The following is a 57,671-nucleotide window of genomic DNA, read 5'->3' on the forward strand; positions in this document are numbered from 1 at the left end:
TCACCGTGGCAATCTTTACACTCTAATCCACCAACGTTTGTATGTTGTGCGTGGTTAAAGTAAGCCAGGTCAGGTAAGTTGTGTACACGTACCCACTCAATTGGCTTGTTGGTTTCAATTGCTGTATAAATCTTCTGGATTTCAGGCGACTCACGTTTGATAGTATTGTGGCAGTTCATACAGATATTAGCAGAAGGAATACCTGATTGTTTTCCTTTGTAAACACCTGTGTGACAATATGCACAGTTGATTTTCATTTCGCCTGCATGCAATTTATGCGAGAAAGAGATAGGTTGTTTTGGAGCATATCCCTGATGAACGCCTATACCATACAAACCATCGAAAGTAGCTTTAGTTGCTAAAAGGATAAATACCCAGGTAATAGCTATGCGAACAGTTCTGTTGGCAAATACATCTTTCAATCCAGTCTGGAATTTCTCACCAAATGAAGTACTTGGTGCAGCTCCGCCTGTTTTACCTGATAGCTTGTTTAATAATTGCAGGATTCCGAGTAAGGCTATTAAAACCAGACCCATAATTACTAATAGCGCAATTAAGATAACATTGACAAACTTTCCGCTTCCGGTATCACTAGCTGCAGTAGTAGTGACAGGGCCTTTATTTGGATCGGTTGCAGGAGCTGCATTCACCTGATTCACATAAGCCACAATTGATTTCACATCATCATCTGTGAAATTCGGGAAAGCGGTCATCTGGGTTTTATTGAATCTGTTGAAGAGGTCAACGGCATATTTGTCTCCACTTGCAACAACACCCATTGGATTGTTGATCCATTTTTTAAGCCAGGCCAAATCTCTGCGAGATTCGATGCCTGCTAAACCAGGTCCTACTATTTGTTCGCTGTTAGCAGCATGACATTGAGCACAGTTTCCTTTAAATAATTGTTCTCCTTTTGCTGCGTCGCCTCCCCCAGCAGGAGCTGCTGCGGTGGCTGTAGAATCTTGTGCAAATGCGTTGCTGAAAGAAATTGTAACAACAACAGCAAGAGCTAAAAGTGATTTATAAAAATTACGAATCATATTATAAGTAAGTAGTATAACCTAATTTTCTGACTGCAAAACTACGCCAGTATTGTTTTCAATCAAATAGGTTTTTTAACTTTTTTTATTTTTTAGCGTAATTTAGAATAATTTTAAATAAAAATATAAACACCTCATTATCAGGCATTTAATAAAAAATACCATTCCGCAATTCACACAAGGTGAGAGGACAGGAATGGTATTTTAGCAAGATTATATACGTATCTGAAACGTATATTCATCAGTTATTGTTAATTTTTTTCCGTCTGGATAAAGGCTTATTGCGGCTGCAAATATACAGCCAAGCCCCCGCTATTACAACAGTTTCAAAATAATTTTCTGTGATTTTAATCTTTTTATACTCCTATTATCTGGCTTTCTCTGCATTAAAATTCTATTCAACTTATTCAATATAAATATTTTGTACTTTTGCTATATACTATACGTTAACAGAATTTTAAAGTATTCTTGAGGAAAAACTCATATGGCGCTTATCTACAAAACCGATATAATACCCACAGCCGAGCAAATTATTGAGCTGTATGAAAATGCCGGATTGCCCAGACCAACCTACGACTCGGAAAGAATTGGCAAAATGTATGCCAATGCCAATTTAGTCATCACGGCATGGGACGATACTATTCTGGTGGGTGTTTCAAGGAGCATTACTGATTGGGTATGGTGTTGTTACCTGGCCGACCTGGCTGTAAGAAGTGATTATAAGACCTCAGGTATTGGTAAAAAGTTAGTTCAACTAACCAAAGAGAAAGTCGGTGAGCAATCGATAGTATTGTTGCTATCTGTGCCTACTGCCATGGAATATTATCCGAAAATAGGTATGGAGAAAGTTGATAATGGCTTTATTATCTTTAGAGAAGAGTGATTATTTAACATTGATTCAGTTTTTTATAAAGAGGCAATTATTCCGCAAGCGGCTTTAAAAAACATCAGTCCGTCAATAATAATAAGATAAAAGAATATATTTCTTCTCTCCTTTAGGGCATAGCAGGCACTTATCATGGCTATAAATGGAAGAATATTGATAATAAGCCTTGTTTGAGAGAATTGGTTGTAGGTGCCAAAAATTAGAAAGCTGATCAGTCCGGCAATGGTTAATGGTAGGATAATACTGAATATAGTAAACCTGAGACCTTTTCTGACTACGAAGGTTTTGACATTATGGTTGGAATCGGCTGCATAGTCTTTAATGTCGAACATAATGCATAGAACTGAGATAAACATAAAGTTTTTCAGCAAGAGCCACCACCCTATCGGACTAATTCCCTGTTGGCTCTGGTGAGTAAGGTTGTAAAAAATAATAGGTGCAATAGTAATGAGCCCTGCCCAAGTGAAACCTATCACAAAGGGCTTCAGCCAGCCTATCTTTCTTAGATTGTATGTTGGCAAAAAACTAAGTCCGTAATAAAACACAGCCGCTAATGGTGTAAGCAACAAAGGTAATAACTGATTGATATGGATATGCCATAGTTCGTTCCAGTATATATATAGGATATAGAACCCGATAATAAGAGTTATAGTTAAGCAGAACAATTGACTATACTTCACAAATTTCCTGTTCTGAATATACCAGTTTGTTCTAGGATTTTTGGATGTGCTTAATGAGGGATCAGTGATATAGGCAAGGGTATAAAACCAGGTTGTCAGGGTAAATACCAGCAAGTAATAGTAAGGTTCATTCAGCGGATATTGCTGCTGCAAGTTCGCCTCTATTGAAAGTGCTACTGCGCATGCTCCATAAAAATAGTTTCCGAAGAAAAACGTCTTTATTACTGATTTGAACATCTACCCTATCTTAAATAGTCTGAACTTTGCTAACGCAGCTGACACGTTTTTTGTTTCTGTTCTTACTATAGTCCGGAATATTCTATTGAGAAGTATGGTTTAGCAATATATTTTCTATATCTATGTGACCTTTTTTCTTTGCCCATGCCAATGGTGTGGCCCAGGGGGCTCCTGCTTTATGCGGGTCGGCTCCTTGTCCTAATAAGTATTCAACCATTGGCAGGTGTCCCCATCTGGCAGCCAATCCCAAAGGCGTTGATTGGTATTCTTCTTCTATGGGATTCAGGTCTGCGCCATGCTTAATCAGCAGCTCTGCCTTATCAATAAATCCCTTTTGTGCCATATCATGCAGTAAAGTCACATGATGCCAACTCATCACTCCCGGATTCATACCCTTATCCATCAGAAAAGTTGCCATGTCTGCGTGCTTAAAATAATAGAATTGCGCCCATTTTAATAAAAGAGGTACTTTGGCACCACAGCTCAACAGCAACTCAACCATATCCCTGTTATTGTCTTTGGCTGGCATCATCATGATTCCCTCGCCCCAGAAAAAAGTCTCGTCATGCACCAGTTCAGGATTTACCTTGAGTAGTTTTTCGGCATCATCAATGAAGCCTTTATCTATGGTTTCTTCAAAATGGATATCCAGAGGCGTTCGTTTATAGAAAATTTTACCATTATCTCCCTTATGTAAATGGCGGGTGGAGTCATTAATATATTGCTGCAGCATATCTGCAATATCTTCGTATTCTCTGTCCTGTGCTACCGTCAATAAATCATCTGAAAAAGGATAGGTTTTATATTCAGTACTGTAGGCGCCTTTTTGTAGCAGGTATTCAACTAAATGATAATGCCCCTCACGCACGGCCAGGTGAATGGGCGGCGTATAATTATATTGCGCATAGACAAGTTCGGGAGATTGCTCACATAAAGCCTTTACGGCTTCTAAGTCACCCTCGTAGCTGGCATGAAGTATTCCCCATACCTCTGTAGTTGTACTAGCGACATCGTTGGCAATATGCACAGGCCGCTCCGCCTTCATTTCATTAGGCTGAATCATACTTTTATATTTAGGTGTGAATATAATTTATGCTATTTCTTTTACAGCCTATTCAAAACTTCAATTTAAACAGGTGTTCTTTCGGCTAATTTTTGTAAATCCAGCCAGCCATAACCTCCATGAAATTTTCCGTTGGCTGAGTATAATCTCCTTCCACCCATAGCTTCATGAAATCCACAGGATGGGTTTTGTGGAATACCAAATAGTACCATTGTATGAATACCCTGACTAAGGAAACGTCTGGCTACGTGTCCCACCAGTTTAGCTCCCAGCCCCAATCGCTGATAGTTTCTCAGGAGGTAAATTTTGTTTAGTTCCCCTGCGTAGTCAGGCAGGTCTCCTGAGGCATAAGGCTTGGCTTTAGCATAGCCTACTAGCTGGTGTGTATGTGTGTTTTCAATAACAAAACAAAACCAACCCTCATTTGTTCGTTCAAAGGCCTCTTTCCAGAAGCGATGAATATAATCGCGGGAGAGTTTATGTTTTGAATTACCGTAGGTTTCGTACCAGACCTGAATATGCAGCGTCACTAAGTCTTCTATATCTTTAGTAACTGCTTCGCGGATAATGAAAGAGGAGAGGGTTTCTCCGTTTTTATGGAGTAAACGCTTGTTGGTGCTACTTGACGGCCGTTTAAGCCCAAGCAGAAATCGGGTGATTGAGTTCGTAAGGTTTTTCATAATTTGTATTTTGTATATCGTAAAAATACAAATTTTTTAAAGCAAAAGAAGTTGTCAGGCTATTTAAATAATTATTAATCAATAACTTATATCTATTTTGAGGTGTTAGTTTGTAATTGATACCTGAAATCACATTTGTTTGCTCCATTAGCAATAGTATCTGTGCGCATCATTGATAATCCTGCCAGATTGGTGGTGTATTTATCTACCTCGCATAAAATGGAGACATATTTCTGATAATTGTGTTTTTTGAAGAGCTTGCAGATACCACATTCTATAATATCTACTCCATAACCTAGACCATGGGTTTCGTTTGTATCGGTAATGATATTGGCTACAAATCCCTCGGGATTTCCTCTATGCCCAACCTTTTTTGCAAAGGCCTTAATCAGGTATCTGCCAAAACTTGTTTTTATGAGTTTAACAGGTAGTTTTTTCAAAAATGCCTGCCATTTATTTTTGGGGCGCAGATATTCGGTAATAGTAAAAAGGGCTACTGCCCTTATTTGCTCAAAACTTTCCCCTGCTTTCTCTAACACCATAATTAATGCTAAAAAGTAAGCGGTTAAGTCAAGTCGTTTGTCCATAGGGTTTGATGAAGTTTTAGCAAACCTAATATCTACCTTTAGCTCGTCGTATTTAGCATCAATATCCTCTAATAGTTCTTTGGCATATTTCGGATAATATCTTTCAAGTGCTTTTCTGAAATAGATTTTGTAAGCGGGTGCTTTCTTTAAGTATCGAAACAGCCCTGCTGAAACTGCTATTACAGGTAATATAAACAGGTATTCGTTTTTCCATAAACCTTGTTTAGCCAGATAGGTGCCCACACTTAAAATAAGCAACCATTTGATAAATACATAACCGATTGCGAAGAGCACGCCTTTTTTTGATATAGTTTTTATTGCATTTGTCATTGACTTAATATTTTCTACAAATATAAAAATAAAATTTAGGTTAAACTAAATTTTATTTTAGACAAATAACTTCCCTATTAGTTTAATAAAAAAGGGAACATACCGTTTGGCACATTCCCTTTTATTCACTAGAGGCGATTTGACCAATCGTCCTGCAGCGAACCGCATTCAATCAATGTATATAAATCATACTTTGTGGATTAATATTCCACTGGTATTTTTGAGCCTCACTAAAGTTTTTAAAATCCATTCTTTCACCAAGTATAATTTCTTTATATGCCTGAAACATCTGTCTTGCAGCAATCATGGGTGCCATTCGGCCCACTCCTGTGCAAAGGCCAGGAACAGCTACTGAATTAATTCCGGGCTCATTCTTAGCTTGAATTAAGACCGCTTTCATAGCCAAATAAGCATTAACTGAGGTATCAATGTTAAAATTCATCGGAACACGCATAGTGGGTGCCGAAATCAGAAATGGAATAACACTATCGCCTGTTTCTATCACCATTGCCTGACCTACTAAAAGTTCACCCTCGGGCAAGTCTTTTATTCTTTGCTGTAACTTTTTCTCCAGATTCCAGCCGAATCTTTCACTGAGTGCGTAATCAAGGCCACCGTCCATAAAACCAAATGAATTGGCCGGACTAACAATGGCATCGCATGTCAATTGTGTGATGTCAGTTTCAATAATACTAACATTGCGGTCTTCTCCAAAAAATTCTTTCCAGGCTACAACCAGCCTGTAGTCAACAGCAGCTAAAATAATTTTCATTAATTTATCAATATTAAAGTGTTAATAACATTGCCTGCACAGCACAGAGCAATGATTTTATTATGTAAAGATACTACAAAGCACTCAAGCTAACAAAAAAAGGAACATACCGTTTGGCACATTCCCTTGTATTTATCAGAGGCGATTTAAAAAATCGCTATACGATTATGAATTTGGGTATCTTTTCATGATTTTGCTGACACCCTTTTCAATCTGCTTGTCGATTTTACGATCATTCAAGGCAGCTGAAATACTTCCCTGCCAAACCAGCTTATTGGTTTTAGCATCAATAGCGTCAATCACTAAAGTACCTTTGTTATAAGAGTATGGGGCAGAATAACCACCGCCGTAATAACCCATATTATAAGGCACTAACATTCTACCGATACGGGCATATCCAATCATCGGATACGACGGGCTATAGAAGCCACGAGTAGTTTCCTTTTCTGTATCAGTATGGAATCTTAATAATAAATCAGGTTTTTTAGTGTTGATAGTCATCCCTTTTTTCAATAAGATTTCATCAACATTTGCCTGAATATTTTTTGTAATCAAATCGTTGTTATATTGTGGATTCTTTACCTGAATATCCGGTTGAATCCATGCAAATGAACGATAATCGCTGAAGTCAGCAGTTGGGTCTTTATGTGTACTTACCTGTGCTCTTGCGCTTGAAATGCCTAGCCCAATCATCCCGATGAGCAAGGCTTTTTTAAATAGTCCTTTCATCTTTTTTCTACTCTTAAAATTTAATCTTTCGTGTAACGTATGAGTTAATTTTAACTACGATATATTAACGATAATCGGGTAAATTCCGTTTGTGTTTTAGCAAAAAATGCCTGTTAAAGATTGTTAAAAAAGAGGACGAAATTAAGAAGAAAAATTCCTCTTTTTAGAAGTCATTTATGTCTAAGTTAAACAGGATCCAAACTATCAGAAATATAGTTATTAGACATAAATCAGACTGTGTGGTTTAATGCTGATTCAATTAATTTATTGAGATTTAGCCTGTCAATTTAATTGATAGCATTTGAATGAGTATCTATCAGATCAATAATAAACTGATTATAATTATCTCGCATAGGTAATTCAAAATCTACTACCAACTCTCTTCTTCTGGTCAATAATTTCTGATTTGTTTTCGGATTGAAACCCTCTCTTTCTACCTCTTTCCAATATACCCCGATGCCTCGTTTCTGCCAGTTAGGGAGATGATTAAAATTTATACCGTATTGAAATAAAAGTTCATTTTTCTCAGCGATGCTTAATTTTTCAATCTTTGCCGTAGCCTCTCTTTTTGAAAAATTATCCTGCCTCAATCGCCAATAGCAGTGGGCATTCAGGGCATTTCTATGTGCATCTTCATTACGCCATCTGAAATAATCAACAACCAGATTTTTATTGGGCAATTCTGAAATACGGCAATCAAATGCGCCTATTGCACCTAATAGCACAGAAAATTTTGCGCTTGCCTCACCAGCCAGAATTGAATTGTATTTTCTTGTTTTTCGTGAAAATGCTGCTTCGTTCAGGTGGAAGAGTAATGAGATTTCATCGCTTTCGGTAAAACCGTAAATCACATTAAAACCACAGGTCATCAGGTGTTTTAGTGTTTCAACCATATAGTCTCTGAAAACCTCATCGAAAGGTGCTTTAAACTTGTGCCCTTCTTTAGTCAGCTTGGTGAAATTTCGTCCGTCTATTCTGGCTACCATATACATTTCAGGTAAGACATAACGGTCTTGCGCAGTTTCATAAACCCTCATTTTGAGGTCTAAATCATCAAATTTCATTGGGGTATGTTTTTATCAAAAAGTCATCATCTTTTAATTCAACAATATATAGTTCATCAAAACCCTCTTCCAAAGCCGGAAGTTCAAACTTTTTATAGGTTGCTTTAACACCTATTTCCAGTATATTCTCTTTCCCAACTCTAAGGGCATTTCTGCGCAGGGCATCATTAATATCCGACTTAAAATAGTATCCTATTATTTTATACTTGCGCTGTTTAGCCGCAGAAATATACTTTTCCCTTTCTACTTTAGTCGGATTTGTATTGTCTACTACAAAAGCCTGTTGGGTGCTTAAGCATGCCTGCAGAAATACATCTTCCCGATGTCGGGATTTCAATAAATCAAGCGATAAATGTAAGTGGGTTCTGAAAAAATGCTTTTTGTAGAAAGTAGATTTCCCGGTAGCTTGTATGCCACAAAAAATGATTGCCTGCATGGTCAGAAATAAAAATTTATTAGACTACTATTAATAGCAACTCTCTAGTCGCGTTTCAAATTTTGCACCAGCATTTACTTCAAAACCTGGGTTTAATTGGATATATCTTCCTGATTGATAAGTTGCACTTGCATTTAAGAGGACTTTATTGCTTGCCTTGATTATTTCACTCGCTTCTTTATTAGAGATTGAATAAACATTATCAGTCGGACTTTGTAAATTAATTTTTCTGGCTTTAATTCTAAATGAATCAAAACTCGGGTTACTTATGAGGGCCGGTTTGGTAGCATAGATGCGTATTCTATAAGCATTTCCCTGTGAAGTATTTAAAGGAATTTTACAGTGAACCATGCCATTAGTAGTACTTTCTCCTATTTTAATCGGGTTTTCAAATGACCCATCAGCATCTGATAACTGTACTTCAAATAAATTATCTGCTAAAAAACTGCCTGTATTACTAAAACTTATATCTAAGGATGCTCCAGGGCAAATTTCAGTTATATTCAAACTATCCAGATGAATTATTGCCAAAGAGTCTACTATACTAAATTGCACTGTCTGAGGCCCAAACAGAATATTTCCATGAGCAGATATTTCAGAAAAAGCTGTGAAGGTTAGTGTATACTGCCCTACCGGAAAAACTGAACCAAAAATCTGAAATCCGTTATTACTCAAAATAGAATAAGGGTATACATTTTCAATAATATTGCGGTTATAAAAAGGTTCAGGTCCTGTCATTTGCATTCTGATGCTCCCTACTTTAGACGTATCTAACTGACAGACAGGCGTGGCTAAAATGCCTGTATTGGTAGAAAGTTTATTGAGTATCATCCCATACTTCAACGAAAATAAATATTGCAGACTTGGTTCTGTACTTACATAATTAAACCTGAGTTTTTCGTGGCAAGGTTCTACAATTACATGAGTGGTATCCGAACCCGAACATCCATCACTATCGGTGACAGTTAGGGTATAAATTCCACTTTCTGCAATACCCGCATTCAGAATTTTAACTGAATCACCTCTTGCCATAAAGTCATCAGGTCCTCTCCAAACCATATTTCTCCAAGACCCCAGACCGTTCAAATGAATTGTTTCTCCGGTTTGATAGGGGCCTGTATTTTCAGCAAGTATATATGGAGGGAAAAGAAATCTAATGACTATCAAATTTGAAAAGGCACTTACGCCACAAATAGATTCGCAGGTAGCTGAATAAGTTCCTGAGGCACTTACTGTTATACTCGATTGAGTTGCTCCAATGCTCCAACGTATACGACCATTGCATCCTGATGCTATAAGCATTTTGCTTCTTTCTCCACATAGAACAGGTGAAGATATACTAATTGTTGGAGGGTCAGGTGTTGAAAACTGTTTGATAATAACCGGATATGACACTTCACTAGTACCTGATTGATTGGTACAAGTTGCTGAAAAAGTTCCTCCGGTAGTTACAACCAGATATATACCTGTAGCCCCTGTGTTCCAGGTAATAGTTCCATAACATCCAGTAGCAGTTAAAGTGGCTCGATCACCATCACAAATAATATCTCTATCGGTTGTTATTATTGGTTTGGGTGGTATCTCTGTTGTAGTAAGCACACAATCTATCTCTTCATGTTTAGCGCCCTTAAGTTCATAAGAAGCTATTTCATTTTCAAATGTAGATATGTTTTCCTGCCCTGATAAGGCAAAATGAGAGAGCATTACTAGAATAAGTAAGAAAGTTTTAGTCATAGCATTAATTCAATAGTTGTGATTGACAAAAATACAAATTCTTTATAAATCAATGCAAAATACAGACCACTTTCATCAGTTTATTATCAATTTTTACATGGGCAAAGCCTATCCCTTTGTACAAACGCCACTGCATGAACTGACCGACTGTGTAGTAGACGGTTATCTGGTTTTAAGCCATGAGATTATAGACTTTAGGGGAATGGTGATTTTTTTATTTTCAAATAGCTCTTGCGATATATTAAAAGCAGGCAGTTATACTGCCGCTCTTACCTAAATAGTCTATGATGAAAATCTTTCTTAATCGCAAAAAAAGCAGATAAAACTATTACAATCAGAGAGCCAAGCGACCAATAAAGCATTTCTTTTACCGAAATCTTTTTTTCTGCAGACTGGAGGCCTTCCGAGGCACTTCTTATTCTTGCCTGCAAAAGACCATCTGTAAAACCGTAGGCTTGTGCCTCTTTATAGTATTCTACAGCATTATTAAAATTCCTTTGGACAGCCTCAATATTAGCCAATTCAAAAAAGAGTCTGGCAACAATTTTATCCGTTGTTTTTACGAAAGAAATACGCTCACTTAACTGATAAATTAAAGCATACTTTATTCTTAATAAATCTGATTGATGTAATTTGCTGAATGGTTCATCGCCAGAACCGAATGAAGTATGCAGTAGAAAATTATCGGTAACATAGGCATCGCCTTTTACTTTAGCCTCTAATATTTTAACATGTAACCATTCTGAATGTTCATGCGATAGTGGATTGATTTCATAAGCTTTTTTAATCCATTTTAAGGCCTCCTCCGCTTGTCCATTCAATTCATAGGCAGTTCCAAGGTTGGAGGCAGTGGAGTACCTATTGGGCTGCATTCTTTCTATTTCCAGATAGAACTTAATAGCCTCACTATACTTTCCGCGTAAAATCAGAATCACACCCTTGTCAGATAGATAATCTATTTTCTTTGTTGCTTTATACAAACTATTCAATTGTTTGTACGCCTTATTATAACTCTCCTTATAAAAAAAAAGATTATGCACAGCGTCTGACTCCAGATGCTGAGATACAAGACTACCATCGCTTAAAAATTGAGTATCGCCATTGATGCAGGCGAGCGAATGAATAACAGTTGCCAGAACTGCCATCACCAGTAAGGAGATCTTTTTCATTATTATATTTGTTTAAGTTGACATTAATTTACTACAGTTTCGAAAGAATAGCGTTTCTTTAACAGTGATCAATAAATTATTTTTCTGGTGTTATTATAGCTGTATTAATCTTATCTGCAGCGCTTCTCTTCTCCAAATATACACTTTTTTCTTTATAAAACTAATTAATTCGTTTTGAAACTAAAAAATTAGTTATACATTTGCAACTATTCAACTATCTATTAGCATGTTCAAAATTTATCTTACTATCGCCTGGCGGACTTTACTTAAGCATAAGGCTATTTCGTTGATTATGCTTATCGGTTTGTCATTAAGTATGGCGGCCTTTATGCTTATCTCCCGATATGTATTTGATGAACTGAGCTACGATGAGTTTCATCAGAACGCTGACAGGGTTTATCGGATTCACGTGCATGATTATAAAAATAAGGTATTAACTAATACTACTGCCTTAAGCTATCATGCCGAAGGGCCTGCTATCAAAGAATCAATTCCTGAAGTGGAAGATTTTGTGCGCCTGCATCGGGCAGATGGAATGATTAATTACCGGAAGCCTAATGGAGAAATAGTGAGTTTTCAGGAGAAAAACGGCTTTTATGCTGATGCCTCCTTTTTTAAGGTGTTCTCATTTCCATTGCTAAAAGGTGCTGCTAATCAGGTATTGCAAAGTCCTGAATCTGTGGTTGTTTCAGCATCAATGGCCAGGAAATACTTTGGTGACGAAAACCCTATTGGGAAGATACTCTATTTGACTTCTGAATGGCAGGGCGGAAACTATATAGTAAGCGGTGTATTTGCCGATGTACCAAAGAACAGCCACTTCCACTTCGATTTTATTTTTGCGATACAAAACTTGCTTAAAAATGACCAGTTTGTTACTGGTGGCTGGTATTGGACAAATTTTTACACCTACCTCCTACTGAAACCCCATACAAATATTCAATCGACAGAAAAGCGTATAACGGCTGTTTCCGAAAAACATTTAGGCCGCTTATGGCAGAGATATAATATTCATCAGACTATGGTATTACAGCCTATGAGGGATATACATTTATATCCACTCAACAATACTGAAATAGAACCTGGTGGCAAGATTGAGATTATCTATGTGTTGATATTGGTCGCCATTCTGATTCTTGTTATCGGCTTGCTTAATTATATCAATCTCTCGACGGTGATGGGAATGGAACGAGCCAAAGAGGTAGGTATAAGAAAGACCTTAGGCTCTGAGAAAAGACAATTGATTAGTCAGTTTTTATTCGAATCTTTCCTATTCAATTTTCTGGCATTGCTGATAGGTTTAGGCATTTTTCTAATGGCTACACAAATGGTTACTCAATCTGATTTCGCTATTTTTTACCAAACATTATTCTATCTCACTATCATAGGTGCATTCTGCCTGAGTTTTGTTCTATCCGGTTTTTATCCGGCATTCGTATTGTCTTCTCTCAAACCTATACAGGTTTTAAAAGGAAAGCTATCGGCTAATTCCTCTGGTAAATTATTCCGCAAGGGTTTAGTAATCTTTCAGTTTTCTGCGTCTATTATGCTCATTATTTCTACCATTGTTATCAATCAGCAAATCAAATTTATGCAGAAGCAGGATTTGGGGATGAATATAGAGCAAAAGCTGATTATCACCACACCAAAGATACTTCGAACAGGCAGTTTCACTAATGATATGACTTTTTTCAAGGACAGAGTATTATCAAATACAAGTGTGAAAAATGTTACAGTGTCGTCATCTGTTCCCGGTAGAGAAATCTTCTGGACGGCCGAGTTTCAGCGCTTTCACGAAGCCGCCAATAATTTTAAAATTTGTCATGTAGTAGCAGTTGATGAAGATTTTATATCGGCGTATCAAATAAAATTACTGGCTGGGAGAAACTTCGTTAAAGAAATGATTTTAGATGATAATGCGGCAATTATTAACGAAACGGCCATGAAAGCCTTTGGTTTTACCACACCTGAAAGCGCTTTGAATCAGGAAATTGGTGATGGTTTACCAAAAAAGATTGTGGGTGTAGTAAAAGATTTTCATCAGGAATCACTTAAGAGTAGTAAGAAACCAATTGTCTTTTATCATATTCCCTGGAGTAGTGCTTTCCTATCACTTACAATTCAAAGTCAGGACATTAAAAATACACTATTCATCATTGAAGAAATCTATAAAAATGCTTTTCCGAATAATGCCTTTGAGTATTTCTTTCTTGATACGTATTTTCAGCAACAATATGATTCAGATGAGCGTTTAGCTAAACTATTTAACTGGTTTGCTGGGCTGGCTATTTATATTGCTTGTTTAGGTTTGTTAGGATTAGCCATGTTTACAGCGCGGAGCCGAACCAAGGAAATTGGTATTCGTAAAGTATTAGGAGCAACCGTGAGCAGTATTGTCGTATTGCTTTCAAAAGACTTTCTGAAACCAGTTCTTTGGGCTGTGCTTATTGCCTCACCGTTGGCCTGGTACGCCGCAGACTGGTGGCTGCAAGAGTTTGCGTATAGAGTGCCCATTCAATGGTGGGTGTTTGTTGCAGGAGGCTTAACAGCTATTCTGATTGCTATATTAACTATAAGTTTCCATAGCATCAAATCTGCATTGATGAATCCGGTAAAATCACTTAATTCAGAATAACGCCCCGACCCATAAAGGGGAGTTGCTTACGTACTAGTACTTTAATTAGTCAAGTACTAAAGTCCCCCTTTAGGGGTTAGGGGTGCGTTTTCTTTCAAACATATCTTTATTAAAGGTCTGCGAATTCCCTTTGGGTATTGACAGGGAAGTCCAGTTAGTATCGCAAACCATTTTGCCAATAAATACGATTTGTCCGATATGGTAGGGATAATGTGCCAATTGTCGGTTAATGGCTTCAACAACCGAATGACCCTCGTTACGGATATAAATTTCTTTGCTTAAATCTTCGATTGTCAGGCTATCTAATGCTTTAAACAGGCATGCCCACCCCTCATTCCATTTAATTAATAATTCTTTTCTGCTGGCTATATCATTTTCAAACTCAGCATCTCTTTGTCGCCATTCTTTCTCTCCATCACTTGTCAGGAAATCCGTCCAGCGTGAAAGCATATTGCCCCAGAGGTGCTTTACTATTATCGCAATACTATTACTTTCTTCGTTATATTGCCAGAATAACTGCTCGTCTGAAAGCTGTGCAAAAGTCTTTTCGCCCAACATTTTATAATACTCAAATTGCTTGCGGGTGCTGGTAAGATAATGTGTCATAGTGATAATTTATAATTTCATCCAATATATGCAAAAATCATAGAATACCTTTCACTTGACTTCTTAAGGCATTTGTTGCATTGTCCCAGACAATTATTGTAGTTGTTTTTTTATTGATTTCCTTATCAATCCCTTTATTATGAATTTGATCTGCCTCCATAATAAATGGTTCAATTTGTTTAGCCCAGACATTTAACTGAGAGAGTATTTTATTGTTGGCAACAAAGTTACTCTGGAAATCTTTTTTAATGGCATTGTACTCAGGATTAAAACTTAACCATGCAGCCGTTAGTTTGTCGCAAGCAGCTGAACGTTGCTTTCGCCCGGCTCCAAAACTAAAAGGCAGACAATTATTCGATATTTCTCCCAATTTATCTGCTATACCCGTATACGGGTTAGAAGTAAGGAGTACTTGTTCGAAAGCACCATCCATATCCCAAGGAATAAGGTGCATTTTTTTATTTTTCTTGTCTTCAAACCAATAATAATTATGATTTTCACAAGAATTTACTGTTGCATCGGCGCAATACCAATGAAAAGGGCCATCATCGTGCCTGATTGCTCTATCTACTACAATATATGATAGTATTTCATTAAGGTTCATGTATTTCCTTACCAAATCTTTACTATTCGACAGATTAGAACCAGCAATCGCCTGACCAAATTCTTTGATAAACTTAATATCCTGCTCCTCTTCATTTGTTTTCAGTGCTTCTATAAAAGCCTTATCCGATTCAGGTTCACCGTTGGGCTTCACTGGCCAGACTTCCTTATAGACATTACCTTTTCCCTCCTTATAAAAGTACTCAGCAAAACGATTATCAATTTCCTCAACAAGACCATATAAACCAGAATATTTTTTATTAATAATTAATCTGGCGTGAACCGTGCGTGGGGCGGGGACACCCATCTGACCAAAAAGCCAATAAGCCAGACGTTCGCGGAGCTGAGACTTATCGTAGTTTTGCGCATGGAACTGCAGTTTGTTCAGATCAAAAAAACGTTCTTTGCGGTCATTCCAGTTGATTTTTATCTGCATACTCAGTTTTTCACAAACTTTTCGTCCGTCCGGATGTACCCAATCAGGTCCTGATAAACAGCCTCCAAAAGCTCCAATCGAACCCTTGTAACGTACACCAACTGGACTAATGGTATCACCTTCAAATATCAGAGCAGCCTCTACGTATTCTTCTGCCGCGGGATTGGCGTCTATTTTTGCCAGGCCATCTTTTGTAATAATCAGCTCATAAGTTTTAATTTTTGTGTGGTCGTAGACATAATCAGAGTTCTGTTTCAGATAATTTTCATTACCCCTGGGTTTAATGTTCGGTAGTTCATCTTTTGGAATAACAGATTGTATTGGAGTAGGCTTATGCTCTTTTGAGCAGGAAACAATTATTACTACACCTAAAGTAGCAAATATGAACAATTTAGAGAACTTGTTTAGTCGACAGCCAGTCATTGATTGATAGGTTTATTTAGCTAATGTACTACTATCAACTGAAAATCTATTTATTCACATATATCAATTTTTTATTTTACGGCTCTGCAACCTGCATTATCTAACTGAGGACGATAATATTAGGAAGATTCCGATGGATTAAAGCTTTTCAGTAACAATCAGCCTATCAGGAAATTTCTGAAAAAACAGAAAATCTAATTTCCTGTTTCAAAGAACAGGTCTATTTCTTCCAGATTTTCATATCTAGAGGCATAGGGTTAGAAAATGAAGGATAAGAAGAAGCAGGCGACGAATTGTATTTAGACTTTTTCATTACTCGCCTTTATAACTTATAAAGTTATCATATTGGAATCATTTAGTTTAATTAAGAATTATCTTTTCCCCTTTTATATTCAAAAACTTCTCCTCCTTAGAAGAGAAATTTCCTGTAATACCATTGGTTAATCTTTCAATCTGAGTCTCCCAGTCATCTCTTACTAAAATAAATAAATTATCTTTAAAAATCAGTTTCGCTTTCTTATAAGCCACATTACCTACTTTAACTAAAACTGAATTATCCTTTTTACTTAATATAGCATAGACAGTTTCCTCACTTGTAACATAAACTCCATTGGGAGCTGGCAAAGGATATTTTGATTTTAGCTTATTTTTTGACGGGAAAAATTTTAAATCGAGATTTCCTTTGGGATTATAATTAAATATAAAACGCCCCGTATTTTCTGCCGTCGAGGATTCGCCAAAATGAAAAGGTTCTTCTATATATTCACCTTCTGCATTTCGGGTAAAACCCCAATAATTCCACCCAATTTCTATAGTCAATATGGGCTCATCTTCTGGTTTAATTTCTTTTCTCTTTGAACAGCTAGCTAAGGCAATTATCAATAGCAAAAAAGATAGTAGCTTAGTGGTCATCATTAATAATTTTTAGTCATAATCAATATGTAAAAATAGTTTTCTATTATTGCTAATCAAGCATCTTGTTGATGCTCAAAAACAATGAAAATACCTTCCAACGATACCCCTTTTTCCTGCTGTATAAATCCATTCCTTTCATAAAATGCCACTCCAGCATCATTTTTTTGTAGGCATTTAAGTCGGACAGGAGGCTGTAAATTTTCAAGCATCGCATTTAAAAGCATCGTTCCTATACCTTGATCCTGATACTCATTGCTCACATATAAATGATGAATAAAGTTTTCAGGCAGGTAAGCTGAAACAAAGCCCACAACGTTATTATCAATATGCGCGACCAAAGTATACTCTCCTGCCGTGTCAGTGTCAAACGCGGATAATTGGTAATGACTGGTATCAACCCATGTAAAAGTTGCCTGTCGAACTTTTAAGTATAGCTCGCGCAAGGCAGTTAAATCATTGGCTTGACGTTCTGCGATTCTTACTGTCAAAATACTTTCTTTCAATTAAATTGTTAAGGAGTTGATTAAGTGTTGTGGCAAAACTATTATGCTTTTCTCAATTTTTCAAATACCTTTCATCAAGATTATGAGAATCTTAAACACTCTTTATCTTTATGAGTTATTTTACAGAAAACCCTGGTAAAACATGCACGAAGAATTTTTGAAAGAAATAGCCCGTCAGCTTAGGCAGCCACATGGAGAACATGCCTCTGAGCTAGGAGAGCGAATGAATAAGGGCAATGAGTTGATGAATAAGTTAGCCATTAACCTACTCAATGCTCAACCCAATGATGTAATTCTTGAAATAGGCATGGGTAATGGCTTCTTTGTAAAAGATATTCTGGGTTTAGCTGATGCCATTCATTATATCGGTTGTGATTTTTCGGAGGAAATGGTGAAAGCAGCCATTCTTCATAATCAGGAATTTATCAACAATAGCCAGGCGAAATTCTTTTTAGCTTCTGCAGAATCACTGCCTTTTGAATCCCCTACTTTTAATAAGATTTTTACTGTAAATACTCTTTATTTCTGGGAAAATCCCCCCTTAGTACTTAGTGAAATAAAAAGAGTCTTGAAGCCGGAAGGTCAATTACTGATAGCTATCAGACCCAAAGAAATTATGGAACAATATGCGTTTACCCAATATGGGTTTACTATGTATAGCAAAGAAGAATTGTTTACTTTGCTATCAGATAATGGTTTTGAAGTAATTGCAGTATCAGAAGAACAAGAGCCCGACCAAGAGATTAATGGCGAAACTATCTCGGTTGGCTCACTAATTGTCCGTGCCGAAAAGGCATGAGTATGCTTGTTGTAGATAACAATGGCATACTATAGGAAACCAGTAGTCCTGGGCTTTTTGGCAGCTATTTATGGCAGGATAATAAAAAAACATTTGGCAGTTATTATCTTCCCCAAGACCAACCCTGAATTAAGGAATATTATGGAAAAGAAAACTAATCGATAAACCTTATCAAATTTCATGCAATCAGTATTAATAACAGGTGGGACCGGAACATTAGGGCAAGAAATCAGCAGGCAACTCATTAAAAAAGGCTATGTAGTAAATATTTTAAGCTCCAAAGAAAAGCCTGAGATAGCTTTTTTTACCAATGTTATTCAGGGAGATTTAACTGATATTACAAGTTTAACAGAAGCCGTTGAAAGTTCGGAAATTATTATTCATTGTGCGAGTAATCCAAGAAATGCGCAGGTAGTTGATATAGAGGGAACTAAGAACATATTATCTCTTCTTAATAGTGATAATTGTAGGCATTTCATCTATGTATCAATTACGGGCGTAGATAAAAGCGATTACCCCTATTACCAAATCAAACATACAGTAGAAAGATTAATAGAAGCCTCAGGAATCTCCTACTCTATTTTACGCGCTACACAATTTCATGATTTAGTATTATACCGAATTATACAGGTTCTTGACCAGGGAATTGGCAAGCCAATTCAGATACCCGCTAATATGCAATTTCAGTCTATTGATAAAATAGATGCTGCCGCTTCTATAGTTGCATTAGCAGCCTGTCAGCCAACCAACAATATTGCTACTATTGGTGGCCCTGAAGTACTAACCTTAGAAAGTATGATACAGTCCTATTTTGTCCAATTGGGTAGAAATGAAGTAATAGAATACATTAAACCATCTTTAGCTTTCCACCAGGTATTTACTACTGGCATTAATTTATGTCCGGAAAATGCGGTAGATGGGATAAGGTGGGAGGAATATTTGAATAGCATTCATGTATGACGGTTTTAAATCTTTTGGAGTAATACTGATTTTCTTATAAAAGATTTGAAAAACCGTTGTACAGAAAAAACAAAGCGGATTATGATAACTCATAATCCGCTTTGTTATATCAAAATACTCAATCAATCTTAGTTCGGATAGCCCGGGTTCTGTGGTTTCAGATTCGGGTTATTCAGCATCTCTTGTCTGCCAAGTGGCATTAACAAATGCTTGTCTGCCAAAGCTTGTTTCGAACTTGGGTTGATATGTCCTACAAAATTATCGAAACCATTAGTTGTTTCGTTGTATACTTTTCTCAGACGAACCATGTCGAACCAGGTGATACCTTCGTAGCATAGTTCATGCCAACGCTCTCTCCACACTGCTTCTCTGAAACTATCTTTAGAATAAGTACCCAAAGCAGGAGTAATTAACTGCGCTCTGTCTCTGATTCTCTTGAATGCATCATAAGCTCCCTGAGTTGGGCCACCTACTTCGTTTTGCGCTTCTGCATAAATTAACAATACTTCAGCATAACGAATCAATGGTACATTCAGGTTATTGTTACGCGTACCTGCCACACCAGGACCACCATTAGCAGTCATATTAAAGTGCTTGAAAATATAAGGAGCACCTAACTCAAATGGCGCACCATTACCATTAGTATAATAAGATGTATAAAAATATCCTTCCTGGTTTTTAGCACGAAGGTCACCCTTTTCAAACGAGTTATAGAATTGCACAGTTGGAACAGTACTACCTGTACCAGATGGGCCATTGTAAGTCACCGGTTTGAAGTTAGGATACATATTATCCATAGGGTTACTAGCTACTACTGTATTATACTGAACCATGAAGATATGCTCTACTGTATTTTTCAAGCTTTCCTTATGCACATCGTAGTAAGTAGGGAAAAGATTGATGCTTGCCGGATTCGCATTTGCATACGTAATTACCTCGTTTGCTTTATCTGCTGCCAGTTTATAATGAGAAGCACCCTTATTAAGTGGGAAGCCAGCCATTGTTAAATAAACCTTTGCTAACAACGATTTCACAGCGGCAGTAGACACACGTCCGTTTGAGTTCATCCAGGCTAAGCCTGCACCTTCAGCGGCTGTCAGGTCATCTACAATCAGTTTATATATTTCTTCCTGTGGAGCGCGTCCAGGGAAAAAGTCTTCTGAACTTGCCGTTTGAGGCTTAGTAACTAATGGCGCATCGCCCCATAATCTTACGATATAAAAATAAGCCCATGCGCGAAGGAACTTCGCTTCTCCTAAGATTCTGTTCTTCTGTGCTGCATCCATTGGCGTAATCGGTGGTACTTTCTCCAATACCTGATTTGCCTGTGCAACTACTTTATACAAGCCATTCCAATAGTTGATCACGTGTTGGGTATTACCATCATATACCAAACCATAAAGGTTATTAAGGTCTGAATTCTGCGCTGTTTCAGTAGTAGAAGTACCCGTAGGAGCTTCTAACAATTGCCAGGTCGATGAGAAAATCCCCGCACCGTCAAAAATTATACGCATGTCAGCATAAGTTGCAGCAATAGCCGCTTCTGCATGGTCTGGAATGGTATAGAAACTGGTTGGCGTTAAGTTAGAAGGCGCATTTTCTTTCAGGAAGTCAGAGCAGCCGACTGCGCTGAAAAGCACTGCTCCACTGACGAATATTTTGCTAAAGTTTTTTAATATATTCAATTTCATATTCAAAAATTCTTTAAATTAATTAAAATGTAAGCTGTAGACCTGCCATGTAAACGGTTGGTTTAGGATAGTTGTGCCACATCATACCTTGTGAGAATGCACTGCTACCATCACCTTGGTTGGTTGGTGTTACCTCTGGGTCCTGAATAATCTTATCAGTCAATAATAAGAAGAAGTTCTGAGCAGAAGCATACACTCTTAAACGGCTTAATTTTAGTTTGTTTGTTACCGCACTTGGGAAATTATAACCTAACAAAAGGTTTTTACCACGTAAGAATGAGCCATCTTTGATCCACCAGCTATCTACGTTTGTTACGTATCCTGCTCTTGTATCACGAATCTGCGCAATCATTGAGTTCTGGTTAGTAGGAGTCCATGCGTTTAATACAGAAGAATAGCTGTTCGCTAATGCCTGACGGTCTTCACTAGCATGAAGGTTCATCATCATTACGTCGTTTCCAAGAGAATATTGTAATTCTAATGTTAAATCGAAATTATTGTAGCGGAATGTGTTAGTAAATGCACCCCACGCTAATGGACTACCATTACCAATAATTGAGCGGTCAGCATCAGTAATAGCCTTGTCTCCGTTTACATCAAGGTATTTAATATCACCCGGTAGAATTGTTAAACCATTTCTGTAGCTGGTAAATTTCGCTGCTTCTTCTCTTTCTGCTTCGCTCCATACACCCAAACGAGTTAATCCCCAGAATGAACCCACTGGCTGACCTATACGGATGATATTGGTTTGGTTGGTAAAGTTAGGACCACCCACCCCAAATATATCAGATGGCGTTGCCAACGAAAGTACTTTATTACGGTTGAATGAAATGTTGAAATTACTTGTCCATTGGAATCCGGCTCTTTCAATATTTACAGTGTTGATAGCAAACTCAACGCCTTTGTTCTGCATTGAACCTACGTTCTTTCTGATAGTAGCATAACCACTTGTACGAGGTACAGGGGCATCCAATAACATATCCGTAGTTTTTCTGTAGTAGTAATCTGCTTCGATTGACACTCTGCCTTTAAACAAACCTAACTCGATACCTACGTCAGTTTGTGCAGTTTTTTCCCATTTCAAATCAGGGTTAGCCAAACGGCTGATACCTGTACCTGATACTCTTGTATCGCCTATAACAGCTGCATAGGTAGAGCTTAATAATGACAACGACGAATAAGGAGGAATTTCAGAGTTACCTGTTAAACCATAGCTTGCACGTAGTTTTAAGTTAGAAATAACAGAGTTTGTTTTCAGGAACTCTTCATCTGATACTTTCCATGCTACGGCAGCAGATGGGAAGAATGCAAATTTGTGGTTTTCTCCGAACTTAGATGAACCATCGGCACGACCTGTAACAGTAAACAAGTACTTGTTCATCAAAGTATAGTTGATACGACCGAAATATGAGTTAAACGCATTTCTTGAGGCATCAGACTCAACTTGTGGGTTAGTACTACCCGCACCTAAGTTGTTAAAGCCAAAATAGTCGGTTGAGAAACCACGTACAATCGAAGCAATTCTAAAGAAGTCTGTTTGCTGCCAAGAGATACCCGCTAAAGCTGTCAAAGAGTGGTTTTCGTTGATTTGCTTATTGTAAGTCAGGTAGTTTTCTAATGACCAGAAGCTTTCTTTTCTGTTACGCGCAGACGCTGTACCTTGCGCACCGATTTCAAGGGTTCTTGTGCTTGACTCATTTTGTTCCTGAGTCATTACGTTAATACCAAATACTGTACGCATTTCTAGTCCTTTGGCGAAAGTAATATTTGAGTACAAGCTTCCTGTAGTAGTTTGCGTATTCAAGATATACTTACGACCCATCAAACGGTGTACCGAGCTCATTGTACCTTCTGCAAACGGATAATCTCTGTTATTAGCATAAGTACCATCTTCATATTTTACAGGTAAGAATGGAAAATCTTCCACAATTTGTCTGGCTACGGCATCATTGATGTCGGCCAATCTTTCTGTTTGGTTATTGTAGGCCAAAGTACCCCCAACTTTCAACCATGATTTAATCTGGTCATCAACCGTGAAACGAGCTGAATAACGTTTCAAATACGAAGTTTTCACCAAGCCTTGATCATCGCGGTATCCTAACGAAAGCGCATATTGTGCACGGTCATTACCACCTGTGAAACCTAACTGATGATTTTGTGAAAGTTTATTTTGCGTACTTTCTTTCAACCAGTCTGTATCATATTTCGGATTGCCATTAGCATCAAAAATTCTTGGGTCAGTACGACGTAATTTTGGGTTCAGATATGCCCATTTTCCAGCTGCCCAACCTACTGGGTCAAATTTTGCCATGTTAGCCCATGCCAAATCTTCTGTTGCTAAGTATTCTTTCGCATTCAATACTTCCGGTCTGTTTGGTCCGATTGTATTTACACTTAAGTCTGTGCTATAAGAAACCTGACTTTGGCCGGCTTTTCCTTTTTTAGTTGTAATCAAAATTACACCATTTGCTCCTCTGGCGCCATAAATAGCTGTAGAAGACGCATCTTTCAATACCTCTACTGCCACAATATCATCTGGGCTGATATAGTCAATAGCAGAGCTGAATTGGGCCTGATTACCTTGTGGAAGCATTACACCATCAACTACATATAATGGGTTGTTTGATGAGTTGATTGAGCTAAAACCACGGATACGAATGTTTGCTCTACCACCTGGGCGACCAGAGTTGGTATTTACCTGCACCCCTGCCATTCTACCAGATAGAGCCTGGTTCAAAGAGGTAGACGGACGTTCTTTCAATTGCGCTTCTCTCACTGAACCAACTGCACCGGTTAAGTCAGATTTTTTCAAAGTACCGTAACCGATAACAACGGTTTCGTTTAATGTCATTGCCGAAGAAGCCAGGCCTACGTTAACTTCCGATTGATTACCCACTGCTACTTCTTTTGTTTCATAGCCAATGTACGAGAATACAAGCGTAGCACCATTAGCTACACTCACTGTATACATACCCTCGCCATCTGTAATAACTCCTTTTGTTGTCCCTTTTACTCCAACGGTTACTCCAGGCATTCCAGAGCCATCATTGGCATCTGTTACCTTGCCTTTGACTTGTCGTTCTTGTGCGTAAATTGTAGTCAAACTCATACAAAGCATGAGCATGCTCAATAGGTACTTTTTTACCATAGTAGAATTGTTTTTTTGTTAATAAATACGAATTTAATTTAAGGAAACAAAGACATAGATAAGGTGTAGAGGCATCTATGCAATTGTAGATTTTGAAGTTGGTATGGAAGTACAAAGGCATTAGTCTTAGCTTTCAGGTTGCGGGTTATAAAATTAGGTGATTCTGAAAATATCCGTAAAACAACATAAAACATCGTCAAAATGCAATATCGTTTATTAAAAAAATTTTTAATGTTCTTTTATTTACTAAAAAATATTAAAAATGATGAGTAAACGGTGCTTTTTTTAAGGTCGTCTTTCAATAAGGCTCATATAAATAGGTTTTAGAAAAAGTGCTTGCTGTAGCGCAACAAGCCTTTCTTTATTAACCTAATTTTATTCAAAGAATAAAAAGTTTTTACGAAAGAGACTTGCTAAGATCACAAGTCTTTCAGAGAAGAATTCCTGTTTCATTAATAGTTTAGGTATAAATATTTCTATGGCGAATGTCGTTTTTCTGATGCCCAAAAGTATATATGAAAAATAATGTATTCAGTAATTATTATACTGTCAGGCTCATTTTGTCGATAATTCAGGCAGAAATTTTGGATAGATGGGCTTAAAAAAGCTTATAGTAGAGTCGTTAATAGGCAAATCAATAAATTCAGACAATGAGTTTAAAATACCGCAACAATAAATAATTTAATAATACGCTGAAATTAACTTGCTACAATTAAAAAAAATCACCTACATTTATTCTCCTTTCTATTGATATTCTCTTAAATCTGTTTTTTAACATTTACTAAATACATCTGCTTCTCATAAGACGTATGCTTAAAGAGATACTATCATGAAAATTCTTTTCTACGATACTGAAACAACGGGAATCCCCTCAAGCTTAGGACGTCGGTCTGAAAATCTTGAACGTTATCCATGGTTGCTTCAAATTTCTGCTATTCTCTATACAGAAGACAGTACAGAGTTAAAAAATATAGATTATTATGTAGAACGCAAGAATATGCGAATTGACAATTCTTATATTCATGGAATCACACCTGAAATACTGGAAAAAAAAGGCAAACCAATTGGTTATGTGATAAAAAAATTTGAAGAAATCTGCTCGGAAGCTGATTTAATTGTTTGCCACAATTATGCCTTTGATTCTACTATTGTACGGACGGAACTAAAGAGAAATAAGATACCGGATTTTCTTTCTAAAAAACCTTCATTCTGCACTATGACTGAGTGTAGCTGGCTTTCCAGAGGTATTTCTTTGCAAAATCTACATTATGAGATTTATGGTAAAAGATTTGATAACCATCATAATTCATTATATGATACAAAGGCAACTGCAGATTGTTTCTTTGGGATGATTAAGAACGGGTGGCTGGAAAAAAAGAATGGAACTTATCATTTCAACAGACCCAAAAATGCAATCGAATCTATACATGAACCTGACCTTGATATAGATAACAGTAAATTTTATAATGCTTTCTCTATTATTAACGAAAGCCAAAAGAACATTTTTCTGACAGGAAAAGCAGGAACAGGTAAAACCACTTTTCTGAAATACCTGAGACAAAAAACCTCAAAATACAGCATTACCCTTACATTTACTGGAGCTGCAGCAATCAATGCAGGAGGTCAAACCATTAACAGTTTTTTCCAGTTAGATCACAGACCATTTTTACCAGATGATAGTTCTCTGGATAAAGAAAAAATCTACAGTTTTCTGAGGTATACAACTAATAAAAGAGAAATACTTAATAAGTTAGAAATTATTATCATTGATGAAATATCGATGGTCAAAGCTGATACGATAGATGCCATTGATAAAATTCTGAGGATTTTTCGTAAAAAAGATATGCCATTTGGTGGTGTACAGATGATTTTTATCGGTGACTTATTTCAATTACCTCCTATTCAAGGTCCTGAATGGAATGTTGTTTCAGAATTCTATGATTCTCACTATTTTTTCGATGCCAAGATTATTCATAAGCTTATTGAAAGTAGTAATCTGGTTCGGATAGAATTAGATAAAGTTTATAGGCAAAAGGAGATTGAATTTATTGATATTCTTAATAGAATAAGAGTTGGGAACCATAGTATAGATGATTTGAACAGGCTGAACCAGAACAAGATTGGTATAGAAAATCTGAACAACCTGTTATCGGAAAACCACATTTTGCTTACCACTACCAACGCCAAAATCAACACTATTAATTATAAAAAGCTGGCAGAAATTGATAGTCCTGAGGTTCAATTTAACGGGCTCTCAGAGGGAGTTTTTCCTGCTGATTTGAAAGTTGCGCCTCAGCTTTTAAAGTTAAAAATTGGTGCACAGGTAATGTTATTAAAGAATACGGGCAGAAATTATAACGGCAAAATTGGTAAAGTTGTTAAGATTGCTGACGATTTTATTGAAGTGATTTTTGACGATGATAACGCCCCTATTAAGGTTGGTCTGGTTGTGTGGGAAAATATTAAATATACCTACAATAAAGAAAAGCACCTCATTGATGAAAATGTCGTTGGCACTTATGTACAGTTTCCGCTGAAACTTGCTTGGGCAATTACTGTGCATAAAAGTCAGGGTTTGACATTCAATAAGGTAATAGCCGATGTTTCAAAGGCTTTTTCTGTCGGGCAGGTTTATGTAGCTTTAAGCAGATGCACTTCTTTAAGCAATCTGAAACTAATTGGAGCTTTACAAAAAGAAGATATAAAAATTGACCAGAGGGTAGTAATTTTCTCAAAGAATCAAACGCCAGATGTCATTATTAAAGGCTATTTGAATGAGGGCAAAATTGACACATTATACGGCATTTTCAAAGCGCTTTTATTTGATACAAAAGTAGATGAAGTGTTTAAGATACTACAGAGTGCTGTTCATTCTAAGAATGATATCTTTTCTGCTGTTTTTATGGATTCTCTGCAGGAATATATACACAAGCACACTTACTATCAGCAATCAGTAATTAATCTTATCAAAGGAAGCAGTGAACTTGCAAATGGGGGTACAAACAACGATAAAGATACTAATAACAGCTCTTTGTTAAAAAATTACCTGGAAGAATTAATCGAAGCAATTTTACCTTTATCAGCAAAGTTAAAAAGCATATCAGAAGGTCTGAAAATGCTTAAGAACGAAGATTTGAGGTTCTCTCCTATGAAGCCTAAAATTGATAGGCATCTGGAATTCTGCATTGAGGTTTATAGGGAGAAATATACAGAATTTGCTAATGTAGATAAGGAATTGAAAGATTTAATGGCTAAATGGTTCCTTTAAATCTTTCAATTCTTATCTATTGCATTAGCATTCTTTTGTCAAGGCTCTTATCAAAATCTCTACTGCCCGCACCCACCAATATAGGCTCTGAAAGTGCTTCCATTCTGGGCTTCAAAACCTGCGTAAAGCGTGATAGAGTTACCTGCATTCATGGTTACTACTGAAGCAGGCAGTACCTTGGTAGCAGTGTTGTTTTGGGTCTGAATAACAGTAGCAGCATCATATTTACCGGCCTGTATATTCCCTGATAAAGTCCGGTTATTCGGGCAGGGAGCACCTGTCTCATCTACTAATATATTATCTAAAAATAGCCTGTTCCCATTCCCTCCTACATCTTCAAAGACTATCTGCACCGCTCGCCCGGCAAAGGCTGATAAACTCACCGTTTCCTTTCGCCACTGGTTACATGCAGTTGGTGTAAACAAGGAGGTTTGGTCGGGAACGGTGGCGAGGTCGCTGCCAGCTTTATCATATATGAGTTGTTGCGTGCCATCGCAGGCAACAACCCATACACGCAATCTATCAAATTTGGTGGCATTGTAGCGAGCATAGGCAACATCAAAAGTAAGTGTGGCTACATCCATATTGGTCATATCAATAATACGTCTCAATCGGTCTATTCTTCCGGTATTATCATTAGTCCGGTTATCAATCATAGCCGAATTGGTATGGCAAGTAGTACTTTGGGTAGTCCAGGCAGTAGCATCGTTATTCACGTTCTCGTTTATCCAGTTAGCTAAATTTGATGTAAACTTCTCATTTACTGCCTCGGCAATCTGTTTATTTGCATCGTTAGGATAAGCGTCATAAATGTCTTTTACTCCATCATTATCAGTATCTATCACTTTCATATGATTCAGCAGAGTTGTCAAGGCTTGTGGTGCATTCGTTGGCGAAGTTTGTCCTGCCTGATTCAGCGTACTTTCACCGTGACAGGAAGTACAGGTTCTTACCTCTCCGGGTCTGGCACTCAGCCATAAACGTTCGCGTACAATTCCTTTATTATTCTGGTCAGTTAATTGCCAGGTAATAGCACGCTTGGCAGGTACTACCATCGCTACTGACCCATCTGCATGGACATTGGCACTACCTTGTGCACCTGTAGTAGGCGGATTATACAACATGGCTGTCGGGTCGTGTAGAAACTGTGCAATACCTCGTCTTCCAGCCCTTGGAGAATCGATTCCACCGATACCTCTGATTTGGTCTGACTGCAAAAATTGTAAGTGCTTTACCTCATACAACGGAGTCGGATAAGCGGGGTTGACGGTCTGATGAGCAAAACCTGATACTTTCAGGTTAAAAGGTTGTTGCTCGTCTTCATCGTCACGGCTAGTTACATCACGAATAGCCAACACAGCCAGATTATTCCGGCGAAGAAATTTACGGAAATCATGCAGGTTTACTCCAGCGGTTGTGAATAAGGCTTGCTCTGATGGAGCTACGTGTTCAACACTGGTTGTTGGGTTTATAGGGCGGGGTCTGGCTCTTAGTTCAACCGGATAAGTTTCCCAGAGTACTCCATTGTAGGCCACAGAATCATCAGGGCTCCACCACCATACACTTTTAGTAATTCCTGCACCCGTCAAAGCCGTTGGGTTGGCTATAAAATAGCCGTTTGCGGTAGAATCTAATAATCGGATTCTGAAATCATAGTAACTAACTGGATAGTTTATCGTTCCGGTATTGTCTTCATATTTGGGCGATTGTGAATGAGCGGCTATCAGTTTCCCATCAGAAAGTGGAATCGGGTTACGATACATTCCTGAATGGTTAGGTGATGGTGGCGTATTGTTGTCTGGTACTCTTGTAGCCGGATGCGTAACATATTGAAATGTGATTTGTTCTGGATGGCGACCCGGGGGGGCATTTACTTTTACCACCATACCCGAACCATGAGTGCCAAACTCAGGGGCCTCTATTCCATAATACAAACCCGGAGTTATAGGTGACTCCTGAATATGAAACATACTGCGGATGGGTGTTGGGCTAATGGGGGTATAAAAATCATGCAGATTAGGGTCGTTGGTAAAATTCTGCGTCATATAATTTCCCATTTCATGCCTGCCCAGGTGATTGAGAATCTCTAATTCACTCCCATCTTCATTCATCATCCAGGGGTTGAAGATATTGAAGTTCTGTGGATTAGTGTTGGTCCATTGTGGTAATGCCAATAAATCATCACGACCTGGGCGAGGTTCGGGAAACACCTCTATATCTGTCGAATTTTCATATTTGATTGCACCTGCGGTTTCATCCGAAAAATTGAATGTACCGTATACCGGAGCTTCAGTGTCTGCATCCGCCTGTTGGTCGCGTTGCAGGTGATCCCATCTGGTAAAAATCACACGCCCTGCACGGTCAATAATAGGAGTAAAATCACCTGACGGTGAGTGGGTAAGCATATCCAGACCATCGGCCATAGAACAAGCCTTAGGGTCAAGTCGCCAGATACCTGTTACAATGGGGGATGATTCGTATTCGTCGTGCTGAGGATACAAATGCGCTGCTCCATTGCGAGGTCGGTCTGATATAAACAGAATACGGTCGTCGGTACCATAAATGGGCTGAACATTGTTATAGTTTGTTGGTTGGTTTGGCACTTTCGTAATAACAGGTGTTTCGTTCTGACCTAAACCTGTAATTTCATACAACTGCCAGAAATAAGTACCATATTGGTAGCGGTTAACAGAAGAGCCAATTACCATGCTGAATATGACTTTTGTGCCATCCCAATGCACTGATGGGTCACGAACAGCTATTGAAGTTGCTCCCTGAAAACCCATTTGCCCGTATCCTGCGGCTTGGGTCAGGTTTTTTAATGTTCCGTTTGGATACCTGATATATAAGTCGCCCCCCCTTGGTGCTGCGTCGATAGTACCCAAGTGATTTCCGAAAGTTTCTAACGAGCTTCCAAAGTCATTAGGGCTAGGAATTTGCGTACAGAAAACTATCGGATTGGGCAATGTTTGTGCTTTGGCAAATAAAGAACAAATAAATAATAGGCTAAGAGTAAAAATTCTTTTCATGGTTTGTCTTATTGGATGCTTAGGAAAAAAATCAGTAGCAAAGTTTAGTGTTTTGTATGACAATGCTTCAAAAACAGCAAGGTTTGTTATGAGTTTTTTACTAAGCGGTGGTTTTAAAGCGAGACTGAAAAATTCCGGAGGACCTCTTAAATATTGATAAGCAGTCGGAGCGAATGAATTTAATCAAAGCCTGTTGGCTCTATGGCCTAACACATATTTTCCTGAGAAAAATACGCAGGCATAAAGGAGAGTTGTTATGAAGTTTTTCATGGCTTAAATTTTCATCAAAGGAACAATGCACGATAATAAAAGTCAATCACGGTTTGCCGTGATTTTGCAGTTAATATAGCAAATAAGAGCTCATACTGTTAAAAGTCCTTAAAACGCGGGCAAGTCTATTATGTGTTTTTCTATTATGAGTATGTTTGCCCAATCAAACCAGAAAAACCTAAAATGAAGACTTTAATAACCATACTACTAGTTATAGTTTCTATTAATCTTTATGGGCAAATATCAAAGCCCCAATTTGATGGGCATGCCTGGAAAGCTCCTTACGAACTTCCAATTCCAAAAGGATGGACTATCGAGCGATTTCTTATTCCAATTAGTTTTGCTCCTCAGATTCCATACAAAGGTGTTGAAGATATTCGTTTTACTCCGGGCTGGAGCAAGGCAACCAGTGATGAATACTGGAGCTATGCGTTTTTGTGGTACCTTGATGGTGAAGTAAAAATGAATGCCTCTACGCTCAACAATAACCTGAAAGTTTATTATTCCGGCTTAGTAAAAAGTAATGGACGCTCACTCCCGAGAATTACCCCAGTTGTAACTTCATTGAAAGAAACAAAAAAAGATAATGGTGATTTACAAACTTATGTAGGTACAATTCAGATCACGGATTATATGTCTCAGGCTCCAATCATGCTAAACTGTAAAGCACATGTAAAATCTTGCCCGGGAGAAAATAAAACTTTTATCTTCTACGAATTATCACCACAATCTTTATCACATAAGGTTTGGTCAGGTCTTGATAAATTATGGATTGATTTTAGGTGTAAAAAGTAACACTCGGTTAAATAACTTACCTCAGGTAAAGCAGAATTACTTATCTTTGACTAAAGATTTATTTCTTAAATATCTGAATTATGAACACAACCTTTGTATGGTTAATAAAGATAATCTCTGTTATGGATATTATCTTGTTTACTTGTGCGGCTTATACTCCTAGGTTCCCTTTAGCTATTATAAATGATTCTACAGCTACTAAACAAAACTACCAGCAACAAAAGTCAAAATCAAAAAATACTTCTACTCATATTATTTCTACTAGGGTGGTATCTGACACTACTTTTACCCTTAAAATAGAAAATGATAAACGAGTAGTTGATGATGCTTTAAAAGCTAAGTTAATCCGTGAGTTAAAGGCTGTTATTGCCAAACATCAACTTAAAAAGCCTTACAAAGTTGCCATGGGTTTTACCAAGGGAGCCAGAGAAGTAGAGACTTTTCTGTTCGGAGAGCAGATTTTCTATACTATGGCCGAGAGCGGTTTTACTATTACAGGTATTCCCCTTGATATACCCGATGAAACACCTAATGCTATACCACAAGTAAAGGTAATTAACCATACAATATACATCATCCTTTCGAAGCTCTGATAGATCTTTCTCAACTACTATTTATCCCTTATATTTCTTGCCCAAAAATCGTTAGATAAATTTTTTTGCGGTTATTCTTGCCTATCTTTCTGTGTAAGTATGTCTTATGTGTAGCTTTCGCAAACAATTAATACATATTGATATACACATGAAAACAGTTAAACTTTTACTGCTCCTTTTGTTAAGCACGAATCTTCTTTTTGCCCAAGGCAATATCGAAGCAGTCAACCCTTCAACCTCACCTTCTGCTTTTGCTCTCAAAGGCGTTATTCCCGCATATAATGCTGGCGACAGTTCTGTTGCTGTGAGAGGTACACATAAGGCACTTTCTTCGTACGGTATAGGCGTATGGGGCTCTCATGCCGGGCAAGGTCTGGGAGTTTATGGTACGTCTGTAAGTGGCTCAGGTGTTACCGGTTCCAGTAACTACGGAATAGGTGTAAGAGGATTAATTTCAGGTACTCTAAAGACATCAATAGCAGTTCTGGGACAAATTGGTCTTACTAATCTTGGTAGAGCAGGCAGATTTGAGAATCTGAACGCCTCTAATGAAGATGCAAATACTTTTGAAGTTTATTCGATAGGAAACGGTAACATTCCGGATAATACTATGGGAAATGCGTCTTCATTTCATTTAGATAATACCAATAGTGTAGGATCAGCTGTAAGAGCTGAAGTAAATACTATTTTTGGAAACTTTGGTGCAGCAGGGGTATTTGGTGTCTCATCAGGGACAGGTGGTAGAGCCGGGTTGTTTTATGCCTCGAATCCTAGCGGGAATGGCGGTTCTCTTATTGCTTTGACGGACGGTAATGGGAATGCTATCACAGCTAATGCCGGTAAAGATGGCAATGGTGTAGAAACCAATATTGATGGCGCCGGAACTGCCTTATACGCTTGGGTACCAACATTTTCTGAGGGTCGGGCAGGTAGATTTGAGATATTTAATGAAGACAATGAAAACGAAGTAGTTTCAGTAAAAACTGTTGGAAATGGTACAGCTCTAAACGCTATAGTAGATAGAACAACAGGGACATCGCCAGCCGTAAAAGGAGAGGTAAATTCACAGTTTGCCAATTTTGGAACAGCTGGTGTGTATGGGGTATCTTCAGGAACGGGTGGCTATGCCGGTTTATTCTACTCATCTAATGTCGCTGGAAACGGTCCTGCGGTTTTAGCTTTGACAGAGGGTGCCGGTAATGGGATTACTGCGAATGCCGGAGGAAGTGGTGATGGAATTGAGGCATCCTGCGACGGAAGTGGTAATGCTGTTTCGGGCTTTACTCCAAACTTTGGTACTGGTAAGGCAGGCCGATTTGCTAATTTCAATACTAGTAATGCCCAACCTACAGTACATATCTCTACTAATGGTACTGGAAATGCTACCTTAATTAACCATACAGGTGCCAGCGGTAGCATAGCTGTATTTCAAAGTGCCAGTACTAATGTGGCCCGTATTAACAAAGCCGGAAGAGGCTTCTTTAATGGTGGCACGCAAAACAGTGGGGCTGATTTAGCTGAATTATTTGATGTAAGCGGCGATAGAGCCTCTTATGAAGAAGGAGATATTCTGATTATTTCGAAATCAGGCGACAGAGAGGTAGAAAAATCTAATAAGCCTTATTCATCTCTGGTGGCAGGTGTATATGCTACCAAACCCGGTGTGTTACTAACAGAAGAAGATATTGACAGTGATATAAGTGACAAAGTACCAATGGGTGTGGTAGGCGTAATCCCGACTAAAGTATGTCTGGAAGGTGGTGCGATTGAGCGTGGCGACTTATTAGTTACTTCTTCTATCCCGGGTGTTGCCATGAAAGGCGACCCAGATAAGGTAAAAGTAGGACAGGTGTTAGGCAAAGCCTTACAAGGTTTTAATTCAGCAACTATCGAAAAAATAAAAGTATTAGTAAACGTAAAATAAGACCAATCATGAAAAAGAAATTATATCTCCTATTAGTATTGATAGTAGGGCTATGTATTAATCTGAAAGCGCAAAAAACTACAACAGAAACACCCTTAAGAAAGCAGTTTGTAGAAAATAAAATTCCGGGTGCTAACTATGCACCAGTGGTTCAAACAAATTCAACAAAGAGCAAAGGGTTTGAAGGGTCAAGCCTAGCCAAACAAATAAGAGATGGTAAGGAGAATGGCATGAAGTATAACACTTCTGGCTCGAATGATGCTTCTAAAAATCAGGCGGCTTTCAATACAGACAAAACAGCCAAGGTAGCAAGCAATATGAGCACTACAGATCCAAAAGTTGAGAGAGAGAAAATACCAAACGAAACAGACTCGAAAGCGCCAAAAGTATCTAATCATGAAGAAAAGAATAACTGATAAGGCATAAATTTGTATTCTCTACAAGGCCTGAAATAATAATCATTTTCAGGCTTTTCTATAATTTAAGCTTCACACTTACTCCCTGCCTCAGTGTATTATGCACTTCGGCTAGGGTATCAACATGATTAATCAATTCGGCTATTTCTACGGGAGAGTGGTTGTCTGCCTCAATGCTTACCTCATAAGTGATGTTAGAGGCGGGCTCGCCCTCCTTACCGAATTCGCCTGATACGCTTACCTCTATATTTTCAATTTCCATTTGTCGGCGAGCGGCTTCTCTGTAAATATCATTACAAAAACAGGTAGCTAGTGACAGGAAAAGTAACTCCCCACCGTTCACAGCCGAACCACGTCCGGATGCTTTAACAGGGATATTGATATTTTGCTCATTACCATTCGTTACAACGTTAATGATATTTTCGTGTACTGTGTTTTTGATAGTTGCTGAAATAGTCATATAAATTTTCAAGGCTTTATGCGAAAACAGATTGATAGTAAAGCTACTATATCTTTCATATTTTTACAAAATTACCTGTTCTAAGTTTCCTCAAGTCTTTTAGTGTCATGATATAAAAGATAAATTTGCTTGAATCAGACAATCCTGTTTAAATTGTCGAATAAAAGCATTCCCCTAAATGAGATTCCTCAAAATTTATCTATTAAGTCTGTTCCCGATTATTGTTTTTGGACAAAATGAAAAGACTGCTACCAGGAGCAAACCTTTTGTATTGGGGCAAATTGATGAAATTCAATCAAAGCATTTATCAGAAAAAAGAATACTGAATATTTATCTGCCTGAGGGCTACAAACAAGAAGATACAACAAGCTATGCCGTTGTATATTTACTGGATGGCTCACAGGATGAGGACTTCATTCATGTAGTTGGGTTGTATCAATTCAATATGTTTCCCTGGATTGAGCGCGTTCCGAAGTCTATTGTTGTAGGTATTGCTAATGTTGATAGACGAAGAGATTTCACCTACCCTACCACCATTCAAAAAGATAAAGAAAAATATAAAACTACAGGCAACTCTGACAAATTCATCGCTTTTTTAGAAAAAGAATTGCAACCATATATAGAGAAGAGCTTTAAAGTTAATCAGTCGAAAACTATTATCGGTCAGTCCTTGGGTGGCTTATTAGCGACTGAGATTTTATTAAAGAAGCCTACTTTATTTAATAAGTATATCATTATCAGTCCGAGTATCTGGTGGGATAATGGTTCTTTGCTCAATCTTGACTCACCAATTCTTGAAGAAAAATTTACTCAACCAACTAAGGTGTATATTGGTGTGGGAAAAGAGGGACTTACTCCAACTGAAATTCCGAGAGTAATGGAAGTAGATGCGAATTTATTGGCTGAAAAACTCAGAAAAACCAAAAGCAAAAACCTGAAAATCTATTTCGATTATCTACCCCAAGAAGACCATGCTACTATAACCCATCAGGCGGTTTTTAATGCTTTGCGTTTGTTGAATCCTGTTCAAACTCATGACTAGACTAGCTTTATGGATATAAAAATATCAGACTTCCTGGCAAATTATAACGAAGTAGTATATAGGCGTGCAGTGCTTCTTCGTTCCGTCATTCTTGATACGTTGCCAAATGTAATAGAGCAATTGGATGTTCCGGCCAAAATGGTAGCGTATTGTTATGGTCAAAAATATGCTGAACTGATTTGTATGCTTATTCCCTCTAAAAAAGGATTAAAATTAGGATTTAATAGAGGTGTAGATTTAACTGACCCTCGTCTTTTATTAGAAGGCACAGGAAAAATCAGTCGTTATATTGAAATCAAACATGATGGACAGGTTCAATCTCCTGCGCTAAAGGCATTGCTTGAAAGTGCTTTAGAAGCTTACAAGAAGCGAATGGGTATTTGATTAATTTTTATTTCTTTAAGAACTTCATTACATAATCAATAATCTCTTTTCGCTGGGGTTCATTAGCATCATTGTCCATGTGGTTGTGAATGGTATCAGGTAATTTAATGATACTCATTCCGAATTGTTTTTGTTCTTTCTCTGTAGGTAAAACGTCTTCGTCAGCAGGTTGGTCGCTTGAACGTAGGGAGTAAATTTCAGGCTTTTTTGTGCGGGGCAAAGCCATTCTGCGATTATCTAAAGTAATCGCTTTGCTCACTAGATCAGGGTATTTATGGGCAAATAATGCCGTCATATCCCCACCGTTTGAATGCCCCATTAGTATTATATGCTTATAATCTAATTCCGGTTTTAGCTTTTTAAGTTCTTTCAGCACAAATAGAATATTTTCAGCTCCCCTCTCCCAATTAGACCGACGCACTATCTGTGGTTTACCTGTCATGGGCAAAAGGCTATCTGTTGGTAATTCATGTTGGATACTAGCGACAAAATATCCTTCTGATGCCAGATGATTGGTTAGATAAGAATACTCTAAATTCGCCCTACCCTGATTGGCACTGTAGCCATGGCTAAAGATAATTAATGGTAAAATCTTTACCTTTTTGTTTATTTCAGGTGAATAAAAGGCTACCGGAATGACACGCTTTCTGGCTTCATCAATCCAACGGACTGAATCTAATTTTACAGGATATTGAGATTGAGCAAATACAGTTTGCAGATTTAACAGACAAGTAAATATAAAGAGCAAACTCAGGACTAGTGAGTTAATAGCAGGTTTCATAAACTTTGGAATTAAGCACGTTTTCGATGATGCAATTTACAAAATTTGGGTCAGTAGTTAAAAAACACCTGCTATCTATATTTTTAACCACTTAAGAAGAATCTTTTGGGTGCTATCTGCAAAACTCATAAGTTTGGTTCCAATAATCAGCCTTCAAAAATGAAATTATTTGCTTCATTACTCCTTTGTTTCTTATTCATACAAAATACATTCAGTCAAAGCATTAATACCGCCCAATTGGATAGTTTATTCAATGCGCTTGCCAAAAATGAAGTAGCGATGGGTAGTCTTGCCATCAGTATAAATGGCAAAATACAATTCCAAAAGGCCATTGGATATGCTAATATTGATAGCAGAATTCCTGCTCAAATCACTACAAGATACAGAATAGGCTCGGTATCGAAGATGTTTACTTCAGTAATGATTTTTCAATTGATAGAAGAAAGGAAACTCAGTCTCGACCAAAAGTTAAGCCAGTATTTTCCAGACTTACCAAATGCTGATAAAATCACTATCAGCCATTTGTTATATCATAGAAGCGGGCTCCATAACTATACTGAAGGTACCGATTTTAAAGCATGGATGAATAAACCACAGACTCACGAACACATGTTGAATGTGATGAAAGGATTGAAACCTGATTTTGAGCCAGGCGCCCAAGTTTCTTATTCTAATACAAATTTCCTGTTACTCAGCTATATTATAGAAAAAGTCAGCAAAATGGCTTATGCACAAGCCTTATCTCAAAGAATCACTTCAAAAATCGGTTTGAAAGATACGTATTATGGTGGTGCAATAGATGTACAAAAGCATGAGAGTATATCTTATAAATTTGGAGAAGGCACATGACACAAAGAGAAAGAAACTGATTTAAGTATCCATAGTGGTGCAGGAGCGATTGTCTCTACTCCAACAGATTTGGTGAAGTTTATTGAGGCGCTTTTTAATAATAAACTTGTAAGTAAAGCCAGCCTGAATCAGATGATAAGCATGAAAGATGCGTATGGCATGGGGATATTCCCATTTGAGTTTCATGGTAAAACGGCTTATGGACATAATGGTAGGATCGAGGAATTTTATTCAGCAATAAGATATTATCCAGAGCAAAAAATGGCTTTGGCTTATTGTACCAATGGCATTCTATATCCAAGAGTTGATATATTAGAGGGTATTCAAAAAATCTGTTTCAATCTTCCTTATACTATTCCTTTTTCAAAACTTCTTATACTAAGCAATCAGGATTTAGATAAATATGTGGGTAAATACGCTTCTGACAATATGCCGATTGTAGTTAATGTCAGTAAAGAAGACACAAAGCTGTTGATAGAAACGCAGGGACAAGTTTTTGAAACTCAACCAATTGCTAAAAACTATTTCATGCACCCACAAACGGGCTATTTCTTTGAATTTATTCCCGAGAAGAATGAATTGATGATTAAAGAAACTGATAATGTATATATGCTAAAGAAAAAATAAAATTTTCTGTATGATTACAGTATTAATCATACAGAAAGTTCGCCTTTAGTTCGAAGTCTTATGTTATCTTACTCAGATTTTAATGATTTTACAGGATTCATCAAAGCGGCCTTAATAGCCTGAAAACTGACGGTCATTATGGTGATGAGCAAAGCCCCTCCCCCAGCGAGCGCAAAAATCCACCAGGAAATTCCTGCGCGATAATCGTAATTCATAATCCACTTGTTCATGAAGTAATAGGCTATCGGGGAAGCTATGAACAAGGAAATCAGTACTAATGCCACAAAATCTTTGGATAACAAGGCCCATATATTGGCTACTGATGCACCAAGTACTTTTCTTACCCCTATTTCTTTGGTACGTTGCTCAGCTACAAAGGAAGCTAGCCCAAATAGTCCTAAGCAACTTATAAGCACGGCAAGAATGGTAAAGAAAAGCGCAAGTGTACCGATTCTTTCTTCCTCTCCGAACTTTTTACCGTACACCTCATCTACAAAATTGTAAACAAACGGACTATCAGGATTATGCTTTCTGAAAATTGTTTCTGTCTTAGCCAAAGCTTCTGCTGTTCCCATTTCCGGGGTAAGTTTAACCTGAATCGTATTCACATTTCTTGAATTTACCATAAAGAATGTAGGCGATACAGGTCTGAAAGGGTTTTCTCTTATCATATCTTTTACTACTCCGATTACTTTGTACGGTTTACCATTCGTTGTCACGATTTCGTTCAATGGGTCTTTGAAAGCCATTAATTTCAAAGCCGTTTCATTGATAATCATCGAAGCGGTGTCGGTTGAAAACGCTTTTGAGAAATCGCGGCCCTGAATAATTTGCCAACCGATAGTTTTCCCATATTCGTGTGAAATGTAATTTGACATCAACAAAGGTTTACCTTCAGGGCTTTTTCCTTTCCAGAATATGTTAGTGGTACCACCTCCCTGCCCTGTAATAGAGCCTGAAGAAAGACCCACTCCGTAAACAGCTCCAGAAGCCATAAGATCATTTTTCAGTGCCTTAAAATTCCTGAACAATTCCGGCGTATTCATATTTATTTCAATCAGTTTGTTACGGTCATAACCTACTGAACGGTTTTTGGCAAATTGTATCTGACGAAAAACCACCACTGTTCCAATAATTAAGGTTACAGAAACAGTAAATTGCAATACTACCAATACTTTGCGCGGCACTGCGGCAAAACGCCCCATTCTGAAAGTACCTTTTAGTACTTTAACGGCTTGAAAAGAAGACAGATAAAAGGCAGGATAAGACCCGGCAATGAGACCTGTTAATAAGCTAAAGCCTACCCCTGCCAACCAGAAGAACGGATTTGTCCATAAGATACCTACTTGTTTATCAGCGACCTGATTAAATAATGGCAGCACGAGCAGAACGATCAGTATCGAAAGTACAAAGGCAAAAATTACTACTAAAAAAGACTCACTGAAAAACTGCATAATTAATTGCCCACGAATAGACCCAATGGCTTTGCGGATACCCACTTCTTTGGCTCTTTTTTCTGAGCGTGCAGTACTCAGATTCATAAAATTAATGCAGGCCAATAAGAGCACAAATGCCCCTATAATACCAAAAAGCCAAACAAATTTTATTAGTCCACCAGTGTTTATACCATCTTTGAAATCTGAGTATAAATGCCATTTATTCATAGGATGTACAAAGAATTCAGGTTTATATCCGGGAGGGTCTGCTCTGTTGACTCTGATGTCTTTGATTTTTGCCGAAACTTTGTCAAAATCTGCACCCGATTTCAATTGTACATAAATCTGATAATTGTTATTGTCCCATTCATCTTTATCGTTTCTTACATTAGCGTTAGTAGTTTCATACAAACTCCACGGAGCCAAGAAAAGTACATCTCTAAACGCAGTATTATGTGGAAAATTCTCGTATACCCCCACTACTTTCACGCTCTCCTTATTATCAACTTTAATGACCTTATCCAGAGGGCTTTCCATTCCAAAAAAGTCTTTTGCCAGTGATTCTGAAATCAATATAGAGTTTACATCTTTCAGACCATTTCTATTTCCCGAAACCATTTTCACTGAAAATATATCCATAAAGGCCGGGTCTACATAATTACCGGACTTTATAAGTTTCTTTTCTCCAGAAGTCAATAATGAGGGTAAATCATAAGTAGAAAGGCTTACTGTTTCAAAATCAGGATATTTTCTTTTCAGTTCTTCTGCCAAAGGGATTGGTAGTACATCATAAGTTGATTTCTCTACGTCGAATTTCACGAACTGATATATATGTCCTATCCGGTCATAGTTTTTAAAATGTTTGTTGTAAGAGACTTCATCATAGACCCATAAACCAATGAGCATGGTTACGGCCATACCCGCTGCCAAACCAAAAATATTTATAAAGGAATACCCCTTGTATTTAAGTAAATTCCTGAATGCGACTTTAAAATAATTGCTGATCATAATTTGTATGTAAAAAGGTGGTGATAGTTCTTTTTTCCGTTTTAAAGCAAATGGACGGATGAATCCGAAAACGCTTTTGATATATTCCTGGCGCGCAGTTTTTTCTCCGAATACCCGCACATTCTTCTGAAACCGCTCATAGAGGTCTCCCTGCACCTCTTCCAACAGATGAGGCGCACAAAACCATTGTAATAATTTATCTGCCCAGCGGGGCGGGATTGGCTTTTGCATGTCTTTTTTGGCATAGGGCAGGGGGCTCGGGGCAGAGAGAAAATAAGCCATGCCCTCTCCTCCTTGCTATTCTGTTTTCAACGTCTTCACCGGATTCATCAGTGCGGCTTTGATGGCCTGGTAGCTTACAGTACATAGGGTTATCAGAATAATAAATACAGCTGTAAGTATATAAATATCTGTTCCTATGGTAGTTCGATAAGCAAAACTTGCTAACCATTCTTTTGTTCCCCAAGCTACGATAGGAAAGGCTATAACTAATGCTACAATAATCAGTTGGAAGAAATCTTTGGATAGCAGAATGGCTACATTCGTTACGGTAGCACCAACTACTTTGCGGATGCCTATCTCTTTTTGTCGGCGTTGGGCAGTAAAAGCTGCTAAACCAAACAGACCTAAGCAGGAAATAATAATGGCTAAGCTAGCAAAATATCTGGATAGCACCCCTACTCTGTTTTCAGAAGTATAGAGTGCCTGATAATCATCGTCAAGGAAACGATACTCGAAAGCCATGCCTTTATTGAAACTGGCATAGGCCTGTTGGATTCTGTCGATTGTTTGTTGCTCGTTACCACCTTGCAACCGAACCAATACATTGGGCATAACTGAGTATATCTGGAAGAAACAAGGTTTTACTTCCTGATAAAGTGATTCAAAATTAAAATCTTCTGCAACACCTACAATCTGACGCTCTCTATCCCAATATCGGATGGTCTTTCCAATAGGATTTTTCAAACCCATTTCTTTGATGGCCGTTTCATTCAATATCATTTCTTTTTCAGGATTGGATGAGAAATTTCTACCTTCCTTGATTCTGATATTCATGGTTTCCAGAAACTTTGGCCCAACCTCTAAATTAGCCATCTCAAAGTCTACTGAAGGGTCCTTGCCCGGCCATTGAAATCCTCCGATTCCCCCGTGTTGTCCTGTCAGGTTATGGTAATAACTCCCTGCATTCACAACACCTGGTATCTCTCTTAATTCGTTTATAAAACTGATTGCAGTACTACGTTTAACTGAATCCTTCTCTAAAGGAATCTCGAAATGAATCACATGGTCGCGGCTATACCCCAGGTTTTTTGATTGTATATAACTTATCTGTTTATAGACTACCAATACGCCTGCAATAAAAATGACAGATAAAGTAAACTGAAAAACTACCAGCCCTTTGCGCACCCACAACTCACCGACTGATGTTTTCAATTTGCCTTTCAATACCGCAACCGGATTAAATCCGGATATATACAGAGCCGGATAGCTACCAGCCAGAATACCTGCAAACAAAGTAATACCTAACATAGCTACGACTACTTTCCAGTTAAAATTCAAGAACAGATTTTTGCCCGTGATTTCATTAAAAGCAGGGAGTAGTAAAAATATGAGTACTGTGGAAAGAATCAATGCTAAGAAGCTTAACAAAACTGATTCGCTAATGTATTGAAAGATAAGCGAACTGCGGGAGGCTCCTACTACTTTCTTCACCCCTACTTCTTTCATACGTTGAGAAGCTTTTGCAGTAGAAAGATTCATGAAATTGATACAGGCTATTATAAGGATAAAAATAGCAATAATCACAAATAGCTTCACATAGGTAATTCTGCCACCTACCTGAACGCCATTTTCATATTTACCATATAAATATTTATCTGAAAAAGGTCTGGCTAATAGTATTCGCTTAGAGTTTTTCTCTTTGCCCTGCATATATTTTTCTATTTTCTTATTGAATGCAGCAACGTTGGTACCCTCTTTTAATAAGAGATAAGTACGAGGGTCGCTATTACCCCATTTTAACATACCGGGGCGTTTTTCAACGAACAAATCAAAATTGAAAAGTATATCAAAAGGCTCTGAGACATTCGGAGGATTTGCTTCAAAAACTCCGGTAATCAGATAGGGGCCGTTAAACTCATTCTGATTCCATTCTATGGTTTTCCCAACTACATTATGTGTGGTATTGAATAATTTCATAGCCAGTTCGTCAGAAATCGCTACTGCATGTTTATCTGCCAAGGCTGTGTTTTTATCCCCTTGCAGAAAATTACAATCAAACATCTGGAAATAGTCTTTTCCGACAAACTGGCCTTTGGCTTTTAGCTTAGTTTCATTGAGCCTTACGATACCTTTACTCGAAAACCACGAGGCAGGTATTACAGGAGTAGCATAGGCTATTTCGGGAAATTCTGCTGCCATTGATTTTGCCAGAATACCAGCGGTATATTCTCCGGTTTCAATATCATTCTCTTTAGGTATTGTTTGCAATATCTGATAGAGTCGGGCATCTTTCTCATGGTTTTTATCAACACTCAATTCATCGTTTACCCATAGGTAAATCATAAAAGCGCCCGTCAAACCAATAGCTAAGCCACTCAGGTTCAACATCGTAAACTGAACATCTCTGCGGATATTCCGCCAGGCAATTTTAAAATAGCTCTTAATCATAGTTATGAATAATAAATAGGATGATACTCTTGATTCCCTTTCTCGTTTTAAAGCAAAAGGTTTGATAAAACTTAATACACCTAAGGTATACTCTTTTCTCGCTATTTTTACACCAAATACTCTTAGGTTCTTCTGAAACCGCTCATAGAGGTCTCCCTGCACCTCTTCCAACAGATGAGGCGCACAAAACCATTCTAATAGCTTATCTGCCCAGCGGGGTGGGATTGGCTTTTGCATGTCTTTTTTGGCATAGGGCAGGGGGCTCGGGGCAGAGGGAAAATAAGCCATGCCCTCTCCTCCTTGCTATTCTGTTTTCAATGTCCTCACCGGATTCATCAGTGCGGCTTTGATGGCCTGGTAGCTTACTGTAAGTATAGTGATTATCATGGCTCCTATACCTGCCAGCGCAAAAATCCACCAGGAGATTTCAGTATGATAGGTGTACTTCTGTATCCATTTCGCCATAAAATAATAGGCTAATGGTGAGGCTATGAACAGCGATATAACCACCAGTAATACAAAGTCCTTTGATAACAATGCCCAAAGGTTACTGACTGAAGCACCTAATATTTTACGGATACCAATTTCTTTGATGCGTTGCTCGGCTACGAAAGATGCCAAGCCAAATAAACCCAAGCATGAAATCAGAATAGCTAATATCGCACACAAGTTAGCGAGTTGACCGATTCGCTCTTCGGTTGCGAATTTTCTGGCATACTCTTCATCTACAAATTTGTATTCAAACGGAGCAGTCGGAATTATTTTTTTGAAGACAGCTTCAATTTTGGGTAATGCCTCAGCTGTGCTAATGGCCGGATTAATTTTAATATTGATGGTGTTAGGTCCACCATGACCCCTTATCATAAAAATAACCGGACTTGTAGGCTCATAAGGAGATTCCATAACCATATCTTTGATTACACCTAATATTTTATAGTGCATTCGTTCTTTTTTCTGGAATTTCCAGCTTACATCCTCCCCTATCGGGTCTTTCAACCCCATATATTTAACAGCGGCTTCATTCATAACCATGCCTGCTGAATCTGAGGCTAATTCTCTTTTAAAATCACGTCCTTGTAAAAACTCCCAGCCTATAGTTTTTCCGTATTCGGGCGTAACTACCAGTGTACCAAGACTCTCTGTCTTGTCTTCAGTTTTGCCTTTCCATTCAAAGCCATCGTTATTCGACCATATTCCTGTAGGTGTTCCCATTGATTCAGCCATTTCTATTACTGCCCCAGTACTGATTAACTCATTTCTTAGTAAATCATGTTTGCCAAAAAAATCTTTTGATTTCATACCAACCATAATTACTCCTTCACGGGTATAACCTACAGGGCGGTTTTTAGCAAATTGTATTTGTTTGAATACGATGATTGTACCAATAATTAAGGTAACTGAAACCGTGAATTGCACTACTACTAAAACCTTACGTGGTACTGATGCAAAGTACCCTACTCTGAATGTTCCTTTGAGTACTTTGACAGGTTGGAAAGAAGAAAGATATAAAGCAGGATAGCTACCTGCCAGCAGACCCGTGAGTACAATAAACCCAAGACTTATCAACCAGAAATAAGGATTTACTATGGGCAACTTCATCTCCTTAGCTGCTAATTGATTGAACCAATCTAAACTAAGTGCTACGAATAGCAGTGAAAGAGTAAAAGCAAATAGAACCACTAAAAATGATTCGCTGAAAAACTGCCAGATGAGTTGTGCCCGCATAGAGCCAATAGCTTTGCGAACCCCCACTTCTTTCGCACGTTTTTCAGACCGGGCAGTGCTCAGGTTCATGAAATTAATACAAGCTAATAGCAACACAAAAGCGCCGATAATGCTAATCAGCCAAACCATACGTAGCGGTTCAGGGTCTACCTGTCCACGTTTGTAGTTGTATAGATGCCAGTCGCTCATAGGCAATAAAAACACTTGCAGTTTGCGTTCAGCTTGTTCTTTGAAAGCCTCACGCAAATTGCTTAGAACGGCATCTTTAATATTAGCTGAAGCCTGGGCAAAATTAGTTTTGTCGTTTATCTGTGTATAGATTCTAATAAAATGATTATCCCAATCATTGATGGCTTTTTCCGATATCCACTTGTTTTGTGCTACCCATAAATCGAAAGGAGAAATAAATTTCACCTCGTTGAATTGCGAATTTAAAGGCAAATCTTCATATACCCCGGTTACTTTTACGTTTGTCTCGTTATTGATTTTTACTATCTGGTTTAGCGGATTCGCATCGCCAAAAAGTGTTTGTGCAGTAGATGCAGAAAGCATAATCGAATTAAGTTCTTTTAAACCATCCCATGTGCCATATTGCATCTTAAGTGTCAACATCTCTGGGGCTGATGCACTCATAAAAAAGCCCTTGCGACCCACCTTATTTTCTCCCGCCGATAAAACATTATCTACACTCCATGAGGTAGCCATAATATGTTTGAAATTAGCCTGATGATTGTTTTGCAATTCTGTCAATAATGGATACTGCATAGAAGAGCTTATACCAACGCCATCTTCATCTACTTCTCTGATTCTGACCTGAGCTATTTTATCATAGTTCAGATGATTCTTGTTAAAGCTTAGTTCATCATAAATCCATAAACCGATAAGCATCGCTACGGCCATACCGGAAGCCAGCCCTAAGATATTAATGAAAGAATATCCCTTGTATTTCAGGATATTACGGAATGCGATTTTAAAGTAATTGCTAATCATAATTTTGTTATATAAAGATGGTGATAGTTCTTTTTGATGTTTTAGGGCAAAAGGTCTAATAAAACCCAGAACACTGACTATATAATCCCGACGAGCTGATTTTTCGCCAAATACCCGGACATTCTTCTGGAATCGTTCATGCAAATCCCCCTGCACCTCTTCAAGCAGATGAGGCGCACAAAACCATTCTAATAGGTTATCTGCCCAGCGGGGTGGTTGGAGTTTCATATTTTTTGGCTTATTATTTACTGAGTGATTGAGTGAATGAGTGATTAAAAAACAATCTAATCACTCATTCACTCAATTATTCACTTTTCAACGTCTTCACCGGATTCATTAATGCTGCTTTGATGGATTGATAGCTGACAGTTATCAAAGCAATCACAATGGCCAACAAGCCCGCCATTACAAAAACCCACCACTCAATATCAATCCTATAAGAGAAATCTTTCAGCCAGCTATTCATGACATAAAATGCTATCGGGAAGGCCATGCTATTGGCTATCAATACTAATCTGATGAAATCTTTTGATAGCAAGGTTGTAATGCTCATCACACTTGCACCTAATACTTTTCTGATACCAATTTCTTTAGTTCGCTGCTCGGCTGAGAAAGTAGCTAAACCAAATAAACCAAGACACGAAACGAAAATGGCTAATATGGAGAAGTACAATACGATTGTCCCGGTTCGATGTTCTGCCCTGTACTGATTATCTAAGGCCTGATCTAAAAATTCGTATTGTGGTGCTGTTTGCTTCTCATATTGCTTATAGAGTTTTTCAATAGAAGCTATAGCTTCATGCGTTTGTCCGGGATTAGTTTTCACTAACATTCTGGAATAAAGTTCTTTAGGCCAGTAACGGAAAACAAATGGCTCTATGAGGGTATTAAGTGGATGAAAATGGAAATCCTGCACTACACCTATTATCTTTCCTTTAGTTTCCCAAAGCGAAAATGTTTTACCAATGGCTTGTTCAGGTGTCCAGCCCATGCGTTTGGCAGCACTGGCATTGATGATATAGGCCGATGAAGTATCGGTTGTAACTGTAGCATTGAAATTTCTTCCGGCTATCAGTTTAATACCTGAGGTCGGTAAAAAATCCGGGTCTACATTACCTAAAGTCATTAAAAATTCATCTTTTTCTAACTGCCCCTCCCACTTGATAGCGTGAGTTGAATTAGTTACATCTACCAGATTTGTTGAAGACAAAGCCACATTTGTAATACTAGTTTGCTTTAGCAAATCAGCCTTCATGTTCGCACTATTTTGGTAGAGATTATTCTTCATTCTCACAACCAATACCTGTGATTTATCAAAGCCTAAATTTTTATTCTGTATATAGGTGAGTTGCTTATAAATAACAATAGTACCGATGATAAGAATAATAGAAAAAACAAATTGACTTACTACCAAAGAACGACGAAATGTCTGCCCGGAACCAGCTTTGAATACCCCTTTCAATACTTTCACAGGCTGAAAACCGGAAAGATAAAAAGCCGGGTAGATACCAGCCAGTAGACTAATAAGCAAGGTCAAGGCAAGAACAGTCAAATGGAAATAAGGGTTAGTAAACGGTATAACTATTGCTTTGGCAGCAAGATTATTCATCAAAGGCAGAAAGGCAATCAATAGAAAAACCGCAAAAAAGACAGCGATAAAACTCATTAATACAGATTCGCTTAGGAATTGGAATATGAGCTGCTTACGTAAAGCCCCAATTGCTTTTCTCACGCCTACCTCACGGCCTCTCTGCATAGCACGGGCAGTTGCTAAATTAATAAAGTTGAATAAGGCTATGAGCAGAATAATGATACCGACAATAGAGAAAATATGGATATAGATAATCTTACTCGTTTTGCTGCCAGAGTCTGTATTAAAAGCAAAATTGGAATGAAGATAAATATCATACAAAGGTTGCAAGAGAAGCGTAGTAGTCGACTTTGGTTCTTTGCCTTTGATATAATTAACAATTTTCTTTTCCAAAGCCATTGCATCAGCTTCAGGTCTCAATTGCAGATAGGTATAATAATCGTTATTTCCCCATCGATAAGACCTTGCAATTCCTTCATAGGTTTTAGCTGATACTAAGGCATCAAACTGAATATGCGAATTAACGGGTATATCCTGAACTACGCCTGCTAAAGTCAGGGTATCCTCATTATTCATAATAAGGGGTTCTCCTAAAAGCTTATCTGACTGCCGCCAGTTTGAGCCAAATAGTTTTTCAGCTGTACTTTCAGTGATTATTACTTCCCTGGGTTGCAACAAAATGGTTTTAGCATTTCCCCTTTCCAATTTAAAGTCAAATACTTTAAAGAACTCGTTATCTGTAATGGCTGTTTTTTCTATTTCGATAGTGGTTGAATCATGCTGCAAAAACCGTAAACCTCTTTGCCTGATCCGGGTTGCCGCTTGTATTTCAGGGTAGTCAGCTTTTAAAGCCGGAGCCAATGGCCCTGGAGTAACCGCAATGTCGTAAAACGTACCTACCTGGTTTTGCTGTTCCACTACCCGATAGATTGATTTTCCGTTAGCATGAAATCTATCATAACTCAATTCGTCCCTGATAAATAGTCCGATGGTCATGCAACAGGCTAAGCCGATAGCCAGACCTGCAATATTAATTAGGGAATAGCCTTTATGCTTAAGAAGATTCCTGAATGCGATTTTAAAATAATTGCTAATCATAATTTGTATGTATAGTAAGGGTGAAGAAGAAAGTTCTTTGCTTCGTTTTAAGGCAAAAGGTTTGATAAAACCCAGAACACTGACTATATAATCCCAACGGGCTGATTCCTCACCAAATACCCGTGCATTCTTTTGAAATCTTTCATGCAAATCTCCCTGCACCTCTTCCAGCAGATGAGGCGCACAGAACCATTCAAGCAATCGGTCTGCCCAGCGAGGAGGCGTTAATTTCATTTATTTAGTGATTTAGTGAATAAGTGAACAAGTGATGATTTTTATTAGTGCTTATAAATTATTTTATAAATATTTTAATCACTAACTCACTCATTCACACAATCACTTAATTCTTTACTCCGTCTTCAAAGACTTCACAGGATTAATCAGGGCGGCTTTCAGGCTTTGGAATGACACCGTTACGATAGCCAATGTAGCCATCATTAAGCCAGTGAAAACAAAGACCCACCAGGTAATATGAATTTTGAACTCAAAATTCTGTAGCCAGCTATCCATAGCCCACCAGGCTACAGGTGTGGCAATGACAATAGCTACTATTACCAATTTCAAAAAGTCTTTTGATAGTAATACCAGAATACTAGTTACTGATGCGCCCAGAACTTTTCTTACGCCTATCTCTTTGGTGCGTTGCTCAGCAATGAAAGTAGCCAGACCAAACAAACCAAGGCAGGCAATTAATATGGCAATGAAAGTGGCAGTTTGCATCAAACGGGCTGTGCGTAACTCTGATTGATACGCTCTTCCAAGTTCAGCATCAAGGAATTTGTATTCAAACACTTGTCCCGGGAAAGTGGCTGTCCAGAGTTTTTCAATATGAGCCACTGTTGCCTCTATATTGTCCGAGCTCAGATTAGTATTGTTCAGTTTAATGCCTCCCTGATAATAATGTTCAGGAACTACTTGTATAAGTGTAGGGTCAATTTTTTGATGAAGAGAATTAACATTAAAGTTTTTCACTACCCCTACAATTGTCCCATACTCTTCACTGTTACCAAAGTAGAATTTCTTGCCAATGGCATCATGTGGGTTTTTAATACCCATTTTATCCAGATAAATTTCGTTGGCAAGTACTACCTGATTAGTATCATTATCTTTCAGGGTCCGACCTGCCAATAGCTGAATACCATAAGTATCCAGGAAATGAGAATCTCCCATTTTCATTTGTGCTTTAATCTGGATCGGGGTCTCGCTGTTTCTTATTTCTGTTCCCTGCATCCAGTTGCTCTCAGCCGAAGCGCTGTTGAAAGAAAAACTCACATCTTTTATCTGTGATGAGCTAACCAACTGATTTCTGAAAGCCTGTAGTTTAGCAGGACTATTGTCAGGTAAGCTTATGGTAATAATGGCATCTTTGTTGAAACCTAAATCTGCTTTCTGAAAGAAACTCAATTGCTCATCCATCAACATAGCCGAACTGATTAATACTAATGAAACTGTAAACTGAACAATTACCAGGGCTTGACGTAAAGAAAATACTTGTCTCACCTGTGGCATTTTATTTTTATTCAAAGCCCACATTGGTGTCATGCCAGATAGTTTCATAGCCGGATAGATGCCTGCCAATAAAGTGGTGGCAAGCAATAAGCCAAGCACAAATAATAGATTCTTCCAGGCAAATAAATCAGCCATATGAATTGGGATATCCAGTATAGATGTAATAGATGGCAAGGTTATTCCGGTTGATAAAATTGCTAATACAATAGCTGTACCGGTAATGATTCCTGCTTCTGTCAGGAACTGATATATCAGCGACTGGCGACTACTACCTATCACCTTACGAACACCCACTTCTTTAGCTCGTTTGAACAATTGCGCAGTGCTTAGATTGATAAAGTTGAAACAGGAGATAAGTAAAACTAGCAATCCAATTAATGATAATGTTCTGAGCAATTTGATATTAGCTGTCCGGCCACCCATATTGCTGCTATAATGCATTTCCTTTAGAGGATTCAACAGGAATTCTTTATCTGCTACAGCTTCTTTATCCATATATTTTTTTACAATATTTTTAAATCGCCCCTCTAATTGCTCGGCTTTTACACCCTCTTTCAATAATACATATACCTGGTGGTTGTCATTCCAGCCATTCCATTTATCAAATTCAAAATTCGGATTTGTTCCCTTTAAAGTTGAGAATGATATAATCATATTAAAAGGGAAACTGGTAGTTGTCGGATAGTCTTCTATGACTCCCGTTATCATTAAATCCTGCTTATTATCATAGCGAATGGTTTCACCCAGTACATCTGTTTTACCGAAGTATTTTTCTGCATATTTACGTGTCAGAATAACGGTATTAGGTTGTGTTAATGCCTTGTCTGCATTGCCAGCCAACCACTGGTAATCGAATGTCTTAACCAGATTATTGTCGGCAAAAACAAAGCTTTCTTTAAAACGCTTATCGGTATTTGGCGTTGAAAAAGTATAGCCCCAATATTGCAGGACGGGCACAATTCTCTCGGCTTCAGGCAAGTCGGCATGCAAAGCTCTGGTCATCCCGGTATAAGTACCTGCATAAGTATGGTCTTCCTTGATATTCTTCGTTTCAACCCTATAAATGCGGTCTCCTTTACTCTGAGTAAGGTCATAACTGGTTTCATGCCTCACAATCAGAAAAATAATTAAGGCGCAAGCCATTCCTAAGGTCATACCCAAGATATTAATGGTGGTAAACCTCAAATTTTTGAAAAGGTTTCTAAGGGCGATTTTAAAATAGCTGCTTATCATAATTTGTATTAAAAAAAAGGTTGATACTTCTTCTGTTTTTTCACGCTTTAACGCAAAAGGCCTGATAAAACTCAAAACCCCGATTACATACTCTCTGCGGGCTATTTTTTCTCCAAATACCCTTACATTTTTCTGGAATCGCTCATACAAATCTCCCTGCACCTCTTCCAATAGATGAGGAGCACAGAACCATTCCAGTAATCGGTCTGCCCATTTGGGAGGTTTTATTTTGTCTGAACTTTGATTCACCTGATTGATTTGATTTTTATGATTTAGTAAATAAGCGATATTGTGAATTGTGATTTGCCTTAATAAATCAGTGAAATCATTTAATCAGGTAAATCAAAGTTCACGACAAAATCACTCATTTTTCAATGTCTTCACCGGATTCATCAATGCTGCTTTTATTGCCTGATAGCTGATAGTTAAAAGGCATATGGCCAATGCTCCTACACCAACCAGCGCAAAAACCCATGCGGAGATTTCGGTTCTATAAGTATATTTCTGTAACCAGCTACTCATGAAATACCAGGCAATAGGTGTGGCAATCAGACAGGAGATAATTACCAGAATCACAAAGTCTTTTGATAGCATTTGCCAGAGACTTACCACGCTTGCCCCTAATACTTTGCGGATACCAATTTCTTTGGTGCGCTGCTCGGCTACGAACGAAGCCAGACCAAATAGACCTAAGCAAGAAATGAAAATAGCTAGAATGGCAAAGAAAGTCGCCAGGTTAGCCACACGCTCCTCATCGCCAAATTTTCTGGCATAGGTTTCGTCCACAAACTGATAGTCGAAAGGCATATTTGGAGCAATCTTTTTAAAGGCAGCCTCTATTTTAGGTAATGCATCTGCTGTACTCACACTTGGGTTGATTTTGGCGATTACATAGTTTTTGTAGCCCTGCAGAAAGAAAATAGTAGGTTTGATGGGCTCAAATGGAGACGACATCACCATGTCTTTTACCACACCTACTATCTTGAAATGTTCTCCGTCAAAAAAGTCAGTATCCCATCTGATATTCTCTCCTACAGGATTTTTCAGGCCCATTAGCTTAACAGCGGCTTCGTTCAGAATGAAACCAGAAGAATCAGCAGGAAAATCTCTCGAAAAATCTCTACCATCTACAAACTGCCAGCCAATGGTTTTTCCATATTCGTAGGTCACACCCAGTGTACCAAAATCTACATTCAGATTAGGGTCTTTGCCTCTCCACTCAAAGCCTCCGTTCATAGAGCCTATATCGGTCAATGAACTTGCCGATTCAGCCATTTCGGCTACTACGCCCGTATTCTTTAATTCGGTTCTTAATACTTCATATTTGCCTCTCAGTTCATCCGTAGTTTTAGGAATCATTAATAAGCCGTCACGAGTGTAACCGACCGGACGGCTTTTGGCGAATTGAATTTGTTGATAAACTATAATTGTATCGATAATAAGGGTAACCGAGACCGTGAATTGTATAACAACCAGAGTTTTACGAGGCAGAGAAGCAAAGCGACCTAATCGAAATCGTGACGACGAACCGGTTCCTTTTAATGCCTTGATAGGTTTGAAAGATGAGAGATATAATGCCGGATAAATACCCGCCAATACCGCAGTAAGGGCAATGAAGGCCAAATTGGCCAGCCAGAAGAATGGCTCAGCCCAGGGAATTGAGATGTCTTTGCTGGCTACTGTATTGAACCAGGGCAAAATTGCCAATACGAACAAAATTGACAATACAAAAGCCAGGGCTACCATTAAAAAGGATTCACTGAAAAACTGTCCTATTAACTGGCTACGAACAGACCCAATCGCTTTACGGATGCCTACTTCTTTGGCTCTTTTTTCAGAGCGGGCAGTACTTAAATTGACAAAATTGATGCAGGCTAGTAATAAGATAAAAATCCCGATGGTGCTATAAAACCATATTAATCTTAAAGGCTCGCTTGTTGTATTGGCCCCATTTTCCCATGCTGAATAAAGATGCCAGCCACTCATCGGTTGAATAAAAAGCTCCGGCTTACGTGAAGCGTATTCGACATCTACATGCTTGAGTTTAGTGTCTTTTATTTTGGCAGATACCTTATCGAAATCTGCACTGGGAGCAATTTGCGTATAAATATGTAAGAAGTTATTGCCCCAATCGTCCTGATGGTCTCTGATATAATCATAAGACGCCACTAATAAGTTAAATGGAGCAATAAACGCTAAATCATTAAATTCAGAATTATGCGCAAAGTCTTCGTATACACCCGTTACTTTTACATTTAGTTCATTGTCTATTTTTATGATTTTATTCAGTGGTTCCTCATCGCCAAAGAGTGTGTTTGCCAATGTTTCTGAAAGTAAAATTGTGTTGAGTTCTGAAAGACCTGTCCGTGTGCCTTTTAGCATTTTCAGGCTTAACATTTCAGGTGCATCGGCTTCCATATAGCTACCCTTTTGTCTGGTATTTTCTCCATTCGATGAAATAATATATTTCTTCGTTTGAGTTGCCATTACCACATACTTAAAATCGCCTGAGAAAGAAGAGCGTAATTCTTTTCCTAATGGGATGGGGTTATTTTCACGGGTGCTTCTTTCTCCGCGAACCGTCTGATGCTGCATAACTCTACCAATTCTGGCATAATTTTCATGACTTTGGTTAAAGGTCACTTCATCATAAATCCAGAGCCCGATTAATATAGCCACAGCCATACCAGTTGCTAACCCAAACAGGTTAATTGCAGAATAGCCCTTATGCTTAAGGAAATTCCTGAATGCGATTTTAAAATAATTGCTTATCATAATTTTTAGGTATATAGACGATTGTGATGACTGAACATTACGTTTTAAGGCGAAAGGCCGAATGAAACTTAAAACCCCGATTATATACTCCCGTCGGGCTAACCTTTCACCAAATACTCTCACATTTTTATAGAATCGCTCATGCAGATCCCCCTGCACCTCTTCTAATAAGTGAGGTGCGCAAAACCATTCCAGCAATTTATCTGCCCAGCGGGGAGGTTGGGGTTTCATATAATTTTAGCTTACTGTTTATTGAGTGATTTAGTGAATTAGTGGTTGAGTGATTTTGTAGAATTAGTTTAATCACTCATTCACTCATTTTTAAGTGTCTTCACCGGATTCATTAGCGCGGCTTTAATAGCTTGGTAACTGACAGTTAATAAGGTAATCAGTATAGCTCCCAATCCTGACAGAGCAAAAATCCACCATGATATTTCGATGTGATAGGTATATTTCTGCAACCAACTACTCATATAGTAATAAGAAATCGGAACCGCCAATAGAAGTGATACCAAAACAAATAGTACAAATTCTGTTGATAACAGACTCCATAAACTGAATACTGTTGCACCTAATACTTTGCGGATACCAATTTCTTTGATACGTTGCTCGGCTACGAAAGAAGCTAAACCAAATAAACCTAAGCAAGAGATAAGAATAGCCAGAACAGCAAAGAAAGTAGCCAGTTTACCAATACGGTCTTCTGTAGAAAACTTTATGGCATATTGCTGGTCTGTAAATTTGTAATCAAACGGGCTAGCCGGATTGAGCTTTTTAAATACTTCTTCTACCTTAGCCAATGATTCATTTGTACTCAACTCAGGGTTCAATTTGATACTGATTACACTTGACCAGTTATAATTCAAAATAAACACAGTTTGGTAGACTGGGTCAAAAGGTGAGTCCATTACCATATCCTTAATTATTCCTATAACCTGATACGGATTGCCATTCCATTTAATAGTTTTGCCAACCGGGTCTTTCAAACCCATATATCTGACTGCTGTTTCATTTAATACGATACCGGAAGAATCCGTCGAAAAGTCTCTGGAAAAATCACGGCCGTTGGTAAATTGCCAACCTACTGTTTTTCCAAAATCGTGCGTGACAGCAATAACTCCAAACTGTTCTTTAAAACCAGGATTTTTACCAGGCCAATCAAAGCCGATCAGTCTTGACCCTAACTTTGTGGTTGGAGACGACGATGTTGCCATTTCTACCACAGCACCTGTTCTTTTCAATTCATCCCGCAGTACACTATATTTCCCATATAATTCTGGCGTATTCATCCCAATAGTAATCATACTACTACGATCGTAGCCAATCGGCCGATTTTTGGCGTATTGTATCTGGCGGAAAACGATAATTGTGCCTATAATAAGCGTAATTGAAACAGTGAATTGAGTAACTACCAAAACTTTGCGAGGGATAGCTGCCAGACGCCCAGCCCTGAATGTGCCTTTTAATACTTTAATAGGTTGAAATGAAGAAAGATAGATTGCAGGATAACTACCGGCTATCAGACCTGTTAAAAGACTGAATCCAATACCTGCCAGCCAGAAAAGCGGCTCATTCCAGAGTAGCGATAACTTTTTATCAGCAACCTCATTGAAAAAAGGAAGCATAAGCAGTACGGCCATTAAAGAGAATAGAAAGGCAAAAGCAACCATCAGAATAGACTCACTAAAAAACTGGATGACCAATTGAGAACGAACAGAGCCGATTGCCTTGCGGATACCAACCTCTTTTGCACGTTTTTCAGAACGGGCCGTTGAGAGGTTCATGAAGTTGATACAAGCCAGAAGAAGTACGAATATGCCTATAATACCAAAGAGCCATACGTATTGAATCCTGCCTTCCGGATTACGGAATTTATCCCAGCCTCCGTACAAATGCCAACGACTCATGGGATGTAAAAAAATCTCAGGCTTCATATAAGCGGCCTCAGGAACATTTTTCACTCTTAAGTTTTTTATCTTTTTTGAAACTGTCTCAAAATCGGCTTTTGGAGCAATTTGCGCCAGAATTTGCCAGGAATTGTTACCCCAATTAGCATTAGGTTTAATCCAAGACTCCGATGAAACGTATAAGTCCCAGGGGGCAATAAAGGTCATATCCCGAAACTCTGTATTGTACGGGAAATCCTCGTAGATGCCCGTTACTTTCACATCTAGTTTATTATCAATCCTGACAATCTTGCCCATCGGGTCGTCATATCCGAAAATTGACTTAGCTACTGACTCCGACAATAAAATCGAATTCTGGTCTTTTAATCCTGCCCGCGTACCTCTGAGCATCTTCAGTGTAAGCATATCAGGTGCTTCAGAACTGAGGTAATTACCGGTTTTCATAAATTTTTTATCCCCTGATGCCAGAATATGTTCTCCTGTCCAGGAAGACATAACCACGTATGTGAAATCGTGTGAAAAATCAGTTTTTAGCGTAGTCCCTAATGGGATGGGCATATGCTCTCCTACACCAAATTCTCCGTTAGGGGTTGCACCTTGCATTACCTTTGCAATCCGGTTGTAGTTCTGGTAGTATTTGTTATAGGACAGTTCGTCATAAATCCAAAGCCCTATAAGTATAGCTACGGCCATACCCGAAGCCAATCCGAAGATGTTGATAAAAGAATAGCCCTTGTATTTGAGCAGGTTCCTGAATGCGACTTTAAAATAATTGCTTATCATAATTTGTATGTATAATTCGGTTGATACCTCCTTTTTTCGTCTTAAAGCAAAAGGTTTGATAAAGCTCAAGACTCCTTTTGCATACTCTTGCCGGGCTGTTTTCTCTCCAAATACTCTAAGATTCTTCTGAAATTTTTCATATAAATCTCCCTGCACCTCTTCCAATAGATGAGGCGCACAAAACCACTCTAACAATTGATCTGCCCAGCGGGGAGGTTTTGGCTTTTGCATATTTTTTTTCTTAGGGTAGAGGGTATAGAGCATTGGAAATTTTGCCCTTAGCCCCATATCCTCTGCTTATTGCAATGTTGAAAAAATTCTCAGCGGGATATTATCCCATAGACGGTTGCGCAATAAACGAATTTCGTCTAGTGTGCGGTTG

At 38.2% G+C, this 57,671-nt stretch carries 40 protein-coding genes and 1 pseudogene (2 of these 41 running past the window's edge); 13 read left to right on the forward strand and 28 right to left on the reverse strand.

What is annotated here, in order from left to right:
- On the reverse strand, window positions 1-1,040 hold the 5' portion of the coding sequence (locus tag D0T08_RS12460) for a c-type cytochrome (protein WP_116982970.1). It extends 199 nt beyond the left edge of the window; 1,040 of the gene's 1,239 nt are visible here — the first part of the coding sequence; it begins with the start codon at window positions 1,038-1,040; its stop codon lies beyond the left edge, outside the window.
- A gap of 484 nt (window positions 1,041-1,524) precedes the next feature.
- Here D0T08_RS12460 and D0T08_RS12465 point away from each other — a divergent pair, with 484 nt between their 5' ends.
- The gene (locus D0T08_RS12465) at window positions 1,525-1,923 is read left to right on the forward strand and encodes a GNAT family N-acetyltransferase (RefSeq protein WP_116982971.1); all 399 of its coding nucleotides are present in this window, start codon (window positions 1,525-1,527) and stop codon (window positions 1,921-1,923) included.
- A gap of 23 nt (window positions 1,924-1,946) precedes the next feature.
- On the opposite strand, the gene D0T08_RS12470 is transcribed toward D0T08_RS12465, so the two are convergent.
- The 9 genes from D0T08_RS12470 to D0T08_RS12510 all read right to left on the reverse strand — a co-directional run bounded on the left by D0T08_RS12470 (window position 1,947) and on the right by D0T08_RS12510 (window position 10,238).
- Window positions 1,947-2,843 (reverse strand): UbiA family prenyltransferase, encoded by an 897-nt coding sequence (locus D0T08_RS12470; protein WP_116982972.1) that lies wholly within the window; start codon window positions 2,841-2,843, stop codon window positions 1,947-1,949.
- 82 nt (window positions 2,844-2,925) lie between these two features.
- Complete coding sequence (locus D0T08_RS12475) at window positions 2,926-3,906, reverse strand: ankyrin repeat domain-containing protein (protein ID WP_116982973.1); 981 nt, start codon at window positions 3,904-3,906, stop codon at window positions 2,926-2,928.
- Between the two features lie 65 nt (window positions 3,907-3,971).
- Window positions 3,972-4,586 (reverse strand): GNAT family N-acetyltransferase, encoded by a 615-nt coding sequence (locus D0T08_RS12480; protein WP_116982974.1) that lies wholly within the window; start codon window positions 4,584-4,586, stop codon window positions 3,972-3,974.
- 92 nt (window positions 4,587-4,678) lie between these two features.
- Window positions 4,679-5,503: an L-2-amino-thiazoline-4-carboxylic acid hydrolase gene (locus D0T08_RS12485; RefSeq protein WP_116982975.1), complete on the reverse strand. Its 825-nt coding sequence runs from the start codon at window positions 5,501-5,503 to the stop codon at window positions 4,679-4,681.
- Window positions 5,504-5,675: 172 nt separating this feature from the next.
- Window positions 5,676-6,275, reverse strand: coding sequence for a macro domain-containing protein (locus tag D0T08_RS12490; RefSeq protein WP_116982976.1), 600 nt, complete (start codon window positions 6,273-6,275; stop codon window positions 5,676-5,678).
- Window positions 6,276-6,440: 165 nt separating this feature from the next.
- Complete coding sequence (locus tag D0T08_RS12495) at window positions 6,441-7,004, reverse strand: DUF4136 domain-containing protein (RefSeq protein WP_116982977.1); 564 nt, start codon at window positions 7,002-7,004, stop codon at window positions 6,441-6,443.
- 287 nt (window positions 7,005-7,291) lie between these two features.
- Window positions 7,292-8,068: a tRNA(His) guanylyltransferase Thg1 family protein gene (locus D0T08_RS12500; RefSeq protein ID WP_116982978.1), complete on the reverse strand. Its 777-nt coding sequence runs from the start codon at window positions 8,066-8,068 to the stop codon at window positions 7,292-7,294.
- Complete coding sequence (locus D0T08_RS12505) at window positions 8,058-8,504, reverse strand: AAA family ATPase (protein ID WP_116982979.1); 447 nt, start codon at window positions 8,502-8,504, stop codon at window positions 8,058-8,060. Before D0T08_RS12505 ends, D0T08_RS12500 begins: the two co-directional genes overlap by 11 nt.
- Before the next feature lie 30 nt (window positions 8,505-8,534).
- Window positions 8,535-10,238: a 3-coathanger stack domain-containing protein gene (locus D0T08_RS12510; protein WP_116982980.1), complete on the reverse strand. Its 1,704-nt coding sequence runs from the start codon at window positions 10,236-10,238 to the stop codon at window positions 8,535-8,537.
- A 52-nt stretch (window positions 10,239-10,290) separates the two neighbouring features.
- Here D0T08_RS12510 and D0T08_RS12515 point away from each other — a divergent pair, with 52 nt between their 5' ends.
- Complete coding sequence (locus D0T08_RS12515) at window positions 10,291-10,515, forward strand: hypothetical protein (RefSeq protein ID WP_116982981.1); 225 nt, start codon at window positions 10,291-10,293, stop codon at window positions 10,513-10,515.
- Here the strand turns inward: D0T08_RS12515 and D0T08_RS12520 are convergent.
- Window positions 10,508-11,407, reverse strand: coding sequence for a tetratricopeptide repeat protein (locus D0T08_RS12520; protein ID WP_116982982.1), 900 nt, complete (start codon window positions 11,405-11,407; stop codon window positions 10,508-10,510). The genes D0T08_RS12515 and D0T08_RS12520 overlap by 8 nt on opposite strands.
- A 226-nt stretch (window positions 11,408-11,633) precedes the next feature.
- On the opposite strand from D0T08_RS12520, the gene D0T08_RS12525 reads away from it, so the two are divergent.
- On the forward strand, window positions 11,634-14,042 hold the full coding sequence (locus tag D0T08_RS12525) for an ABC transporter permease (RefSeq protein ID WP_116982983.1): 2,409 nt from the start codon (window positions 11,634-11,636) through the stop codon (window positions 14,040-14,042).
- A gap of 69 nt (window positions 14,043-14,111) precedes the next feature.
- Here D0T08_RS12525 and D0T08_RS12530 read toward each other — a convergent pair whose 3' ends face one another.
- The 4 genes from D0T08_RS12530 to D0T08_RS12545 form a co-directional block, all read right to left on the reverse strand.
- Complete coding sequence (locus D0T08_RS12530; RefSeq protein WP_116982984.1) at window positions 14,112-14,648, reverse strand: DUF1572 domain-containing protein; 537 nt, start codon at window positions 14,646-14,648, stop codon at window positions 14,112-14,114.
- A gap of 37 nt (window positions 14,649-14,685) precedes the next feature.
- Window positions 14,686-16,110, reverse strand: a complete 1,425-nt coding sequence (locus tag D0T08_RS12535; RefSeq protein ID WP_116982985.1) for a CotH kinase family protein — start codon at window positions 16,108-16,110, stop codon at window positions 14,686-14,688.
- Window positions 16,111-16,470: 360 nt separating this feature from the next.
- Window positions 16,471-17,025, reverse strand: a complete 555-nt coding sequence (locus D0T08_RS12540) for a hypothetical protein (protein ID WP_116982986.1) — start codon at window positions 17,023-17,025, stop codon at window positions 16,471-16,473.
- 53 nt (window positions 17,026-17,078) lie between these two features.
- Window positions 17,079-17,528 (reverse strand): GNAT family N-acetyltransferase, encoded by a 450-nt coding sequence (locus D0T08_RS12545; RefSeq protein WP_116982987.1) that lies wholly within the window; start codon window positions 17,526-17,528, stop codon window positions 17,079-17,081.
- A 142-nt stretch (window positions 17,529-17,670) separates the two neighbouring features.
- On the opposite strand from D0T08_RS12545, the gene D0T08_RS12550 reads away from it, so the two are divergent.
- Both D0T08_RS12550 and D0T08_RS12555 read left to right on the forward strand, forming a co-directional pair.
- Window positions 17,671-18,327, forward strand: coding sequence for a class I SAM-dependent methyltransferase (locus D0T08_RS12550; protein ID WP_116982988.1), 657 nt, complete (start codon window positions 17,671-17,673; stop codon window positions 18,325-18,327).
- A 180-nt stretch (window positions 18,328-18,507) separates the two neighbouring features.
- Window positions 18,508-19,287, forward strand: a complete 780-nt coding sequence (locus D0T08_RS12555; protein WP_116982989.1) for an SDR family oxidoreductase — start codon at window positions 18,508-18,510, stop codon at window positions 19,285-19,287.
- 128 nt (window positions 19,288-19,415) lie between these two features.
- Here the strand turns inward: D0T08_RS12555 and D0T08_RS12560 are convergent, their stop codons facing one another.
- Window positions 19,416-20,978, reverse strand: a complete 1,563-nt coding sequence (locus D0T08_RS12560; protein WP_116982990.1) for a RagB/SusD family nutrient uptake outer membrane protein — start codon at window positions 20,976-20,978, stop codon at window positions 19,416-19,418.
- Window positions 20,979-21,000: 22 nt separating this feature from the next.
- Window positions 21,001-24,102 (reverse strand): TonB-dependent receptor, encoded by a 3,102-nt coding sequence (locus D0T08_RS12565; protein WP_229238956.1) that lies wholly within the window; start codon window positions 24,100-24,102, stop codon window positions 21,001-21,003.
- An 853-nt stretch (window positions 24,103-24,955) separates the two neighbouring features.
- Here D0T08_RS12565 and D0T08_RS12570 point away from each other — a divergent pair.
- Window positions 24,956-27,394: an exonuclease domain-containing protein gene (locus D0T08_RS12570; protein WP_116982992.1), complete on the forward strand. Its 2,439-nt coding sequence runs from the start codon at window positions 24,956-24,958 to the stop codon at window positions 27,392-27,394.
- 59 nt (window positions 27,395-27,453) lie between these two features.
- Here the strand turns inward: D0T08_RS12570 and D0T08_RS12575 are convergent, their stop codons facing one another.
- Window positions 27,454-30,423: a 3-coathanger stack domain-containing protein gene (locus tag D0T08_RS12575; protein WP_158561256.1), complete on the reverse strand. Its 2,970-nt coding sequence runs from the start codon at window positions 30,421-30,423 to the stop codon at window positions 27,454-27,456.
- Between the two features lie 453 nt (window positions 30,424-30,876).
- Between D0T08_RS12575 and D0T08_RS12580 the strand changes: the two genes are divergently transcribed.
- The 4 genes from D0T08_RS12580 (at window position 30,877) to D0T08_RS12595 (ending at window position 34,421) form a co-directional block, all read left to right on the forward strand.
- The gene (locus tag D0T08_RS12580; RefSeq protein ID WP_116982993.1) at window positions 30,877-31,488 is read left to right on the forward strand and encodes a hypothetical protein; all 612 of its coding nucleotides are present in this window, start codon (window positions 30,877-30,879) and stop codon (window positions 31,486-31,488) included.
- Between the two features lie 80 nt (window positions 31,489-31,568).
- The gene (locus D0T08_RS12585; RefSeq protein WP_147322769.1) at window positions 31,569-32,081 is read left to right on the forward strand and encodes a hypothetical protein; all 513 of its coding nucleotides are present in this window, start codon (window positions 31,569-31,571) and stop codon (window positions 32,079-32,081) included.
- 148 nt (window positions 32,082-32,229) lie between these two features.
- On the forward strand, window positions 32,230-34,005 hold the full coding sequence (locus tag D0T08_RS12590; RefSeq protein WP_229238953.1) for a hypothetical protein: 1,776 nt from the start codon (window positions 32,230-32,232) through the stop codon (window positions 34,003-34,005).
- Window positions 34,006-34,013: 8 nt separating this feature from the next.
- Window positions 34,014-34,421 carry a hypothetical protein gene (locus D0T08_RS12595; protein ID WP_116982995.1) on the forward strand — a complete coding sequence of 136 codons (408 nt, stop codon included), beginning with the start codon at window positions 34,014-34,016 and terminating at the stop codon, window positions 34,419-34,421.
- A 58-nt stretch (window positions 34,422-34,479) separates the two neighbouring features.
- Here D0T08_RS12595 and D0T08_RS12600 read toward each other — a convergent pair whose 3' ends face one another.
- Window positions 34,480-34,881 (reverse strand): OsmC family protein, encoded by a 402-nt coding sequence (locus tag D0T08_RS12600; RefSeq protein ID WP_116982996.1) that lies wholly within the window; start codon window positions 34,879-34,881, stop codon window positions 34,480-34,482.
- 178 nt (window positions 34,882-35,059) lie between these two features.
- Between D0T08_RS12600 and D0T08_RS12605 the strand changes: the two genes are divergently transcribed.
- Both D0T08_RS12605 and D0T08_RS12610 read left to right on the forward strand, forming a co-directional pair.
- Window positions 35,060-35,923 carry an alpha/beta hydrolase gene (locus D0T08_RS12605; RefSeq protein WP_116982997.1) on the forward strand — a complete coding sequence of 288 codons (864 nt, stop codon included), beginning with the start codon at window positions 35,060-35,062 and terminating at the stop codon, window positions 35,921-35,923.
- A 9-nt stretch (window positions 35,924-35,932) separates the two neighbouring features.
- Window positions 35,933-36,307, forward strand: coding sequence for a DUF1801 domain-containing protein (locus tag D0T08_RS12610; protein WP_116982998.1), 375 nt, complete (start codon window positions 35,933-35,935; stop codon window positions 36,305-36,307).
- Between the two features lie 7 nt (window positions 36,308-36,314).
- On the opposite strand, the gene D0T08_RS12615 is transcribed toward D0T08_RS12610, so the two are convergent.
- Window positions 36,315-37,088, reverse strand: a complete 774-nt coding sequence (locus D0T08_RS12615) for an alpha/beta fold hydrolase (protein ID WP_116982999.1) — start codon at window positions 37,086-37,088, stop codon at window positions 36,315-36,317.
- Between the two features lie 279 nt (window positions 37,089-37,367).
- On the opposite strand from D0T08_RS12615, the pseudogene D0T08_RS27945 reads away from it, so the two are divergent.
- A pseudogene (locus tag D0T08_RS27945) lies at window positions 37,368-38,564 on the forward strand (serine hydrolase domain-containing protein).
- Between the two features lie 68 nt (window positions 38,565-38,632).
- Here D0T08_RS27945 and D0T08_RS12630 read toward each other — a convergent pair.
- The 8 genes from D0T08_RS12630 to D0T08_RS12665 all read right to left on the reverse strand — a co-directional run.
- Complete coding sequence (locus D0T08_RS12630) at window positions 38,633-41,239, reverse strand: ABC transporter permease (RefSeq protein ID WP_116983034.1); 2,607 nt, start codon at window positions 41,237-41,239, stop codon at window positions 38,633-38,635.
- Between the two features lie 66 nt (window positions 41,240-41,305).
- A complete protein-coding gene (locus D0T08_RS12635) occupies window positions 41,306-43,915 on the reverse strand; it encodes an ABC transporter permease (RefSeq protein WP_158561258.1) in 2,610 nt (869 codons plus the stop codon).
- A 66-nt stretch (window positions 43,916-43,981) separates the two neighbouring features.
- Window positions 43,982-46,621, reverse strand: a complete 2,640-nt coding sequence (locus tag D0T08_RS12640; RefSeq protein WP_116983003.1) for a permease prefix domain 2-containing transporter — start codon at window positions 46,619-46,621, stop codon at window positions 43,982-43,984.
- Between the two features lie 76 nt (window positions 46,622-46,697).
- Window positions 46,698-49,316: an ABC transporter permease gene (locus D0T08_RS12645; protein WP_199538151.1), complete on the reverse strand. Its 2,619-nt coding sequence runs from the start codon at window positions 49,314-49,316 to the stop codon at window positions 46,698-46,700.
- Window positions 49,317-49,430: 114 nt separating this feature from the next.
- Window positions 49,431-52,073 carry an ABC transporter permease gene (locus D0T08_RS12650; protein ID WP_116983004.1) on the reverse strand — a complete coding sequence of 881 codons (2,643 nt, stop codon included), beginning with the start codon at window positions 52,071-52,073 and terminating at the stop codon, window positions 49,431-49,433.
- Between the two features lie 111 nt (window positions 52,074-52,184).
- A complete protein-coding gene (locus tag D0T08_RS12655) occupies window positions 52,185-54,830 on the reverse strand; it encodes a permease prefix domain 2-containing transporter (RefSeq protein WP_116983005.1) in 2,646 nt (881 codons plus the stop codon).
- Between the two features lie 80 nt (window positions 54,831-54,910).
- Window positions 54,911-57,520: an ABC transporter permease gene (locus tag D0T08_RS12660; RefSeq protein WP_199538152.1), complete on the reverse strand. Its 2,610-nt coding sequence runs from the start codon at window positions 57,518-57,520 to the stop codon at window positions 54,911-54,913.
- Window positions 57,521-57,586: 66 nt separating this feature from the next.
- Window positions 57,587-57,671, reverse strand: the 3' end of a protein-coding gene (locus tag D0T08_RS12665; protein ID WP_116983006.1) for a PadR family transcriptional regulator. It continues 251 nt past the right edge of the window; only the last 85 of its 336 coding nucleotides appear in the window; its start codon lies beyond the right edge, outside the window; the stop codon is at window positions 57,587-57,589.

This window comes from Emticicia sp. C21 (assembly GCF_003418935.1).
GTDB lineage: Bacteria > Bacteroidota > Bacteroidia > Cytophagales > Spirosomataceae > Emticicia.

Excerpts from the sequence above, each read along its gene's own strand:
- D0T08_RS12610 (WP_116982998.1), top strand. The coding sequence starts at position 35,933 with ATGGATATAAAAATATCAGACTTCCTGGCAAATTATAACGAAGTAGTA.
- D0T08_RS12655 (WP_116983005.1), bottom strand. The coding sequence starts at position 54,830 with ATGAAACCCCAACCTCCCCGCTGGGCAGATAAATTGCTGGAATGGTTT.
- D0T08_RS12570 (WP_116982992.1), top strand. The coding sequence starts at position 24,956 with ATGAAAATTCTTTTCTACGATACTGAAACAACGGGAATCCCCTCAAGC.
- D0T08_RS12540 (WP_116982986.1), bottom strand. The coding sequence starts at position 17,025 with ATGATGACCACTAAGCTACTATCTTTTTTGCTATTGATAATTGCCTTA.
- D0T08_RS12640 (WP_116983003.1), bottom strand. The coding sequence starts at position 46,621 with ATGAAACTCCAACCACCCCGCTGGGCAGATAACCTATTAGAATGGTTT.
- D0T08_RS12630 (WP_116983034.1), bottom strand. The coding sequence starts at position 41,239 with ATGCAAAAGCCAATCCCGCCCCGCTGGGCAGATAAATTATTACAATGG.
- D0T08_RS12480 (WP_116982974.1), bottom strand. The coding sequence starts at position 4,586 with ATGAAAAACCTTACGAACTCAATCACCCGATTTCTGCTTGGGCTTAAA.
- D0T08_RS12575 (WP_158561256.1), bottom strand. The coding sequence starts at position 30,423 with ATGAAAAGAATTTTTACTCTTAGCCTATTATTTATTTGTTCTTTATTT.
- D0T08_RS12600 (WP_116982996.1), bottom strand. The coding sequence starts at position 34,881 with ATGACTATTTCAGCAACTATCAAAAACACAGTACACGAAAATATCATT.
- D0T08_RS12470 (WP_116982972.1), bottom strand. The coding sequence starts at position 2,843 with ATGTTCAAATCAGTAATAAAGACGTTTTTCTTCGGAAACTATTTTTAT.
- D0T08_RS12565 (WP_229238956.1), bottom strand. The coding sequence starts at position 24,102 with ATGCTCATGCTTTGTATGAGTTTGACTACAATTTACGCACAAGAACGA.
- D0T08_RS12555 (WP_116982989.1), top strand. The coding sequence starts at position 18,508 with ATGCAATCAGTATTAATAACAGGTGGGACCGGAACATTAGGGCAAGAA.
- D0T08_RS12550 (WP_116982988.1), top strand. The coding sequence starts at position 17,671 with ATGCACGAAGAATTTTTGAAAGAAATAGCCCGTCAGCTTAGGCAGCCA.
- D0T08_RS12595 (WP_116982995.1), top strand. The coding sequence starts at position 34,014 with ATGAAAAAGAAATTATATCTCCTATTAGTATTGATAGTAGGGCTATGT.
- D0T08_RS12515 (WP_116982981.1), top strand. The coding sequence starts at position 10,291 with ATGCAAAATACAGACCACTTTCATCAGTTTATTATCAATTTTTACATG.
- D0T08_RS12560 (WP_116982990.1), bottom strand. The coding sequence starts at position 20,978 with ATGAAATTGAATATATTAAAAAACTTTAGCAAAATATTCGTCAGTGGA.
- D0T08_RS12615 (WP_116982999.1), bottom strand. The coding sequence starts at position 37,088 with ATGAAACCTGCTATTAACTCACTAGTCCTGAGTTTGCTCTTTATATTT.
- D0T08_RS12605 (WP_116982997.1), top strand. The coding sequence starts at position 35,060 with ATGAGATTCCTCAAAATTTATCTATTAAGTCTGTTCCCGATTATTGTT.
- D0T08_RS12505 (WP_116982979.1), bottom strand. The coding sequence starts at position 8,504 with ATGCAGGCAATCATTTTTTGTGGCATACAAGCTACCGGGAAATCTACT.
- D0T08_RS12635 (WP_158561258.1), bottom strand. The coding sequence starts at position 43,915 with ATGCAAAAGCCAATCCCACCCCGCTGGGCAGATAAGCTATTAGAATGG.
- D0T08_RS12535 (WP_116982985.1), bottom strand. The coding sequence starts at position 16,110 with ATGACTGGCTGTCGACTAAACAAGTTCTCTAAATTGTTCATATTTGCT.
- D0T08_RS12510 (WP_116982980.1), bottom strand. The coding sequence starts at position 10,238 with ATGACTAAAACTTTCTTACTTATTCTAGTAATGCTCTCTCATTTTGCC.
- D0T08_RS12525 (WP_116982983.1), top strand. The coding sequence starts at position 11,634 with ATGTTCAAAATTTATCTTACTATCGCCTGGCGGACTTTACTTAAGCAT.
- D0T08_RS12590 (WP_229238953.1), top strand. The coding sequence starts at position 32,230 with ATGAAAACAGTTAAACTTTTACTGCTCCTTTTGTTAAGCACGAATCTT.
- D0T08_RS12645 (WP_199538151.1), bottom strand. The coding sequence starts at position 49,316 with ATGAAATTAACGCCTCCTCGCTGGGCAGACCGATTGCTTGAATGGTTC.
- D0T08_RS12485 (WP_116982975.1), bottom strand. The coding sequence starts at position 5,503 with ATGACAAATGCAATAAAAACTATATCAAAAAAAGGCGTGCTCTTCGCA.
- D0T08_RS12495 (WP_116982977.1), bottom strand. The coding sequence starts at position 7,004 with ATGAAAGGACTATTTAAAAAAGCCTTGCTCATCGGGATGATTGGGCTA.
- D0T08_RS12585 (WP_147322769.1), top strand. The coding sequence starts at position 31,569 with ATGAACACAACCTTTGTATGGTTAATAAAGATAATCTCTGTTATGGAT.
- D0T08_RS12475 (WP_116982973.1), bottom strand. The coding sequence starts at position 3,906 with ATGATTCAGCCTAATGAAATGAAGGCGGAGCGGCCTGTGCATATTGCC.
- D0T08_RS12530 (WP_116982984.1), bottom strand. The coding sequence starts at position 14,648 with ATGACACATTATCTTACCAGCACCCGCAAGCAATTTGAGTATTATAAA.
- D0T08_RS12500 (WP_116982978.1), bottom strand. The coding sequence starts at position 8,068 with ATGAAATTTGATGATTTAGACCTCAAAATGAGGGTTTATGAAACTGCG.
- D0T08_RS12490 (WP_116982976.1), bottom strand. The coding sequence starts at position 6,275 with ATGAAAATTATTTTAGCTGCTGTTGACTACAGGCTGGTTGTAGCCTGG.
- D0T08_RS12520 (WP_116982982.1), bottom strand. The coding sequence starts at position 11,407 with ATGAAAAAGATCTCCTTACTGGTGATGGCAGTTCTGGCAACTGTTATT.
- D0T08_RS12465 (WP_116982971.1), top strand. The coding sequence starts at position 1,525 with ATGGCGCTTATCTACAAAACCGATATAATACCCACAGCCGAGCAAATT.
- D0T08_RS12580 (WP_116982993.1), top strand. The coding sequence starts at position 30,877 with ATGAAGACTTTAATAACCATACTACTAGTTATAGTTTCTATTAATCTT.
- D0T08_RS12660 (WP_199538152.1), bottom strand. The coding sequence starts at position 57,520 with ATGCAAAAGCCAAAACCTCCCCGCTGGGCAGATCAATTGTTAGAGTGG.